This window comes from Salininema proteolyticum (assembly GCF_042685645.1).
Lineage (GTDB): Bacteria > Actinomycetota > Actinomycetes > Mycobacteriales > Micromonosporaceae > Salininema > Salininema proteolyticum.
In genome coordinates this window covers 3,621,441-3,678,831 of sequence record NZ_JBHUNX010000001.1, presented here as the reverse complement: position 1 = coordinate 3,678,831, position 57,391 = coordinate 3,621,441, and the positions used below count along the sequence as shown (strand labels likewise).

General features: G+C 65.5%; 47 protein-coding genes and 1 tRNA gene (2 of these 48 only partly in view). 21 read left to right on the top strand and 27 right to left on the bottom strand.

The features are described from left to right. The 4 genes from ACFTE1_RS17055 to ACFTE1_RS17040 form a co-directional block, all read right to left on the bottom strand. A protein-coding gene (locus tag ACFTE1_RS17055) for a MarP family serine protease (RefSeq protein ID WP_380624229.1) crosses the window boundary here: on the bottom strand, window positions 1-437 show its start. It extends 1,480 nt beyond the left edge of the window; 437 of the gene's 1,917 nt are visible here — the first part of the coding sequence; its start codon is at window positions 435-437; the stop codon falls past the left edge of the window. Next, window positions 434-1,012 (bottom strand): TlpA family protein disulfide reductase, encoded by a 579-nt coding sequence (locus ACFTE1_RS17050; protein WP_380624231.1) that lies wholly within the window; start codon window positions 1,010-1,012, stop codon window positions 434-436. The genes ACFTE1_RS17055 and ACFTE1_RS17050 overlap by 4 nt, the downstream gene beginning before the upstream one ends. Further along, window positions 1,009-1,776 (bottom strand): endonuclease III, encoded by a 768-nt coding sequence (gene nth, locus ACFTE1_RS17045; protein ID WP_380624233.1) that lies wholly within the window; start codon window positions 1,774-1,776, stop codon window positions 1,009-1,011. The genes ACFTE1_RS17050 and nth overlap by 4 nt, the downstream gene beginning before the upstream one ends. 62 nt (window positions 1,777-1,838) lie before the next feature. Beyond that, entirely contained in the window at window positions 1,839-2,969 is a 1,131-nt protein-coding gene (locus ACFTE1_RS17040; RefSeq protein ID WP_380624235.1) for a S8 family peptidase, read from the bottom strand. Window positions 2,970-3,348: 379 nt separating this feature from the next. Between ACFTE1_RS17040 and ACFTE1_RS17035 the strand changes: the two genes are divergently transcribed. From ACFTE1_RS17035 to ACFTE1_RS17025, 3 genes are all read left to right on the top strand, one after another. Next, window positions 3,349-5,487, top strand: a complete 2,139-nt coding sequence (locus ACFTE1_RS17035; RefSeq protein ID WP_380624237.1) for an SseB family protein — start codon at window positions 3,349-3,351, stop codon at window positions 5,485-5,487. Between the two features lie 2 nt (window positions 5,488-5,489). Then, window positions 5,490-5,852 (top strand): hypothetical protein, encoded by a 363-nt coding sequence (locus ACFTE1_RS17030; protein ID WP_380624239.1) that lies wholly within the window; start codon window positions 5,490-5,492, stop codon window positions 5,850-5,852. 176 nt (window positions 5,853-6,028) lie between these two features. Then, entirely contained in the window at window positions 6,029-7,651 is a 1,623-nt protein-coding gene (locus ACFTE1_RS17025; RefSeq protein ID WP_380624241.1) for a DUF885 domain-containing protein, read from the top strand. 113 nt (window positions 7,652-7,764) lie between these two features. Here the strand turns inward: ACFTE1_RS17025 and ACFTE1_RS17020 are convergent, their stop codons facing one another. The 4 genes from ACFTE1_RS17020 to rph form a co-directional block, all read right to left on the bottom strand. Next, entirely contained in the window at window positions 7,765-8,598 is an 834-nt protein-coding gene (locus ACFTE1_RS17020; RefSeq protein ID WP_380624243.1) for a CHAD domain-containing protein, read from the bottom strand. A gap of 13 nt (window positions 8,599-8,611) precedes the next feature. After that, entirely contained in the window at window positions 8,612-9,460 is an 849-nt protein-coding gene (locus ACFTE1_RS17015; protein WP_380624245.1) for an NAD(P)H-binding protein, read from the bottom strand. A 169-nt stretch (window positions 9,461-9,629) separates the two neighbouring features. Then, window positions 9,630-10,226, bottom strand: a complete 597-nt coding sequence (gene rdgB / locus ACFTE1_RS17010; RefSeq protein WP_380624247.1) for an RdgB/HAM1 family non-canonical purine NTP pyrophosphatase — start codon at window positions 10,224-10,226, stop codon at window positions 9,630-9,632. Window positions 10,227-10,228: 2 nt separating this feature from the next. Beyond that, on the bottom strand, window positions 10,229-11,008 hold the full coding sequence (rph, locus tag ACFTE1_RS17005; RefSeq protein ID WP_380624249.1) for a ribonuclease PH: 780 nt from the start codon (window positions 11,006-11,008) through the stop codon (window positions 10,229-10,231). A gap of 170 nt (window positions 11,009-11,178) precedes the next feature. On the opposite strand from rph, the gene ACFTE1_RS17000 reads away from it, so the two are divergent. From ACFTE1_RS17000 to ACFTE1_RS16990, 3 genes are all read left to right on the top strand, one after another. Beyond that, window positions 11,179-11,263: transfer RNA gene (locus ACFTE1_RS17000), tRNA-Leu, on the top strand. A gap of 466 nt (window positions 11,264-11,729) precedes the next feature. Further along, on the top strand, window positions 11,730-12,896 hold the full coding sequence (locus ACFTE1_RS16995) for a plasmid pRiA4b ORF-3 family protein (RefSeq protein ID WP_380624251.1): 1,167 nt from the start codon (window positions 11,730-11,732) through the stop codon (window positions 12,894-12,896). After that, window positions 12,865-13,020 carry a hypothetical protein gene (locus ACFTE1_RS16990; RefSeq protein WP_380624253.1) on the top strand — a complete coding sequence of 52 codons (156 nt, stop codon included), beginning with the start codon at window positions 12,865-12,867 and terminating at the stop codon, window positions 13,018-13,020. The genes ACFTE1_RS16995 and ACFTE1_RS16990 overlap by 32 nt, the downstream gene beginning before the upstream one ends. 87 nt (window positions 13,021-13,107) lie before the next feature. Here ACFTE1_RS16990 and ACFTE1_RS16985 read toward each other — a convergent pair whose 3' ends face one another. Together ACFTE1_RS16985 and ACFTE1_RS16980 are read right to left on the bottom strand one after the other, a co-directional pair. Then, entirely contained in the window at window positions 13,108-13,608 is a 501-nt protein-coding gene (locus ACFTE1_RS16985; protein WP_380624255.1) for a hypothetical protein, read from the bottom strand. 213 nt (window positions 13,609-13,821) lie between these two features. Beyond that, window positions 13,822-15,924: a UvrD-helicase domain-containing protein gene (locus ACFTE1_RS16980; protein ID WP_380624257.1), complete on the bottom strand. Its 2,103-nt coding sequence runs from the start codon at window positions 15,922-15,924 to the stop codon at window positions 13,822-13,824. 380 nt (window positions 15,925-16,304) lie between these two features. Here ACFTE1_RS16980 and ACFTE1_RS16975 point away from each other — a divergent pair, with 380 nt between their 5' ends. Genes ACFTE1_RS16975 through ACFTE1_RS16960 form a run of 4 tightly spaced genes read left to right on the top strand, consistent with a single transcriptional unit; the run spans window position 16,305 to window position 19,216 of the window. Further along, window positions 16,305-16,859 carry a hypothetical protein gene (locus tag ACFTE1_RS16975; protein WP_380624259.1) on the top strand — a complete coding sequence of 185 codons (555 nt, stop codon included), beginning with the start codon at window positions 16,305-16,307 and terminating at the stop codon, window positions 16,857-16,859. After that, entirely contained in the window at window positions 16,856-18,013 is a 1,158-nt protein-coding gene (locus ACFTE1_RS16970; RefSeq protein ID WP_380624261.1) for a hypothetical protein, read from the top strand. Before ACFTE1_RS16975 ends, ACFTE1_RS16970 begins: the two co-directional genes overlap by 4 nt. A 52-nt stretch (window positions 18,014-18,065) precedes the next feature. Next, a complete protein-coding gene (locus ACFTE1_RS16965; RefSeq protein WP_380762798.1) occupies window positions 18,066-18,269 on the top strand; it encodes a hypothetical protein in 204 nt (67 codons plus the stop codon). A gap of 47 nt (window positions 18,270-18,316) precedes the next feature. Further along, complete coding sequence (locus tag ACFTE1_RS16960) at window positions 18,317-19,216, top strand: hypothetical protein (protein WP_380762795.1); 900 nt, start codon at window positions 18,317-18,319, stop codon at window positions 19,214-19,216. A 46-nt stretch (window positions 19,217-19,262) separates the two neighbouring features. On the opposite strand, the gene ACFTE1_RS16955 is transcribed toward ACFTE1_RS16960, so the two are convergent. Continuing rightward, window positions 19,263-19,448, bottom strand: coding sequence for a hypothetical protein (locus tag ACFTE1_RS16955; RefSeq protein ID WP_380624265.1), 186 nt, complete (start codon window positions 19,446-19,448; stop codon window positions 19,263-19,265). Beyond that, window positions 19,445-20,032, bottom strand: a complete 588-nt coding sequence (locus ACFTE1_RS16950; RefSeq protein WP_380624267.1) for a hypothetical protein — start codon at window positions 20,030-20,032, stop codon at window positions 19,445-19,447. The genes ACFTE1_RS16955 and ACFTE1_RS16950 overlap by 4 nt, the downstream gene beginning before the upstream one ends. 437 nt (window positions 20,033-20,469) lie before the next feature. Between ACFTE1_RS16950 and ACFTE1_RS16945 the strand changes: the two genes are divergently transcribed. The 3 genes from ACFTE1_RS16945 to ACFTE1_RS16935 all read left to right on the top strand — a co-directional run bounded on the left by ACFTE1_RS16945 (window position 20,470) and on the right by ACFTE1_RS16935 (window position 21,510). Further along, the gene (locus ACFTE1_RS16945; protein WP_380624270.1) at window positions 20,470-20,727 is read left to right on the top strand and encodes a hypothetical protein; all 258 of its coding nucleotides are present in this window, start codon (window positions 20,470-20,472) and stop codon (window positions 20,725-20,727) included. A 474-nt stretch (window positions 20,728-21,201) separates the two neighbouring features. Then, the gene (locus ACFTE1_RS16940) at window positions 21,202-21,369 is read left to right on the top strand and encodes a hypothetical protein (RefSeq protein WP_380624272.1); all 168 of its coding nucleotides are present in this window, start codon (window positions 21,202-21,204) and stop codon (window positions 21,367-21,369) included. 18 nt (window positions 21,370-21,387) lie between these two features. Further along, window positions 21,388-21,510 carry a hypothetical protein gene (locus ACFTE1_RS16935; RefSeq protein WP_380624274.1) on the top strand — a complete coding sequence of 41 codons (123 nt, stop codon included), beginning with the start codon at window positions 21,388-21,390 and terminating at the stop codon, window positions 21,508-21,510. Window positions 21,511-21,554: 44 nt separating this feature from the next. Here the strand turns inward: ACFTE1_RS16935 and ACFTE1_RS16930 are convergent, their stop codons facing one another. From ACFTE1_RS16930 to ACFTE1_RS16910, 5 genes are all read right to left on the bottom strand, one after another. Beyond that, complete coding sequence (locus ACFTE1_RS16930; RefSeq protein WP_380624276.1) at window positions 21,555-22,628, bottom strand: hypothetical protein; 1,074 nt, start codon at window positions 22,626-22,628, stop codon at window positions 21,555-21,557. Between the two features lie 19 nt (window positions 22,629-22,647). Continuing rightward, window positions 22,648-26,748: an Eco57I restriction-modification methylase domain-containing protein gene (locus tag ACFTE1_RS16925; protein WP_380624278.1), complete on the bottom strand. Its 4,101-nt coding sequence runs from the start codon at window positions 26,746-26,748 to the stop codon at window positions 22,648-22,650. Continuing rightward, on the bottom strand, window positions 26,749-29,676 hold the full coding sequence (locus tag ACFTE1_RS16920; RefSeq protein ID WP_380624280.1) for a DEAD/DEAH box helicase: 2,928 nt from the start codon (window positions 29,674-29,676) through the stop codon (window positions 26,749-26,751). 3 nt (window positions 29,677-29,679) lie between these two features. After that, window positions 29,680-34,920 (bottom strand): DEAD/DEAH box helicase, encoded by a 5,241-nt coding sequence (locus tag ACFTE1_RS16915; protein ID WP_380762792.1) that lies wholly within the window; start codon window positions 34,918-34,920, stop codon window positions 29,680-29,682. Between the two features lie 656 nt (window positions 34,921-35,576). After that, window positions 35,577-35,873, bottom strand: coding sequence for a hypothetical protein (locus ACFTE1_RS16910; protein ID WP_380624284.1), 297 nt, complete (start codon window positions 35,871-35,873; stop codon window positions 35,577-35,579). A 771-nt stretch (window positions 35,874-36,644) separates the two neighbouring features. On the opposite strand from ACFTE1_RS16910, the gene ACFTE1_RS16905 reads away from it, so the two are divergent. Beyond that, window positions 36,645-38,858 carry a DEAD/DEAH box helicase gene (locus tag ACFTE1_RS16905; protein ID WP_380624286.1) on the top strand — a complete coding sequence of 738 codons (2,214 nt, stop codon included), beginning with the start codon at window positions 36,645-36,647 and terminating at the stop codon, window positions 38,856-38,858. A 20-nt stretch (window positions 38,859-38,878) separates the two neighbouring features. On the opposite strand, the gene ACFTE1_RS16900 is transcribed toward ACFTE1_RS16905, so the two are convergent. From ACFTE1_RS16900 to ACFTE1_RS16890, 3 genes are read right to left on the bottom strand one after another with little or no spacing between them, the layout of a single operon-like run. Further along, a complete protein-coding gene (locus ACFTE1_RS16900; RefSeq protein ID WP_380624288.1) occupies window positions 38,879-40,288 on the bottom strand; it encodes an ATP-binding protein in 1,410 nt (469 codons plus the stop codon). Between the two features lie 46 nt (window positions 40,289-40,334). After that, a complete protein-coding gene (locus tag ACFTE1_RS16895) occupies window positions 40,335-41,597 on the bottom strand; it encodes a hypothetical protein (protein WP_380624290.1) in 1,263 nt (420 codons plus the stop codon). Between the two features lie 2 nt (window positions 41,598-41,599). Next, complete coding sequence (locus ACFTE1_RS16890; RefSeq protein ID WP_380624292.1) at window positions 41,600-44,320, bottom strand: DEAD/DEAH box helicase; 2,721 nt, start codon at window positions 44,318-44,320, stop codon at window positions 41,600-41,602. A 372-nt stretch (window positions 44,321-44,692) separates the two neighbouring features. Between ACFTE1_RS16890 and ACFTE1_RS16885 the strand changes: the two genes are divergently transcribed. Further along, window positions 44,693-45,217: a hypothetical protein gene (locus tag ACFTE1_RS16885; RefSeq protein ID WP_380624294.1), complete on the top strand. Its 525-nt coding sequence runs from the start codon at window positions 44,693-44,695 to the stop codon at window positions 45,215-45,217. Window positions 45,218-45,697: 480 nt separating this feature from the next. Here ACFTE1_RS16885 and ACFTE1_RS16880 read toward each other — a convergent pair whose 3' ends face one another. Beyond that, window positions 45,698-46,201 (bottom strand): RICIN domain-containing protein, encoded by a 504-nt coding sequence (locus ACFTE1_RS16880; RefSeq protein ID WP_380624296.1) that lies wholly within the window; start codon window positions 46,199-46,201, stop codon window positions 45,698-45,700. A 227-nt stretch (window positions 46,202-46,428) separates the two neighbouring features. After that, window positions 46,429-47,913 (bottom strand): IS66 family transposase, encoded by a 1,485-nt coding sequence (gene tnpC, locus ACFTE1_RS16875; protein ID WP_380762789.1) that lies wholly within the window; start codon window positions 47,911-47,913, stop codon window positions 46,429-46,431. Window positions 47,914-48,031: 118 nt separating this feature from the next. On the opposite strand from tnpC, the gene ACFTE1_RS16870 reads away from it, so the two are divergent. Next, window positions 48,032-49,081, top strand: coding sequence for a winged helix DNA-binding domain-containing protein (locus ACFTE1_RS16870; protein ID WP_380621674.1), 1,050 nt, complete (start codon window positions 48,032-48,034; stop codon window positions 49,079-49,081). Between the two features lie 3 nt (window positions 49,082-49,084). Here ACFTE1_RS16870 and ACFTE1_RS16865 read toward each other — a convergent pair whose 3' ends face one another. Then, window positions 49,085-49,948 carry a helix-turn-helix domain-containing protein gene (locus ACFTE1_RS16865; RefSeq protein WP_380621672.1) on the bottom strand — a complete coding sequence of 288 codons (864 nt, stop codon included), beginning with the start codon at window positions 49,946-49,948 and terminating at the stop codon, window positions 49,085-49,087. Window positions 49,949-50,034: 86 nt separating this feature from the next. On the opposite strand from ACFTE1_RS16865, the gene ACFTE1_RS16860 reads away from it, so the two are divergent. Beyond that, on the top strand, window positions 50,035-50,667 hold the full coding sequence (locus ACFTE1_RS16860; RefSeq protein WP_380621670.1) for an NAD(P)-dependent oxidoreductase: 633 nt from the start codon (window positions 50,035-50,037) through the stop codon (window positions 50,665-50,667). A gap of 34 nt (window positions 50,668-50,701) precedes the next feature. Here ACFTE1_RS16860 and ACFTE1_RS16855 read toward each other — a convergent pair whose 3' ends face one another. Then, window positions 50,702-52,324, bottom strand: coding sequence for a DUF6297 family protein (locus ACFTE1_RS16855; protein ID WP_380621668.1), 1,623 nt, complete (start codon window positions 52,322-52,324; stop codon window positions 50,702-50,704). After that, a complete protein-coding gene (locus ACFTE1_RS16850; protein WP_380621723.1) occupies window positions 52,314-53,009 on the bottom strand; it encodes an ABC transporter ATP-binding protein in 696 nt (231 codons plus the stop codon). The genes ACFTE1_RS16855 and ACFTE1_RS16850 overlap by 11 nt, the downstream gene beginning before the upstream one ends. Before the next feature lie 179 nt (window positions 53,010-53,188). On the opposite strand from ACFTE1_RS16850, the gene ACFTE1_RS16845 reads away from it, so the two are divergent. The 3 genes from ACFTE1_RS16845 to ACFTE1_RS16835 are packed head-to-tail and all read left to right on the top strand — an operon-like array spanning window position 53,189 to window position 55,320. Then, the gene (locus tag ACFTE1_RS16845) at window positions 53,189-54,130 is read left to right on the top strand and encodes a phosphotransferase family protein (protein ID WP_380621666.1); all 942 of its coding nucleotides are present in this window, start codon (window positions 53,189-53,191) and stop codon (window positions 54,128-54,130) included. Between the two features lie 33 nt (window positions 54,131-54,163). After that, complete coding sequence (locus ACFTE1_RS16840; protein WP_380621664.1) at window positions 54,164-54,697, top strand: dihydrofolate reductase family protein; 534 nt, start codon at window positions 54,164-54,166, stop codon at window positions 54,695-54,697. Between the two features lie 35 nt (window positions 54,698-54,732). Beyond that, window positions 54,733-55,320 (top strand): dihydrofolate reductase family protein, encoded by a 588-nt coding sequence (locus tag ACFTE1_RS16835; protein ID WP_380621662.1) that lies wholly within the window; start codon window positions 54,733-54,735, stop codon window positions 55,318-55,320. Between the two features lie 257 nt (window positions 55,321-55,577). Here ACFTE1_RS16835 and bcp read toward each other — a convergent pair whose 3' ends face one another. Continuing rightward, window positions 55,578-56,057 carry a thioredoxin-dependent thiol peroxidase gene (bcp, locus tag ACFTE1_RS16830; protein ID WP_380621721.1) on the bottom strand — a complete coding sequence of 160 codons (480 nt, stop codon included), beginning with the start codon at window positions 56,055-56,057 and terminating at the stop codon, window positions 55,578-55,580. Between the two features lie 161 nt (window positions 56,058-56,218). Further along, complete coding sequence (locus tag ACFTE1_RS16825; protein ID WP_380621660.1) at window positions 56,219-56,818, bottom strand: class I SAM-dependent methyltransferase; 600 nt, start codon at window positions 56,816-56,818, stop codon at window positions 56,219-56,221. A gap of 106 nt (window positions 56,819-56,924) precedes the next feature. Between ACFTE1_RS16825 and ACFTE1_RS16820 the strand changes: the two genes are divergently transcribed. Beyond that, on the top strand, window positions 56,925-57,391 hold the 5' portion of the coding sequence (locus tag ACFTE1_RS16820) for a helix-turn-helix domain-containing protein (protein WP_380621658.1). Its footprint extends 118 nt past the window's final position; the window shows 467 of its 585 coding nt (coding positions 1-467); its start codon is at window positions 56,925-56,927; its stop codon lies beyond the right edge, outside the window.

Below are 57,391 nucleotides of genomic sequence, written 5' to 3'. Positions count from 1 at the left end.
GCCACCTCGCCCGTGTCGACCGGCTCCACCGGGTGCGGCTCGCGCCAGTGGGAGACCACGCAGGTCACGAGGAAACCCGAGACCGGGATCCACAGCGGGGGAAGTTCGGTCCCGATGTCGACGCCGGCGGGCTTGACCCCCAGCTCCTCCTCGGCCTCCCGCAGCGCCGCCGTGGGCGCGTCGGGATCGCCCGGTTCGACCGCACCTCCGGGGAAGGAGATCTGCCCTGGATGGTGGCGCAGGTGGTGCGCCCGCTCCTGCAGGAGCACCCGCGGGCCCGCCCCGTCGCCCTCGGAGGAGAGCAGCACCAGCACGGCGGCGTTGCGGGCGCCCGAGGAGCGCTTCGCGGCCGGCAGCAGCCCGTTGGCGTCGGGGTCGGCCTTCTCCCTGTCTATGGCGTCGACGAGGTCGACGAACCACCGCGGTTCACCGGTCATGGGCTCAACTCCAGGTTCAGGGTGCGGTTGGCCAGGTCGACGAGCCCCGCGTAGTCGATGCCCGGCTGGTTGACCACCGCGGCGGTCGACCCGTCCGCGTTCACGGTGACCAGCCCGGGGAGGCCCACGATCGAGAAGGCGCGGCGGACCCGGCCCTCGGGGTCGAAGACGCTGGGGAAGGTCATGCCGAAGTCCTCGGCGAACCAGAGGGCCTTGTCGCGCCGGTCCTCGGTGTCGACTCCGAGGAGGGTCACGGCGTCCCCGTGCGCCTGGAAGAACTTCTCCAACTCGGGGGTCTCCTCCCGGCACGGCTCGCACCAGCTGGCCCACAGGCTCAAGAGGAGGGGCTTGCCCTCCCTGATGCCGATCTCCGCCGCCTCGTCCGTGCCCAGGCAGGTCAGCCCGGTGACATCGCCCAGGTCCGCGACGGCGGTGTCCACAGGGGCGTCCGGGCAGGCCACGTCCCAGGTCGGCTCTTCCGCGCCGCCCTCCGACGTCGGCTCGCGGTCCTCGCCGCAGGCGCTCAGTCCGAGCGCCGCCACGGCCACGGCCCCCAACGCGCTGCGCCTCCTCATTCGCCCCCCAGACTCGGGTCGACGCCCGCCAGTTCCAGCAGTTCCCTCTTATTGTCGCCCTTGACCAGGGGAGCGGCCTCGGCCGGATCGACCGGGCCGTCGCCGAAGGAGGGGCAGTAACGGGCCAGGGTACAGGCGCCGCAGGCGGGCTTCCTCGCCTGGCAGACGCGGCGGCCGTGGAAGATCACCCGGTGGCTGAACATGGTCCAGTCCCGCTCCGGAACGAGTTTCTGCAGCTCGAACTCCACCTTCACCGGGTCGTCGGCCTCTCGGAAGCCCAGGCGCCGGGTCAGGCGCAGCATGTGCGTGTCGACCGTGATGCCCGGGAAGCCGAAGGCGTTGCCGCGGATGACGTTGGCCGTCTTGCGCCCGATGCCCGGCAGCTTCACCAGCTTGTCCAGCTCCCGCGGGAGGACGCCCTCGTAGCGCTCCTCCAGCGCTTTGCCCAGCCCGATGATGGACTTGGCCTTGTTGCGGTAGAAGCCGGTCGAGCGGATCAGGCCCTCCACGTCCTCCGGGTCGGCGTGCGCGTAGTCGGAGGCGGTGCGGTACTTGGCGAACAGGGCCGGAGTGGTCTTGTTGACCCGCTCGTCGGTGCACTGCGCCGAGAGGATCGTCGCGATCGCCAGCTCCAGGGGGTTGGAGTAGTCCAGCTCGCAGTGCGCGTCCGGATGCGCCTCGGCCAGCAGCTTGTCCACGGTGCGTGCGCGGCGCTTTCTGGCGAGCTCGGACTCGGTTCCCTTTTTTGCGGCGGCTGCAGTCACGGTTCTAGCTTACGTGACCGTTCCGCGGATCCCGGCCACGCGATCTCGGGGTCATAGGGGCCTCATACACCGGCGGTCGAGCGGGCCGGAGCGGGCTCGCCGGCGGCGCCGCTCTCGCGCCGCCGCGGGCGGATCCACGCGGCGACGGCCGTCAACAGGACGAGGACGACGGCGGCGGCCCCGGCCTCGGCCACACCCAGGCGCGCCTGCCGGACCGGCTGCTCGACGACGACCGTGTCGGGGTCCACCCCGATCGCGGCGGCGACGTCGAGGACTCCGGCACCCGTGTCGGCGCCGGCCGGCCGGGCGGTGTCCAGCAGCATCTGGCGGACCTCGTCGGCGCTCGCGCCGGGGTTCTCGGCGCGCAGGAGGGCTGCCGCGCCCGACACGAGCGCGGTGGAGAAGGAGGTGCCGGTGACATTGCGGTAGCCGCCGCCGGGGGAGGGGGCGCGCAGGTTGACCGACGGGGCGGCGATGGTGGTCTCGTCGCCGGTGATGGCGCTGGGCCAGCGTTCGCCGCTGGGGCCGACGCCGGTGACGGCCATGGTGAGCGGGTCGCGTCCGGGGTACCAGACGGCCGGGTCGTCCTCCTCGTCGCCGTTGCCCGTGCAGGCGACGACGAGGACGTCGTTGCGCGCGGCGTAGGCCAGCGCGTCGGCGAGGGCGTAGGCGGACTGCTCTCCGCCGAGGGAGAGGTTGACGACGTCGGCGCCCTGGTCGACGGCCCATTCTATGGCGCGGGCGACGACGGTCGCGTCGTGGTAGCGGTTCTCGTCGTCGAGGACCCGCACGGGGAGGATGTCCGCCTCGGGGGCGATGCCGGGGGTGGGGGAGTCCTGCCCGCCGGCGATGAGCGCGGCCACGGCGGTGCCGTGGCCGACGGGGTCGAGGTGGCCGTCGTCGTTGGCCTCCTCGTCGGACTCGGAGTCGTCCTCGATGACGTAGGAGATGCCGTCCAGGACGCTGCCGTCGAGGACGGGGTGGCTCTCGTCGACGCCGGAGTCGACGACGGCGACGGTGACTCCCTCTCCGAGGCCGTATTCCCAGGCACGCCCGGCCCCGATGTCGCGGTAGTACCAGGAGGAGAGGTCTATGGCCTGCGCGGGGGCGGGCTGGAGGGTCCAGGCGGCGGCGCAGATCAGGACGGTGAGGAACCGCGCGCGCCGACGCGTCCTCACTGAGGGTGCCTCCATCGTTGACATAATGTAGGGATGTTGCCATGGATCGGGGCCGCCGGAAGGGAATGACACGATTTCGGTCGCGGTGTTCCCAGCTGCTCCTGTTCCACCCCTTGCCTTTTAACACGAACGTGGGATTACGGCGCGCTATCGCGCCACCGGTGCCGAGGGCGCCAGCCCCTCCGGACGGCGCCCTGAGTAAAATGAAGGTCCCTCGATAATCCGGCCGATACGGAGTAACGGACAGCACGACGGAGCCGCAGGACCGCCCGCGCCGAACCTGCCGGAACGGCCGTTCGTGCACCCCGGAACGGTCCGACCGCACCGCACAGGGAAAGCCCTGATAGCAAGGGGAGCCCCGAATGCCAAGGGAAGGAACAAAGCGGTAAGCAGCATGTGGGAACCGACTACCGATACCGAGAACCGACTGCGCGAAGCGCTGAGAGCCGAAGACCAGGACGGCTATTTCCAGATCCTGTCCGGCACCGAGCTGTTCCTCCCCGTGGCCGGCGAGCAGGCTCCCGACGGTTCGGACTCATGGGCCACCTGGACCTCTGACCAGCGCACGCACGTGCTGGCCTTCACCTCCGAAGCGGCCATGCAGTCCTGCCTGTCCGCCGCCGGGCCGACGCCGGCCAAGCGGCTGCGCTTCGCAGACCTGGCCGCGGCCTGGCCCGACGACCAGTGGTGGCTGGCGGTGAACCCCGGCCTGCCGATCGAGGGCTACCTCCCCGCCTGGTTCGTCGCCGAGACCGCGCAGAGGGCGCAGGGCGGCGACCGGATCTTCCCCGAGGCGCCGTCCGTTCCGGACGTGGCGGACACGGCCGTGAGCCCCGCCCGGGCGCCGCAGCCTCCCGCGCCCTCGCAGCCGGCTCCGGAGAGCACCGGACCGCTGCCTACCGCTCCGCCGAAGCCGACCATCGCCGGCGAGACCTCCACCGGGCTGCCGAAGAGGCGGCCCGCCCCCGAGTCGACCGACGCGTCCGCGCTGGACGCCTTCGGCTCCTCCGAGCCGGCCGGCCCCCCGGCCCAGTCGGCCCCCTCGGCGGCCGACGCCTTCGGCTCCTCCGCTCCGCAGTCGTTCGGCTCCGCGCCGTCGGGCCCCGACGCCTTCGGATCGGGCGCCGGTTCCGCGCCCGTGGCTCCCGACCCGTTCGGTTCGGGAGCGGGGTCTCCCGCCGCCGACGCGACCGGCTCGCGCCCCTCTTCCGACGTCTTCGGCTCCGGCCCAGCGCCCAGCGAGCCCGCCCCGAGCGGGTCCGCCGCCGACGCCTTCGGATCGCGCCCTCGAACCGACCCCTTCGCCACCGACGGACCGGCTCCCGACCCGTTCGCCTCCGAGTCCTCCACGTTCTCGGACGCCTACGGCTCCGCCGGTTCGCAGCAGAGCGCGCAGCCGGCGCTGCCGAGCCGCACTCCGCAGACGCCCTCGACCTCCGGGCCCCTGGCCGACAGCTCGTTCCCTCCGCCTCCGCCCACGCCCCAGTCCCCGGTGCCCCCGGCGGTTCCGCCGACGCCGGCCCCCGTCGGCCACCGGGCTCCCGAGACGACGGGCTCCGTCAACTCGGCGTTCGAGCGTCCGACCGCGTCCTCCGAGTTCACGGAGCTGACCGGCGAGGCCGCGGAGAAGGCGCTGTCCGAGGCCGCCCGCTCGGGCGACACGGAGGCGTTCCTCACGGCGCTGTGCCAGACGACCGTCCTCCTTCCCGTGGCGGACGAGGCCGTCGCCCACCTGCGCGTGGGCGACCCCTCCTTCCGCTGGGACTCCGACATCGTCGACGGGATCCACGGGATCACCGTCTACACCACCGCCGAGCGCATGGCCGAGCGATCCGGGCCGAAGCCGCACGTCACCGTGCCCTTCGGATGGCTGGCGCAGCACTGGCCGGGCAGCCAGTACGCGCTCTACGTCAACCCGGGCACCGACGCCGGGGCGAACATGTCCGGCGCGGAGATCCGCACCCTCCTGAACTGGGCGCGCTCCAAGGACCTCCTGTCGTTCGCCGATCGGCTCGAGGCTGGGCACGCCCGCGAGGCGGCCGCGGCCCTGGCCGAGGAGCGGCGCCGCCGCGCGCCCCGCGAATGGCAGAAGCTGCTGCCCCACCACCAGGTGCCCTACTACCTCGAACGCGGTTACGACCGGGTCGCCGGGCACATCAACCTGGTCGACGACGTCGCGGACCAGACCTCGCCGGCCGCGCTCTACGCCGCGCTGCAGCTGTCGTACGCCACCGGGGAGTTCAATCCCAACGACGACGAGGCGCACGTGATCCGCTGGACCGGGTACCGGACCGCGCTCTACAGCGAGCCGCGCTCCAACCCCGCCGGCGCGGACGTCTACTCCGTCCACTCGGTGCACCTGCCGCACGGTGCGTCCATGCACCGCCTGACCGCCGCCGGGGCCGTGACCGAGGTGGCCCGCTTCGACTCCGACCGTCGCGCCTGGGTGCCGTCGGGCGCGGCGACTCCGGCGATCGAAGCTTCCGAACACCCGCTCGACCAGCGTCAAGCGACGCAATGGGGAGGAATCTAGCCATGCGAGACGGATACGTCGCCCGGTGGAAGGGCGTCGAGTACGACTCGAGCCCGGACGGGATGCACGTGCGCCTGTACTCGCCGACTCCCGGCGAGGGGTTCGTGCAGATCGAGCAGGACCGGTTCCGGCGCGGGGTCCCGCTGACGGAGCTGGACGACTTCTTCTACGTGCGCACCGCCGCCAAGTGGCGGGGCGAGCCGTTCTACGTGCTGGGGGAGAACTCGAACTGGCTGCGGCTGGAGTACTGCGGCTCGAACCCGGACGCGGCCGCCCGCCTGGGGCTGGAGACCTACGACGCCGGGGTGTACCAGGCGTGGGCTCCCCGCGACGAGGTCTCGGACATCGTCGAAGAGTACATCTGAGCGAATCTTCCAGGGGCGCGGGTATACTCCCCCGCGCCCCTTTCTCTTAAGAAAATCTTATATATCCAGGTCATTTCTAATTCATCCCCTTTATCCGCCCGGGGGCGGTTGGCGGTACCTGACCCTGGCGTAGTACGCTTGGCCTATCCCAACTAGCCGACCGGTAAGCGAAGGCCATGACGTCTCCCATTTTCGAACTCGCCGACGAGTTCATCACCGCGCAGCTTAAAGACCACCCCGTCCACGCCACCTTCGTCGGCGTCGAGTCCGACCGGGACTTCGAGGACCTCGGACCCGCGCAGAAGCAGGCCGACCACGAGCGCGACAAGAGTGCCCTCGCCCGGCTGCGCGACCTCCCCTCCACCGGCAAGGCCGACGACCTCGCCCGCCTCCACATGAGCGAGCGCCTCGAGGCCGGCATCGCCGCCCACGAGTCCGGCGAGTGGATGCGCGAACTGCGCGCCCCCTTCGGCTTCGCCATGACCGTCAACTCCTACCTGCAGGCGATCCCCCGCAGCGACGACGAGTCGTGGAGCGAGTTCGCCCGCCGCGCCGAGGACTTCGGCCAGTCCTTCTCCACCTATCGCGAGACGCTCGACACCGGGCTCGCCGCCGGCAAGACCGCCGCGCGCCGCCAGGCCGTCGAAGCCGCCGCGCAGGCCCGCACCTACATCTCCGGCCGCAGCTTCGACAAGTTCGCCGCCGAGTACGGCGATGGCCCGCTCAAGGAGAAGATCGCCACCGCCCTGGAGACGGTCTACTCCCACCTCGACTCTTTCGCGACCTACCTCGAGAACGACTACGCGCCCAAGGCTCCCGAGGCCGACGGTGTCGGCGAAGAGCGCTACCGCGTCAACGCCCGGCTGCTGACCGGCGCCGACCTCGACCCGCGCGAGGCCTACGACTGGGGCTGGGAGGAACTGGCCCGCATCGAGGCCGAGATGGACGCCGAGGCGGAGAAGATCCTCCCCGGCGAGGGCCTCGACGCCGTCATCGACCACCTCTACAAGAACGAGCTGGTCCACGGCCTCGACGCCTACCGCGCTTGGCTCGAGGAAACCCACGAGACGGCCTTCCGGATGCTCGACGGCGTCCACTTCGACATCGACCCGCGCCTGCGCTCGCTCGACATCGACGTGCAGACCGACTCGAACTCCGGCGCCGCCTCCTACATGCGGCCCTCCGAGGACCTCTCCCGCCCGGGAAAGACCAACTGGCCGGTGCGCGGACGCGAGTCCTTCGCGACCTGGGACGAGCTGACGACCGTCTTCCACGAGGGCGTTCCCGGCCACCACCTGCAGATCGGCCAGCTTCGCGTCGTGGGCGACGGGCTGTCGCGTTTCTCCAAGATGCACATGCCCTCCTCCTACACGGAAGGATGGGCCCTCTACGCCGAGCGCCTGGCCGACGAGCTCGGCTGGTTCGAGACCCCGGCAACCCGCCTGGGGATGCTCACCTCCGCCGCCGTTCGCGCCGCCCGCGTCGTCATCGACATCGGAATCCACTGCGGCTACAAGCGTCCCGACGGGTCCGAGTGGACCTTCGAGTCCGCCCGGGAGTTCCTGGTCGAGCGCGGCCGCATCGCCGCCGACCGGGCCCGGCCCGAGATCGTCCGCTACTGCGGGTGGCCGGGACAGGCGATCTGCTACAAGCTCGGGGAGCGCGCCTGGATCGCCGGGCGCGACGAGGCCAAGCGCCGCCAGGGGGCGGCCTTCGACCTCAAAACATGGCACACGAACGCCCTCAACGCGGGGCCTGTCGGCTTGGACAACCTCACCGAGCTCCTCGCCGACGCTTAAGACCTTACTCTCTAGGGGGAACCGTTTGAGGATCTTCGATCCCCAAACGGTCGAAAGGCGCCGACTTCTGGTCCTTTGGTCGGCGCCTTTCGCTTACCCTATAACAGTTTCCCTCACGTCCAGGTCCTTGTCAGGTTCACGGCGATCTGGTCCGTCTCCTCCTGGAGCCGGTGGATCTCCCGCCTCTCCAGCTCCGCCATCGACATCGTCAGCTCCTCGGCCCTGTCCGACGCCGGCAGCTGCAGCAGCCAGGTCCGGGCGATCCCTGCCTGCAACAGGTCGTTCATACTGTCGTACAGCTTCCTCGCTCCATTCGCGATGTCCCCCACGGCCTTGCCCAGCGAACCCTCCGCCGCCTCGGCCATGTACCACGTGTCCCTGGAGGCGACCCTCGCCTGCTCCCTCGCCGCGTGCGCGTCCGCCGTGTGCGACATCTTCGCGTACGTGTCGAGCATGTGCGTCCTGGATCTGCTGATCAGGTTCATCAACGAGCCCGGCGTGCGCTTGCCCTCCGCCGTCAACTCCGGATGGTCGGAGAACATCCGCACCTGCGCCAACAGGGCCGCCACCCACGGCTGCTCCGCGATCGTGTGCACGTCCCGGTACGACTTCTCCCGCTCGTCCATCAGCTCCCCGTACCAGCCGGGCATCTCGTCCGAGGGCACCTCCAGCTGCGAGAGCCGGTTGCCGAAGTGCTCGGCCAGCGCTTCCATGTCCCTCGTCCGCTTCAACGCCCCCAGCAACTGCTCCAAGAGCGGACCGCCCACCGGCACCGTCACGAACAGGCTCCTGTACCCCCGGATCGCCGTGCGCACCCGGTAGATCCTCTGCCTCGTGTCCGCCGCCGATCCGGGCGTGCTGCGCAGCACCTCTCCCATGTCCGCGTTCAACTCGTCCACGTGGTCGCCCACGTAGTCCGCGATGACTTCTCCCGCCGTCCTGTCCATGATGGTCCCCCCTCTAGCCCTGGAGCGCTTCTCGGATCGCCTCCCGCAGCGATTTCGTCGGCCTGCTCAACAGGTCCGGCAGGTCGCTCGACATCGAGTCCAGGTCCCCCCGGGCCACGCCCGCGTCCCGGTCGGCCTTCATGCTCGCCGCCTCCAGGCCCACTCCCTGCTCCTGAAGGGTCTCCTTCAAAGCATCGGGGTCGAGGTTCTCGTACGCAACCGGCGTTCCCGACTCCCGCGTGAGCATCTCCGCGAACTCCTCATAGGTGAACGGCTCGTCGCCGGCCAGCTCGAACGCCCTGTCGACGCCGTGGTCCTCCGTCATCAGCACCGCCGCCGCCTCCGCGACGTCCACTCGTCCCGCCGCCGCGATCCGGCCCTTGCCCGCCGCGCCGTATATCCTCCCCGTATCCAGGTACCTCGGCACGTAATGCGTGAAGTTCTCCAGGTACCACGAGTGCCTCAAGAACACGTGGGGGATCTCCGACCTCTTGATGAACTGCTCGGTCGCCTCGTGCTCCGTGGCCACCGCCATCCCGTTCGTCTCCGCGTTCAGGATCGACAGGTACGCCAACAGGCCCACGCCCTCGTACTTCGCCGCGTTCACCACATTGTCGGCCTGCTTCAACCGCTGCCCGACCTCCGACGTCGGTATGAACACGAGCTTCTCCACGCCCCGCAGCGCCTCGTGCAGCGTCGCCGGCACGTCGACGTCCACGGGCCTCTTCTCCACCCGCACGCCTTCGGCCCCGGCCTCGTCCTGCACCAGCGCGACGATCCGCTCCGCGGGAACCTCCCGCTCCAGCAGTTTCTCAATGACCAGCGCCCCGATGGGACTGCTGGTCACGGTCACCCCGATCATGTCCAGCCCCCTGCGATCGTTCGATCCTTCGACTCGATCAAATCACAACGGGGCTCTACAATCGGGTGAATCCCGACTTCAGGCCCGGCGACTTTCGCCCGTCGCCCGAACCCCGGACACGCGAAACGGGCCGGGGTTGCGCACCCCGGCCCGTTGCTCAAGCTTCTCCTTATTCCTCCGAGAGCGCCTTCGCGAGCGCCCGGAAGGCCTTCCCCCGGTGGGAGATGGCGTTCTTCTTCTCCGCGGGGATCTCGGCGCTGGTCAGGCCGTCGGCCTCGTCGGGGTAGAACAGCGGGTCGTAGCCGAAGCCGTTCTCGCCCTTCGGGCCCCGTCCCAGCGTGCCGGGCATCTCTCCGGTGAACACCTGCTCGCGGCCGTCCGGGTGGACGATCGCGGCCGCGCACACGAACTTCGCGCCTCGGTGCTCGTCGGCGATGTCCTCCATCTGCTCCAGGAGCAGGCGGTTGTTGGCCTCGTCGTCCTTCTTCACCCCGGCCCAGCGGGCCGAGAGGAATCCGGGCATGCCGTTCAGAGCGTCGACCGCGAGTCCCGAGTCGTCGGCGACCGTGGCCAGGCCCGTGTGCCTGACGCCGTCGCGGGCCTTCAGCAGGGCGTTGCCCTCGAAGGTCAGTTCGGTCTCCACGGTGTCGTCGAACTTCTCTACGTCTCCGAGGCCCACGAGCTCCACGTCGGGTGCGACCTCGGCCAGGATCTCCCTGAGTTCGCCGATCTTGCCTTTGTTCCTGGTCGCCAGCAGCAGTTTCACGGCTACGCTCCCAGAATGGTGCGGGCCTGCATGGTGGCCAGTTCCTTGCAGCCCTTCTCCGCCAGGTCGAGCAGGTCGTTGAGCTGGTTGCGGGAGAATGTCGAGTCCTCTCCGGTGCCCTGGACCTCCACGAACTCGCCGGAGCCGGTGACGACGACGTTCATGTCGACCTCGGCCTTGACGTCCTCGACGTAAGGCAGGTCCAGCACGGGCTGGCCGTCGACGACGCCGACGCTGATGGCCGCGACGGAGTCCTTCAGGATCTTGTCGGGCTTGCGGGCCAGTTCCTTGCTCTTCAGCCAGGTCACCGCGTCGTGCAGGGCGATGTACGAGCCGGTGATGCTCGCCGTCCTGGTGCCGCCGTCGGCCTGCAGCACGTCGCAGTCGAGCGTGATCGTGTTCTCTCCCAGCGCGCGGAAGTCGATGCAGGCCCTCAGCGAGCGGCCGATCAGGCGGGAGATCTCGTGCGTGCGTCCGCCGATCTTTCCCTTGATCGACTCGCGGTCGCTTCGCGAGTGGGTGGACCTCGGCAGCATGGAGTACTCGGCCGTCACCCAGCCCTCTCCGGATCCGCGGCGCCAGCGCGGTACGCCCGGCTGCACGGAGGCGGTGCACAGCACCCTCGTGTTGCCGAACTCGACGAGCACCGACCCCTCCGGGTTCTGCGTCCAACCCCTGTTGAACGTCACCTCCCGCAGCTGGTCGGCCGCGCGTCCGTCCGGGCGGGAGTTCTTCTTGCCCGCCGTGCTCGCGGCGGTGTTCTCGGGAGAGCTGTTGACCATGCCCTCCAGACTAATGCCTGTCGGCCTCATATCCCACACTGGTGTCGACCTGCACAGGCTGTGCCACGGCGCGCATAGTAGAGTGGTCGTGGCTTCCCTTGGGCGCTCTCGCCTGCGGGGATGCCGATGCGGGGCGGCCGCCGAGGTCTCGGTTCGACCGCCGCGGGTTCGCGCGAGTGGCGGAATTGGCAGACGCGCTAGATTTAGGTTCTAGTGTCTACGGACGTGGGGGTTCAAGTCCCCCCTCGCGCACCACACCTCCTTCCTACCTGACCGGTGGCCCTCCAAGGGAAGACCTCGGCCGCATCACCGGCCGCCGGGACCTCTAGGTTGTCATCCGCCTCTACCACAACGTCTTCGGCTACCGCCAACAGTGCGATCACAGAGCAGACCAGAGGTGTTGGGCGGCGTAGACGCCGTATATCAGAGTGTCGGAGATCGGCTGCGATCCTCGGTGTGTTCTCGCCCCGCCCGGCGATATTCCCAGTAGTTTTCGTAAGACATTATTCTCCATGGAAGCAGCCACCTCTGCGTTCGGCATTGATGCGATCTGCCTCAATGACCGCATGCGGCTGTTCTCCTTCGCCACGTCGGAGAACCGGCTCGAGTACCTGTGGGGCCTGCGCTCCGTCGACCAGGCGCGCTCCCTCCCTGGGGAACACCTTGGAGCTGAACCGGGCCGTGTCCACCAGCCGCGCGCCCTCTCGGCGGCGTCGACACGATGGCTTCCCTGCCGAGTCCTGAGGCCTCCCTCGACTTGCTGACCCTCTTCGGGCTTCGCGACGCTGATTTGAGACAGGAGACCGAACCGCGTGTCCAGGCCCTGCTCACCGACGGGGCCTCGCTCCCCATGCGGGCGGACGAGGCGGACCGGCCCTTCACCGCGGCGGAGTTCGCTCGTCTCTCGTCGTCGAAGGAGCGGTCCATGGAGATCGTGCTCCCCTTCTTCCATCACGCCGGCCGTGAGTTCGGTTTCGCGGTGACCCTCGACAATCGCGACTGCGGCGCGATTGTGCCCATCACTCCACTTCCACCGGGCCTGTCAGGCGCAGAGCGCCAGAGTCTCATCGACAGGATGGTTCCGGACATCCCCTACACCATTGACGTCGAGCACCTGTCCGGCTCCGAGGCGTGGACGCTCCTCCCCGGCGCCGCGCACACCGCGCTGGCGCATTGCGAGGATGGGGACTCTCTGGGGCTCGACGCCATGCCCGACATCGCCGAAGAGGTGGACGACCTCGACGAGATGGACGCGATCGAGCTGGTGAGCCGTCCCGCCTGGTGCTCGATCCTGACCGCCTACTTCCATGAGGCCGGGCTGTCCGGCCCCGTTCCCGATCACGGTGAGCATGTCGAGTCCGGTCGCCTGCCCTCGTTCGAGGACGAATTCCTGCCCCTTATCGGGGCTCCGCCGCGTCCGGTTCTGCCCGAGCCGGACCGTTCCGGGCCTACGCCGGTGTACCGCCTTCGGATCGACATCAAGGGCGCCAAGCCTCCCATCTGGCGCCGTCTTGAGGTCATGGCCGATGCCTCTCTCGCCGACCTGCACAGCCTGATCCGGACCGTCTTCGACTGGCACGGACACCACCTGTACGACTTCGAAACGCCCTGCGGGCGTTTCGCCGATCCCGACGAGGACCTGGGCTTCACCGGTGACGATGCAGACGTCTCGCTGGACCAGGTGCTCGCCGCGACGGGTGACAAGATCACTTACACCTATGACTTCGGGGACGACTGGGAGCACGTGGTCAAACTTGAGAAGATCGACGACCCGTCGGGTGGCACTCAGTACCCCCGCTGTACCAAGGTCCACCTGGCCGCACCGCGGGAGGACAGCGGCGGTGTCCACTCAGAGCATGAGCGAGGCGTTGAGCGATCCATCGCATGAGCACCATGAGGAGGCCGTGCGGGAACTCGCCGAGCTTGAGATCGACCGCGAGTGCTACCTGCCGACCGAGCCCACACTCGACGGGGTAAACGTCCGGATCCGCGAGCGGTTCCGGGCGTCCTGACGGGCACTTCGGATCAGGACGGCGGTCCCGCCATGAGGAAGGTGTCGTAGTTCCCCTCCCCGCAGACCTGCTTCAGCTGGGTCAGGATCACCGTCGTGTTGTCGCGCGGGCCGTTGATGTACAAGGGTTTCTCTTTGCTACCGAACCCGTTCCGGGGCAGCTTCTCGGGCTGCTGGCCGAGGTGCGGCTGTGCCGCGGCGAAGTCCTTGTGCGGTTCGAACTCCATGCCGCGCTGCCATAGACGATGCCGCGGGCCAGGTCGATGTCGATCGGCTCGCGGCCAGTGTGCGCGCTGTAGACGTGGTCGAGGGCCGCGTCGAGTTTGTCCGTGCGGCACTCCTTGGGCGGGATGGCGTCTTTGACGCCGAGGCAGTACACCTCGACGAGGACACTGGTCCACACCACGCGGTGCGGGTGGATCTGGCGTGCCACGACGATCTGAGCGAAGCCTTGCATGTCATCGAGATCGGTCGCCTTGCCGTACTCGGGCGCGTTGCTCAGGTCGAGGCCGGCCGCCCAGTCCGAGTTGATCCAGCACCCGACCAACGGCAGGTTGGCGGGGGCCTTGTCGAACCGGCCCTCGGCCATCTTCCGCAGGAGCCGCGACGCCTCAGCCTTGCTTATCTCCAGCGCCTTGGCGATCTGCTTGGGGCCGCCTCAGGCCTTCTTGATCTCTGCCGAAATGGAAATGTCGGACTGTTCTACCACTTCGGTCTCTCCTCGTTCGGTAGTGTTGCTCTGTCCGCCTCGCGATCTGGCTGCTGCGGCCCGATACGTAGACCAAGAGGGAAGAACTTCGGATCAGGCCGGTGTGTCAAGACGCAGCAGATGGCTCGGCTCGCCTTTCCAGAATACGGAGAGAGATTCCCGCGCTCGCGTAGCTGCCACGAATAGCAAGTTGCGCTCCTTTTCCAGCGCACGTGCGTGGGCTGTTCTGTCAACTGTCTCCAGCCGAGTGGCAAATCGTCGAGGGAACTCATCCGCAGAGACCCCGGTGAGCAGTACTCGGCCATATTCGGTTCCTTTGAGGCTGTTCGCGGTGGCCACATGAACGCCTTCGTATTCGGCGTTCCCGTCTCCGATCAGGCGAGCCGGCACCTGAGCTTGATGGAGAGCTTCGACTATTCCTGTCAACAGGGATCCGCGAGTAGGGGCACAGACTACGATCGAACTCGGAGCAGCGCCCTGGTCGAGCCAGGTATTCACTTGTTCCACACAAGCGCTCGTCAAGTCTCCGCTACCGGAGAAGGCTTGGAACCTCGGGTTCGCACCGGCCAGGACCGATTGGTACCCTGCGAGAGTCTCACCTTCTGCGCCGTCGCCGGCGGAGCTCATGATACTGAGAGCTTTGGCCACTATCTGCCGTGTCGTCCGGTAGTTCAATGTCAGATGGCGACTCCGTCCTACAATATGGACGCCCAATGGGGTTAGGCGGATCGGATCGCGGTACAGCCGTTGGAAGCTGTCGCCGGCGATGAACATGTCGTCCGGCCCCTCTTCGCAGAGCGCCCTGAGGAGGCGCCAATGCGCCCGGTTCAGATCCTGCGCCTCGTCGATGATGACATGCCGATACTTCCGAGGCTCGCGCCACCGCCGGTTTTCCTCGTGAAGAGCCGCATCGACCACCATCTGATCGCCGGTCCGCACTCCTTCATCCTGGAGGTCCTGTTCGAGTGTCTGCACGAGCTCCCAGATCCTCGCACGGTCCGCTCTGCCAAGCCGCTTTCCGCGGCCTACCCTGGAAGCTGCGAAATATTCGTTTTGAGTTCGAATGAGTTGTGCGAGGATGACGTTCTTCCACTCGTCGACCAGGAAATCGGGATCGACCGAGTCTTTGCAGATGAGTTTGGCCCGTGACAGCGCGGCATGGTCGTCCCAGCGGAGCCGTACCGGGGCTGCTGCCGATCGGGCTGCCACGTCATAGGCAAGCTTGTCGATGTTGACGACGTCGATTCTGTCCAGCTCCCCCGGAGCGGCTAGTCGTGCGAGCTTCCACTGCAGGTCATTGGTCAGCCGCTTGGTATACGTCGTAACCAGGATTCTCTGTTCCCCGACCTCGGGCAGTTCACGGGCCAGTTTGACCGCTCGATGCAGAGCGACGACTGTTTTGCCCGTTCCCGGTCCTCCTGTCACCCTCGCCGGTCCGTTGTAGCGCCGGTCCACGATATCCCGCTGCGTTGGATGCAGGAATACCTGCCACTCCTCGAACCCCTTATCGAGCATGATCTTGACGTGTTCGTCCACTGTCGTGAGCCCCGAGGCCGGACGAGCGATCGCGGCCGACAAATCTCCCGTGTCCACCGGTTCCTCGGAGACCGACGGCCTGGTGATCGACTCCAGAATGTCGTCATAGGGTTCGCCGGCCGCCAGATGGACGAGGATCTGCGAGGTCAGCGGCGTGAGGTCTTCAACCAGTCCCAGCAGGTCGCCCTCGGTTTGCAGCAGGCGAAGTGAGGGGAGGAGCCCGCCGGCGATTCCGAGATCGGTCAGCTCTCGGTCTGTCCACGGACTGAAGAGGGAACGCTCGTCTGAGTTCCCACTGGATTCAGAGCGGTGTTCGATCGTCGGGGCGACCTCGGTCACCTCTAGATTGCCAAACAATTCACCGACATCGAAACGCGTTCTCTGTATGCGGTCGTACGCCTTGTCATGCTGGTCGACTCCAAAGAGAACCAGGTGGGGAGGGTCATAGAATACCATGGCCCGGATGGCGCGTGTCACCCGTGCGCTCCGCATGCGCCGGTCAGGGACGTTCTGCAAGGGCTCGAGATGGATTCCGTTCCTCTCAAGCCCGTTCATGAGCTTTAGCGCGAGGGCGTCGATCCGTTTGCGGTCCTCCCCGGAGAATTTGGACGCGTCCCTGCTGAACCTGGGGTGGAGCGTGACCTGCCAATCAGCGGTCATGATTGATGTCCTCCTCTAGGGACGAGCGCGTTATGGAATGCCGGGCTGCGGAACCCGATTCTTCCGCCCAGGATATCGAGATCGATACGGGGTGGCCACAGATTCATCTGCGCAGCGTAACCTGTGTGTGCCAAGACATCGGGCGCTTCGATGTCTGGAGGCGGCCACGACAATTGAGCCCGGCGAAGTTGTTCCGGTGCGACCTCACTGGCGCTCGCTGACGGGGAACGCGGCTTGCCCAATAGCGATTCGTCCCTTATGATACATATTCGTTACGTTCATCATTTTGCCATGTCGCACAAGGCGGTGAGAATGCTCCCATCCCCCGGGCGCCGATTCCGGTCCTCTGTCCGTTCTTCCGAACCTGCCGGGAGGCTGTGATGTCGGACGGCGCGGATCATGATTATGGATATCGTGGTGAGTTCGGAGAATCCTGGATGCATGTTCTCGCGTCCGCGGCAGGACTCACCTACAAGCCGCACCAGCCCGACCGGGACGGCTGGGACTGCACCCTCACCATGAAGAAGGCCACGAAGGCCGGGTACAAGGTCGATGTGAGCGCGTCGTTCCAGGTCAAGACATTCCAGGGTGACAAGGGCAAAGGGGACTCTTTCACATTCAACCGGATGACCGTGGCCCAGCACAACATGATCGCCTCAGGCGGCCATGCCCACGACCCCGGTTACGTAATCGTGGTGTGCGTCCCTCCCCTGAACGTACCCTTCACTGAGCAGACCGGTGAGGGGCTGTTGCTGAAATACCGGGCGCACTACTATCGGATCGACACCTGTGAACGCGCGGACGGGCACCCTCAGAGCGCGGTCTCACTTGAGATCCCCCGTCGGCAGCTGGTCACGCAGCACAATATCCGCGACCTGGTGGAAGCCGAAGTCCCGATCGGGCCGCGATATCTGGAGGAGGTGCCAGGAAGGTGAACCAGCGCGAGTTCGACACGCTCAGGGCCTACCTCCGGGCGGAGGGTTGGCACCTTCAGCCCGAGGTGTGGCGGGGCAGCGAGATCTGGGGACATCCTCCGACCGCCCGGGCTGCCGCCCTTCCCATCGAGCCTATGGGGGATGGCGCGCTCCGCTATCAAGATGCTGTCAGAACCATTGCCGAAGCGGAGAACACCACCCCTGCGGATGTTCTCTCCAAACTCTCCAACGCACGGTGCGACACGCAGGAGTACCGCGTCGAGCCGGACAAACCCAGTGGAAGAATCGGGATGCAGGAGGCGATCGATGTGCTCAAAGGCCTCCTCGATTCCTATCGGTACTCGGCGAGGAGCGAGATCGAGGGCCACCAGCCGACCTTTGAGAACCGGGCCGGCACAAAGGTCCACGCTTTGACGCGCCACCTCGAAATCGGCCCGACCTCGCCCGGCAGCTACCGTTTCCATGTCCGGATGCCGCTGCCTCCGGCGCCTCCTCAGCAGCGAAGCTCTTGCATTGGAATCGACGGCACGTCGGAGCCATCCGGCGATCGTGGGACCTCATCGCGTCACATGGTCAACAGGCTCAGCAAGTCCTTGGGCGCACTTCGCAACGCCGCGTTCGGCTCTGACTCAGGAGCAGAGAGGGGCAGTGCCGGGCTCGCGTTCGAACTCGTCGAGCAGGGTGTGTCGAGCAACCTTTGCGATTCTCTCCGTTCGCTGTCGCTCAGGAACGAGCAAGCACCGTTCAGCGCTCGGTTTGCCTGGGCCTTCGACGGCCTGGATCCGCTTCCGGCCGTCGAATTGAGATTCCCCGACGGTGCCGGCAAACGACTGGGCAAGTTGGCGGAGTCCATCAGAGATCTTCGTGTGGGCAAGTTCGTCCAGGTCACCGGCAAGGTGACAACGTTGTCCCATAAGGCCAACGATCCGTATCTATTCCGTGTCAGGGAGACACCTCCGCCGGATCGGCCCCAGAAGCGGATGCCGTACTACTGGGTCGAATGCTCTCCTGAGCAGTACAATCGAGCCTTCCGCGCGCAGACCTTGGATCACGAAGTCACCGTTGCGGGCGTCCTCCAGAAGAAGCGCGGCCGAATGGAGATCACCATTCGAGAGGACGGCCGGTTCGAGGTGATCAGATTGCCCGACCAGTAGGATCGGACAATCGGGGCGGGGAGGCCGGACAGCACGCCGGTAGACTGCCACTGTGCAGAATGACGATCAAAACGCACTCCTGGACAAGGAGACTGCGCTGGAACAGTACTCGCGTTTGAAGAATGACCTGGTCGATTTCGCCTATAACGGCCCACTGCGAGACGAGTGGGCGGCCACGGTGATCGGGAATCAGAGGATGGTCGATATCGACCAGACGAATTTCTACACGACATCTTCATCACCTCTGACGACCTGATCAGGGGCAAGACTTTCATCGAGCACTTCCTCCTCACGCGTCGGGACTTGTCCGACGAGGAGGTGGGGCTGGCGAGGTCCTGGGAGGGCGGCGCGGTCGTCCAGGTTTTCGACAATCTGGGCGTCGACGGTGCGACTCTGCACTTGAAGGGGGTCGCCGACGAGTTGGAGTACGACGCCGAGGTGACCATGGGGGCCGAAGCAGCCGAGTCCTTCGCCGGCTGCCCGTATCTGTTCGCCCGGCTCCTGCCCGTAGGCGGTCTGTGGGTGCTGAGCGGGACCCAGCTCCGCTTCGAAGAGAGCGATGCCCAGGCCGCGCTCCGATGGGCGGCGGACTGGGCAACTCGGTTTCCCTCGACCGTTTTCCGCAATCCCGAATTCCTCGCCAAGGGCTGGGACAAGCAGAAGGAGGACAGCGCGGAGTTCACCGCCTATTTCGGATCGGACACAGTGGTGTTCCCCGTCGGTGAGGCGGCCGATCGCATCCGGGAGTTCTGGCTCCACCGGCACGGCGCCGCACTCGGGGAGAAATTCCTGCGCGACAGCGGATTCGACCTTTCTGCCCACGATCTCACCGGAGTGGAGACGGTGGGCCTGATGTACGACGAGCTCGATGGCCTGCGACTTCTGTACGACTACGGCCGTCTCCTCGATGTCTTCGCTGAACCGCGCCTGGTCAGACGCCATGAGGGGCGACGGGTCGTGGAGAGCTACCTGAAGGACGACGAGACCGGGCCGGTGCCTCTGCGCCGTGCCGCGGAGCGCAACCCCGATCACGCCGACATCGTGTTCGCGCACATCCTGAAGCGGAAGGACTTCTCCTGGGCGCGCGATGGTGAGAAGCTGCTCGAACGTCACATGCCCGAGTCGTTCCGAACTCCGCCGCTGCCACGTCAGCTGCCGTTGCCCAGACGTCTGGCCGAAGCGTTCAGCTCATCGCAGGAGTAGAGAGCACTGACGACCGTCGCAGGTCTTCATCGGCCTGCGACGGGCGTCAGGCGCCGGCGAACCGCTCGTCCAACGCTTTCATAAAGTTGCGCCTGCGGCGATGGCCATTGCGGACCTCCTCTACATACGCGTCTCCGGCGCCCTGTCCTTCCGCGAGGTCGAGGCACTCCGCTGCGAGCGCGACCATCTCGGCCGCCCTGCCATAGTCGGGTTTCCAGCCCTGGGTGATCAATGAGACCGCCTCGTCTCGAAGCCCTTGCTCCCAAGGATCTTCTCGAACTGCGACAGCTTCAAGTCCGGGATGGTGTTGTCCTCCAGCTGGTGCGCCGCGAGCCATTCGGCGGTCTCGACGGGATCGGCCTTCGCCGCCTCGCAGGCCTTCAGATGCGATTCGGCGAGGTCGCTTGCGGCATCGGCCACTTCGCACTCGCCCTCGGCCATCTCCCAGTTCTCACGGACCCGGTCGACCGCATACCGCGCCAGTTCCACTGCGTCCGCAGCGCGGCCCTGCTCCACCAGCTTCTCGACCTGCTCGCTGAAGTCCCAGATCGCGGAGACGTAGTTAGCCCGCTCGTATTCTTCCAGGTAATAGTTGGTGACGAGCGCGTCATCGACCGTTCGCAGCAGTTTGTTGATGGAGTTCGTTCCCTGCGCTACGGCCAGAGCGGCCTGGCGTTCCAAGTGAGCCATGAGCCCTTCGTCCTCCCGCGCGAGGTCGAGAACGAGGTTGACGAGTTTGTCGTTCGGCATGGAGGCGACGAACTCTCGCACGTCCGGCTTTCTCTTGCGCGCCCCGGTCTTTCTGGATTTCCCCATAGCAACGGACTTTACCGAACCGCAGCGCATCTGCGAACACGGCGCGTCGGGAGTGTCGGCTGTCAAGTGGACGCTTTCGGCGACACGCACGGGATGTCGTTGACTTCGCCGATCGAGTTCGGCAACGCTGAAGGATGCCGAGTAGTCCCGATGACTGCGCGGGGCCTGGAGCGGATATCCAATGCGCTCGGGCAGCGGTCCGCCAGACGGAAGTTTGGTCACTGAAAGCTGGCGGACCGCCGATCACAAACCCACTCCCGAAGGAGGGCATTGCACTTACCGATCCTAGTGCAGTCCACGGCTTGATTCCAGCCGCATTCCGATCGCACACGGCGCGTCACGCCCATGCGTCCATCCCGCGCTGCTTCCAGCGCGTCCCGTTGCACACATCCTGAAACTTCCCTGCGCTCATACGCAGGAGAAAGGGCTGGTTCTCCATGCCCACAGTACTGAAGACACTCCCTCTGGGAGCCTTCACGGTCGTCACCGTCCGCCGCATCGCCGCCAACATCCTCTGGCTCATGGTCGACCACGAGTTCGCCGGTATTGTCCATCTCGGCAAAGGCTGGATCCGCCTCTGCGACGACCGGATCATTCCCGCCGCCGACCGCGAGCGCATTCGGCGCGAGGCGATCGCCGCCGGCGTGGCGGAGGAGTACCGCCGCGACATCCCCGGTCAGGGGGGCCGCCGATGACCACACTTCTCTTCAGCGTCGGAGCCATTGCGTGCCTCGTTCTCGCCTACAGCGCGCAAGCCCGGCTCGCCACCGCGCCTGTGACCACTCCTGCTCCCCAGCATCGCCCCGTTCCCCGGCCGCCGCGGCACTACACTGAGTGGACACTTCCCGTCCGCTTCGACGGACCGAAACTCGGATCAGTCGATTACCTCGCCCGCACTTTCGAGGTCTGCTACTCGGGCCATCAGACGGCCGCCGTCAGCTCCGTCGAACCGGGCGGTAGGAGAACTCCAATTGCCTCTCTCGGTTGGACGCCGCGAGGTGCGGGGCGAGTCGAGTGGGTCGGTACTTCCGCCCGCCATGCGCTCATCTCCGACGGTACGCTCGCGAAGTACTGGCTCGAACAGCACTTCCGGGCACTGGTCGAGCACGCCGTCCATGGGCGTGAGCTTCCGCAGCGCTTCATTGACGCGATGAACGGAAGGGGATACTGTGATCGCTTACATGCCACCGGAAACGGTCGATATGGGTACGGTCTTCCACTACGACGACACATTCCAGGCGCGCCTCGATACTGACTCGGCCACCGTCTACCTGTTCGTCCCGTCCTGGCTTGACAAGCCGCTTGAAGAGCGACCGCCTGCCGCCGTCGTCAACTGATGGGGGCTGAGGTGGCCGATGATCACTCTATACAGCGATGACCTGCACAGGAAATCGCGGTCCATGGCCAATTGGAAGGCCGATCTCGGCGACAAGCTCATCATCGCCATAAGGCCGTACCTGCGGCAGGAATCCGGATAGGGCTTCCTCCGTCCGACACTGGAGGAAGAGAGGCCGACCTGTCGCTACGAACGCCGGTCGTCCGGCAGGTCGGTCTCGTCCGCTATCTCGTTCAGCGGCTTGTCGTCGTCATTGAACCAGTATTGCGGCCCAGCGAGGGACTCCATCTCCTCGTCGTCCCCGAACGCCAGCTTCAAGAGCTTCTTTCCGAGCCCTGTCGGCGAGTAGAGTTGTCCATCGGCGTCCCATTTCAACGGCTTGCTCTGATGGCGCACCCACGTGGCCGTGATCTGGTCGGGATTCTCTTCCATCCAATCGCGTGCCCGTTCGCGCCATCCCGGCCGCACCGGGTCGAGTTTGAAACGGGTGCCCTCCGGGATGATGCTGTTTTCGTAGAGTCGGGTGACTACCTTGCGGCTGCGGCTGTTCTGGACCTTCCGTTCGGAAGCCTCCCGAGCGCGGCGCGCCGGTTCGACAACCAGAGTCTCCTCCTCCACGGTCGGATAGAGTTTGGAGAAGGTGATCGCCTTCTGCGGTGCCGAGTCTGGTCCGGCGCCATCCATTGAGACCCAGGCGCTCACCTGGATCAGCGTGCAGTCGATGCCCATGGTGTTGAGCCAGACCACACCGGATGTCAGCTGGGGTGGGAAGTCCGATGCGACGACCATGACTCGGGGCTGGCGGAGGAGTTCGGCGTCTAGCTCGCTGATGTCGAGATACGAGTCGATGGCGTCGAAAGCCTCATCCTGGCTGACGGGCCGCGCTTCGGTCCCATGGAACTTTGCGTAGAGGTCGGCGAAATCGGACTCGGTGAGGCGGGAGACCATCGCGGCGTAGTCGAGCGCCTGGAGATGGGTGTGAGCCGGTGCGTCGCCGCGCTTGAGTTCGATGACGACCGGGTAGCCGTCCTTATCAAGCGCGAGTAGGTCGAGCCTGTCGCGAACGCGAGTGCCGTCGGCCGCTTCCCAGTCCGCGAACTCCTCGGTGACGATGAGCAAGTCCTCTGGTAGGAGGGTCGGGTTCTCGATCAGCCAGCGCTGGAGGTCCCGTCGCTCGTGGATTCCCAGTTCGGACAGCGGGCAACGTCGAGCTGTCCGCATAGACGTGGCGTCAATGAAGGCGAGTCGTTCTCTGGACATCGCAGCTCCTTTTCGGGGGTCAACTGGTCGTCTGCGGACCGTCGCCGTGGCGAGGCCCATGTCCGGGAGGCGGGGTCAAGTCGGAGGTGAAGTTGACCCCGTCCTGGATCGGGTTGTCTGGGCCGATGCCAGCCTCCGCCATTCGATCGTAGTACTTGAGGACAAGTTCCTTGGTGCGGTAGGAGCCGTGGGACTTGATGTCCTTCTCTCGGACGATCGGGAACGTTTCCATGATGTAGTCCACCTCGTCTCGGCTGCGGCCATAGAGGTGGAACATGAGGGCGTCGAGTTCGCACCGAATGATCTTCCTACGATCGTCATTCCAGATGAACGGTTCGCCATCGCTGTTGAATTCTCTTCCCACTGACTTTAGTTCTGTGCCAGTATAGGAGAGTTCGACAAGTCGGCTTGCCAAGAATTCTGTATGTGGCTGAATATGGCTCGGAGGAAGGATGGAAATCTGTTCAGTTGTGAAGAAATTGACGTTTGTTCCCCCAAGTTTCTGCCTCGCAACAAAGTCATTCACAAAAGAGTTCATTATTGCAGGAACGTACTTGAAGTCAATCTCAGATGAAAGCATCAGGAACGTCGAATCAGGAATTGCCGAACTAGGAATAAATCCGCTGATGAAAGTACGTTCATCTGTAGAACGCGCAATTCGGCGCCACCCCAGCATCCAGCCCTTTTCCCAGTTTTGGGATTCTAGCCGTGGTTTGACGCCCTCCACCTTGACTTCTTTCTTTCCCCGGACGGTCTTCTCGATACTGAAGCGCTCGCCAACCCAGTAGCGAGGGAGGGCGGTGAAGTTCGGGTCTTGCTTTTCCTCCGTCGTCACGTCTCGCGTCTCATCGTCGGAGACATACGTGGCCCAGCGGTGGTCGAAGTGGTGGAGCATCTTCGCCTCGTAAAGAGGCAGCATACGGTCCTTGCCCTTGGTGAAGACATTGCCGTGTAGGGTCCACCCATCGCGCTCCAGTTCTTCGCGAGTGTGGAAGAGGTCGGAGTCGTTCGACATGTCGAACATGCGCATGAACGATACGCGCCACGGATTTCCGCTGGGATCGCCTTCCTTGACGAGGATTGGGACTTGGCGGTAGATATCGAGGGTGATCTCCGCATCGCGCCTCGAACGGAACACGGGGCATGTGCCGGTGTTCGGATTTAGAAGCAGGATTTCGTCTGGAGCAAGTTCGAATGTACGGTCGGCATCATCGATGTCGCTTGGATCGAGGAGGAAGAAGGCGAACCTGACCGCGTCAGTAGCAACGGATCGCCCTGCCATGGACAGGATGCAGAACTTCATTCGAGAGTCGACGCCTTCGAAGACTTTGTTGCGATTCTCGAAGTCATACAATACGGCGAGCGAGCTTTGCTCAACCAGATCACGGAAGAATGCTTTGGTAGTGTCGTCGGTGGCAATTCCGGTAGGGACGATGACCCCAGTTCTACCCGATGTCGAGGTGACGGTGCGGTCTGTCTCGGTGAAGATGGAGTAAGTGTTCACATCGCCGACACCAGTGAGTGGGAAGCGCCCCGAAGTGTGGGTGAAGCGGTTAGATCCTTCCGACCGGCGGAGTGCAGCCTCCCATTCCTCGAATAGAGGACGAGTCTCTTCGTGTTCAGCGAGCTCCGCGATCTTCTTCTTCCTAATGGCTGCGGTAGAAGCGCTGGCAATCTTCTCGTTGCGGCCGGCGAAGAATTCTTTTTCCTGCAGCTTGATCCGTTCCCACGGTGGATTGCCGACAACGGCGGAGAATCCGCCAGACCAGCCGGTCGCCATGTCGTTCTTCGTGGAGTCCTCCTCTACGCGGAATACATGTGGGAACTCGAGGTGCCAGTGGAAGAAGCGGTTTTCTCGGGCGATGCCGGAGGCAACGCGCCGGGTTTCTTGATTCGTTTCATTGACGAAACCGAACTTCTGAAGGTCGCGATAGATGCCGTCGGTGGGCTCGCTTCCCTGCACATTCTCCGCCGATTTGGGCCAGAAGAACGCTGCCGTCCAGACATCCGCCAGTGCCTTGGCGTCCTGATAGTCGGAGGAGCCGAGAAGCTCCTCATACGCGGCCTTCTGCGCACGCACCTGAGCGACATTGTTGTCATCGAGGCGCTGGATGCGGTCGTATCCGATCGCGAGACTCCTGTTGGAGATGATGTCGCTGATGGCGCTGAACCCGTACATCTGCTCTTGCGCCATCGTTCCGGAATTCTTGACCTCCTTGTTGTGGCGAGCATTCAGGACCTTCGCGTAGTCCTTGTCGTCGCCGGTGATCGGTTTGAACGCGTCCTTCGGGATACCCTGCGCCATCAGGGCGGGATAGGTCCCCAAGAGTGTATTCCCGACCTTGATGTGGGAGTCAAGGAAGCCCAGAGCCTTCCCCGGTTCAAGGGACTCCATCCAGAGCGCGACCTTGGCCAGTTCGACGGCCATGGGGTTGAGGTCAACGCCGTAGACGCTGTGCCCGATGACGTCGCGCAGCGCGGTCTGGAGAGCGGCGGGGGTCGGCTCGGGCGTGCCTTCGCGGACAGCCGCCAGGCGCTTGGCGATTCGCCGGGCACTGGCGACGAGGAAGTGACCCGAACCGCACGCCGGGTCGCAGACGGTGATGTCGAGCAGAGCCCGCTCGACTGCGGTCGCCGAATCGATCTGGTTGTTGGCGGCCGCAGCCTGGTGTCCCCGTTTCTCGGCGTCGTCCAACACCGGGTCGAGCGTGGTGTCCAGCAGCTTCTCAATGAGGTTGGCCGGGGTGTAGTAGGAGCCGGAGGTCTTGCGGTCGTTGCCGACGACGTCAATCAGCTGGTAGGAGTGGTCACCTGGGTTGTGCTGAGGCTTCAACTCCAGCAGGGACTCGTAGACGGAGCCGAGCTCTTCTGCCCCGAGGTGTTTGTAGTCGACGACGCGGCGCTGACCGCTGGACTTGTCGTCGATGACGGCGAGCGCGCGGATCGCCCTGAGCAAGTGTGCGTTGTCCAGCTTTAGGCCGCCGAGGACGGCATCGGTCTCGTCGCGGTCGAACAGTCCGCCCAGGCCTGGGAGGGCAAGCCGCGGTTGCCCCGTCTCGGTACCCAGCGCGTCGAATACGAGCCGCAGCTGCTCCCACAGGTCGTGGTAAGTGTCCCCTCGACGCGTGCGCGCGTAGGTGCGCAGGCGTGCCGTGGAGAAGTAGCGCCGGTAGCGTTCGACTGCCTCGGGATCGGCGTCGGCGGCGTGGAGCGCGTCGCGATCCTCGGCCACGAACAGGAACAGCAGCCGGTATCCGAGTCTCAGGAGCGCGTTGTGCAGCGACTTGGTGCGGGTAGCTTCCATGCTCGCTCGGAAGGCCTGGTTGTGAGGATGTTGGAGGAATCCCGTGCCGAGTTCTTCGAGCGCCGTCTTCACCGAATCACGCAGGTGTTTTACGGCTCGGATGCCGTCCGAGATGGCGGTGGTGCGCCAGGACTCCAGCCAACACGTGGACGGCGCGGCGTCCTCGGGCCTCGGCATGAAGCGGGAGACGTGCAGAAGGCGGTAGAGCAGGATGAAATCGGAGACGAGTTCGCCGTCGAAAATCGCCTCAAGGTCGAACTCGATGTAGGACGCGCCGGCGATGGCAGTGGAATCGCGGAGGATCCGCAGGCGCCGCCCGTTGGTGACGACACCCCAGAGGCAGGCCTCGGTGCGGTTGAGAGTCTCCTGAAGGACGGAGTGGGGCGCGAAGTCGGAACCATTTCGCTTGTCGATCTCCTTGTCCCAAGGACCGAGATGGATCGGCACGGGGCCGTGGAGATAGGTGACTTGGAAGGTGCCCTCGCCGTCGTCGGAGGTGATACCACCACCGGAAGGAGCCTGGAGCCTACCGAAGCCAAGCGCCTCGAAGAGCGGTTCGATCCAGTCGGTCCTGGTGTAGCCCTTGGGGTCGTTGCTGTCCTCGCCCAACTCGTCGCGGAGGTCGGCCCAGAGGCCCTTGAGGTAATCCCAGTGCCGTTCGGCCTCCTCTTCGACGGTGCGCCGCTTTCCGGGAATACCGTAGTCGGCGGGCTTACAGCCGTTGAGGGTCGGGTCGGTGGCGACGCGCAGGAGAATGTCGGCGGGAAGGAGACCGCCAGCTGTGGTTACGGAGCTGAACGGGAGTGAGCTGGACATTTACTTGGCACCTCCGGAAACGGGAAGGTAGACGTAGAGGCCGAGAACATCGGCGGGCTTCTGCGGGGTGACGGACAGGCCGACGGCGCTGCGGGTGCCGGCCGAGCGCGCCTTGCGGTCAACCGAGTGCCGGATCTTCACATAGCTGTCCTCGATGGAACCGGCGAGGGAGTCGCCGAGTTCGGATATGGCCGGGTCCAAGTCGGGCAGGCCCTGGAGAATGCGGTCGACGGTGCGCTTGCGCATGGCGGGGTCGATATTGGCGGCGGGTTTCGCCAAGAGCAGTTTGTCGACCTCGTCAGAGTTGAGCCATGTCGGGGCCGAGGGCGCGCCTCGGAAGGCCAGGAGGCGGGCGTCCTCGGCGACCGAGGAGCGGCGCTCGCCGTGTCGGGTCGGATGGGTCATGTTGAAGCGGTAGCGGACGAGGAAGAGCGTCGTCCGCGTGTCCACGTCGCCAGTGCGGATGGCTCCCGCACGGCGGGCGGGGCGCCGTTCGAGCGACAGCGCCGGATCGAGAGCGGTGTTGAGGACGTACTCGCCGATGGCGTTCACGACCGGATCGGTGCGGACGATGGCGGCCTCTCCACGAGGCACGGCGGGGTTGGAACGGAACCACACGTGGTCGTCCGAACCGCCGAGGTCGCGGCCGAGCGCCACGCCCATCGCGTCGCGCAAGGAGGCGGGCAGCTCGGAGGCGTTGACCTTGAAGTCGCCGCTGGAGCCGAGAGTGATGCTGCCGTTGCTGAGATTGCCAAGCGACGAATGGAGGAACGTGCTGACGTCATGGGCGTCCCCGAGGCTGTCGCGGATGGCCCCCACCTCCGCGTGGACCTCGTCGGGGTGGATACGCCTGGCGGCGTAGATCGCCCGGGAGGACTTCTCCTGCTCGCGCGTGGACTGCCACTCGGCGTCGTCGGAGTCGTTGGCCTTCTTGAGGGCGTCCTCTTGGAGGGCCTGGGCCTCCCAGTCGGCGGAGAAGGAGTCGAAGTCGAACAGTGTATCTTGTTCTGGTTCCTCGCCGCGCAGGACGATCCATTCGGCAACGGCGCTTCCGACGGTCGCCGACTGTTCGTCGGGAACGGGCACATTGATGCCGAGGGTCTTCCGGATCTGGCGGTGTTTGTTGATGAGGACTTCGAGGATCTTCCCGTCCATGCCGTTGTCGCCGATCATGGTGATGACGCGGACGATATCGGTCTTCTGGCCGAAGCGGTCGACGCGCCCTTCGCGCTGGTCGAGGCGAGTCGGATTCCACGCGAGGTCGTAGTGGACGACGGCGTCGAACAACTGCTGGAGGTTGACTCCTTCGGAGAGGCAGTCGGTGGCGATGAGGACGGGCGTCACGCCGTTTTCCTCGACCTCGTCGGCCAGCTTGTCAATGGCACCGACACGCTGCTGTGGAGAGAGGACGCCGTCGATCTCGGCGACGGCCGTGTTCTTGCCGAGCGCGTCCTTGACATGCTCGTAGACGTACCTCGCGGTGCTCACATAGTGACAGAAGACGATGGGCTTGTGACCGGCCTTGATCAGCTTCTTGAGGTCCTTGATGAGCCGTGCGAGCTTCGCATCCCCGTCAGGCCCGGTGAGGGAGACTGCCGCCTCGATGAGTCGATTGGCTTCGGGGTCGCCTTCGTCGGCGGCGACCGCACCCGGCGTCTGGTCGGTGTCGCCGACGGCGCCGTCCTGGTAGTCGTGAGCGATGGGCTCGCCCAGTTTGTCGGCCTCGGACTCGCTGTCGGCGATGGACACGGCGGAGCGGGTCGACAGGGCTTGCCCGGCGGCCGCCGGCGAGGAGACCACGGCGCGCAGGAGACCGAGGACGTCCCACCAGGTCTTGCGGCGCCCCAGGGAATCAGATGCGGCATGGTAGCGGCCCCGCGCGTACTCCAGGACGTCATCGAAGAACTCCTTGTAGGAAGGAGTCATCGAATACTCTGCCTGTTTGAACTCGCGATCCGCGGGGAACTCGTTGTCCTGGTCGAGGTAACGGCGGATGTCCTCGCGCCGACGCTGTACAAAGTACTCGGCCAGCTCTTCGCGCCCCTTATGGCCGGCGAGGTCGATCTCCGCCAGATGCGGTCGGAGGAGTCCGACGAGGTTGCGGAATCCGGTTTCCTTGCCGCTGTGGGGAGTCGCCGTCAGCAGGATCATGTGGCGGTTCTCGTCCTTGGACAGGGCCTCAAGGAGGCGGTAGCGCTTCTGCGCCTGAACCGAGGTGTTTTCGTCGGAGGTGACGCACGAGTGGGCTTCGTCGACGATGACGAGGTCGGGAGCCTCATCGAGGAACGACCGCCAGTGCCTGTCGGACTTGATGAAGTCGGTGGAGATGACGGTGTGCGGATACTTCTCGAACAGGGACTCACCCATGACCCGCGTCTTGTTGAGGCGACTGATGGTGGAGGGGAGGACCAGTTCGGCGTTGATGTTGAACTTGGTGCGCAACTCCTGCTGCCACTGCTCCGCCAGTGCAGGGGAGCAGAGCACGGACAAACGCTTGGCGTTTCCCTCCGTCAAGAGCTCCTTAGCTATCAGACCCGCCTCCACAGTCTTGCCGATACCGACGTCATCGCCGATGAGGAGGCGGACGGTGTCCTCGCGCAGGGCCATGAGCAGAGGAACCAGCTGATAGGCGCGGGGTTCCACGTTCAGGCCCGCCAGCGACCGGAAAGGTCCTGCGGCCGAATGGAATCCGATCTGTAGCGCCGTGCGGAGCAAGCCGGCCGACACCGCGTCGCCGATATCGTCGGACGAGGGTGGTGAGAATTCCGCGGGTTCGACTGCCTCCAGGTCCGGGAAGACCGCCGTGGTCTGGGCTTCGCCGCCGCCCAAAGGGCGGAGGACGAGCATGTCCGCCTCGGACTCGGGGAGCACGATCCAGTCGCGCCCCCTGGTAGTGACCAGGCTTCCGGCGGTGTACGTGGTGGTCATGGACTAGTCCTCGGCTTTCTTGGGGGTTCCAAAGACGGTCGGATGGTCGGTGACGGCGGAGAGCCAGTCGTCGTCGTAGCGGAAGCGGACGGGGAACCAGCCGAGGTCCTCCAGTCGGACCTCGGCTTCGGCGTCGCGCTCGGCCGTCGGCTCCCGGTCATGGACGGGGCCGTCGATGAAGACGGTTATGTCGCCCCCGGGCAAGCGATAGACGAAGTCGGGGCGGGCCTCGGCCTCCGGCAGGTAGACCTGGGCCTCGGTGGGCAGGGCCAGGCCATGCTCGCGCAGGAAGTTCAGGAAGTCCCGTTCCAGACTGGACTCGGTCGCTTCCATAAGCAACTGGAAGTGGTCATCGGGCGACACGCCTTGAGAAGTGGATGCTGTTTCCGAAGCTGCCAGCCGCATGAGCAGCGACTTGGCGGCATGGCGGTCGATCTGGTCGTGGAAGTACTGGTTTCCATACGACAGCAGGCACCGGTAACATGCCTTGCCGCACTCCCCGGCCGCCAGGTCAGAACCGGTGCCAGGGTCGAAGTGAGCCAGTTCGAGAGCCTTGCGTGCGGCTCGGGCCAGTTCGTCCCCCTGAGATTGCATTTGGCGCAGGACACCGGCACCGCCTTCAGCGGACTCTACGAAAAGAAGGAACTCTGAGTCCCCGTCCTCGGCAGGAATCTCGGCGTTCAGTTCGTTGTCCTCCAACTGGAACTCGGTCTCGATGCCGCGTTCGAGCGCGTACATGAATGACCGGACGGCATGCTCGGGGAGATCGTCGGTGTCAGTCAGGTGCAGGACCATGATGTTGCGGCGGTCCTGGGCGAACGGCACGACGCGCTTCTTGCGGCGCGCCTCGGGGTTGTCGGACAGTTCGTCCTCGTCGCCCACGGCGTTCTCAGCCTTCGCGCCGGACAGCCATTCGCCGTTGCCCGGGTCGATGAGGAAACCGTCCGGCTCGTCCGGGTCGGTCCGCCTCAATCGCCGGTTGACTACGCGGACCGTCGCGCTGTCGCCGTAGGAGATCTCGGCGATGGGACCGGCCGAATCGGCGGCGACCGCGTCATAACGGCGGATGCGCCTTTCCGAGTCGCTGAACCGGTAGGAGGTCTGCATGGCGAAGCCGGCCCGGCGCCGCTCCTCCTCGTCGGTGCTGATTCGGTCGCGCCGCTGAGTGTAGACGGTGTGGAGTTCGAGGAGGTTGTGCGTGGCCCCGGACAGCGCAGAGTCGCACATCTCGCAGCGGTCGGCCCCCGACTCCGGCTCGTGCCAGTAACCACACTTGTCGCAGCGGCGCGCGGCCACCGTGGTGAGGTCTCCCGTCTCGCTGGGCGGCAACTGGACCCGCTTGACCTCGTACTTCCTGCCCTCGTGGTAGATGAGCGCACGCGGCCCGAACTCCGAGACGGCCAGGAAGCGCGGCCGCTGGACGTAGTCGCCGTCGTCGTTCCTTTGGCGCGGGGTCGGGATATAGGCGGCGATGGGCAGCCGGGGGAACGAGTAGCCGGGCAGGAATCCTTCGCCGGCGAGGTACCGGTACGGAGAGAAGTCGGCGGTCAGCGCCGATCGGTTCGACGTGCTGTTGAGCAGGAGGTTCCTCTGGAGCTCCGCCGCGCGGCGCCGGCTCTCGGCGTCCCTGCGGACGCGTTCGGACATCGAGTGGTCGCCCACGCGCGCGTGCTGCTCGCGGCGGTCGATCCAAGCGGACCGGTACAGATGCCACCACCGGCCGAGCGCTCTTTCAAAATCGATGGGGAGGGAGGCGAGGCAGTCGTCGAGCCACCCGGGATGCCACCACTTCGTGGCTTCCAGCCGGTCGCGCAGGCTGTCGAGCAGAGGACGTGCGGCCCTGGCAGTCCGCTCCCGGGAGTGAACGTCGTTGATCCGGTCCCTGACCTCGTCCCAGATCCGCATCCCGGTGCGGTGGTCGGAGTCGGGGGCGTCCATGGGGGATACGTCGATGACGCTGGTGAGGGAGCTCCCCAGCTTGATACCCGATTCGGGGAGCCACATGGCGTGGACGTGGGAGCGGATGAGGTCCTCGTTGGCCAGGTCGAGACGGGGAGCGGATACCGCTCCGGCGACCATGTCGCGGCGGTTCTGGAAATAGTACTGGTCGTGGTTGTTGCCCACGGCGCAGTAGGTGACCACGAGAGCCTGCTGGCCCGATCGGCCCGCTCGCCCAGAGCGCTGGGCGTAATTCGCCGGCGTGGGTGGGACGTTTCGCAACATGACCGCGTTGAGTTCGGAGATGTCCACTCCGAGCTCCATCGTCGGGGAGCAGTAGAGCACACTGAGCTCGCCAGTGCGGAACCGCTTCTCGCGGTCTTCGCGTTCGGCGGGGTCGACCTGGGCGGTGTGCTCCTGCGAGAAGAGTCCGGCCAGGTTCTCTGCCGACCGGGCATAGAGGTCCCTGAAGAACTCGTTGACGGGGCGGTCGTGGTCCTCGGCGACAGTGGCGCGGAGTGGATCGACCATGCCGCTCTTGCCTTCACCCAGCTTCCAGGAGAGGGCGTCCACGTTCACCCGGTATCCTGGAATGCCGGACGTGCGGCGACGGCGTCCAGGGCGGTACCCGGAACGCGGCGTTATTTTGACGACGAGTCCGGCATCGGTCAGGACCTCGAGCAGGCTCGCGATGATGCCCTCCGACACCGCGGAGTCAATGGTGGCGGTAGTGTGCTCCTGCAACCGGTTCTTGACGAACCGCCCGACACGCCCCCTGCCCGACCAGTACTTTTCGTAGCGGTCGCCGCCTTTTCCGGGACTTTGCATCGGGTAGACGATGGTCTGCCCGGGACTGTCGGTGTTCTCGTCGAGGCGCCACTGCTCCTTGAGCGACTGGGACCGGCCGACGATGGAATTGAACTCGTTGATGTCCAGGCACGGCGCTTCGATGGCGAGTTCTCGGCGCATGGTGTTGAGGAGCGCTTCGCACAGGTCCTTGCGCACTTCTCGCGGGGCGTCCCGGAGGATGGGATCCGCATCGGACCAGAACCTGTCCTCAGAGACCAGCTCCTCCAAGTCGGGGAAGCCGATCACGAGCTGCCCGGTCTGTTCGAGATTGGGCATGGTGACCCGCCATCCACCGGCCAGATCAGTGACGAGTTTGAACGTCAGAACAGCGAGAAGCGCCTGCTGGGCCTGCTTGCGGACGCCGGTCAGGGCCTTCGGGTCGGTGTACTCGTCCGTCCTGATCCCCAGGGATTCGAAGACGCGGCGTGACAGGTCGAAGGAGTGCAGTGTGTGGTCCTCTGCCGAGCGCAAAGCGTGGAGAAGCCCGCTGCGGATGCGCACCACTTCCACGAAGTCGTTGAAATGGCCGGACTGGAGCGCGGCGTCCTGCCGATTGTCCACGAAGGAGAGGAGCTTCTTCGCCTTGGGGGCGAGATCCGATTTCTTCATCTCCTCCACGATCGTCGAGGAGATGACCGAGGTCGCCGATGAGCGGCCCTCCTGGTTGAGCGCCGCCAGGCGGCCGAACGACCGGCCCCGGGTGGATTCGTGGACGATCTCGCACTGGAGGCAGAACTGGAACCTGCCGGGGATGAAGGTGGCCTTCAAAGTACCGGGCTCTTCGTCGCCGCGGAAGTTGACCTCGACATTGCGGGGGACTCGGTCGCGATAGTGCGGTTTGACCCGGGGGTAACCGTGTGAGTCGGTCTCCATCCAGGTGTCGGGTAGCCTCTCGTAAGTCGCCGGGTCGTCGATGTGGTCGGGCCAGGGTTTCACTGAGGAAATGTAAAGGTACCCGCCGGTCTGGTACTTGTCGTCCGACTCGTCGTTCTCCCGGCGCGGACGAAATCGCTTGCGTCCGGTGCTGTCATCTTGGCTGCGGAACACGGGCAGGTACTCCTGGCCGCAGTCTCGGCAGAACACCGCCGAGTACAGGCGCCTGCCACCAGAATCGGGGACTTCGACCTGGTAGTCGCGCGTGATGTGGCGTTCCTCCGGGGCCTCCAAGGTGACGTGGACATTGTCGCCGCGGGAGAGGAACTGGTGGAGCCGGAAGGCGAAGAGTGGACGCTCTGTGACGGGGTGCGTGGCCCTGGAGCCTTTCAAGAGGACGTTCTCAATGGCTTGCTTGGCGAGGTCACTACCGTCGATGCCTGCCTCGTGTGCGAGCCGGTCGGCGGCGGAGGGCACTGTGTCGGGCTTCCTGCGGACCAACTCTCCCTCAGGAGACACGTCGAGGCCGAAGGACCTTTCGATCCAGTGCGCGACCGGATCAGTCTTCAGGCCGTCGTAGTCCCCGGGTATCTCGTCGGGGCAGCGTGCGAGGAGCTCGGCGGTAACAGGGCGTCCGGAGTCGCGTGTGGCTGCCTCAAGCGTCTCCGTGATGACATGGTGAGAGTCCATCGGAGTGCCGAACAAGCTCGTCGCCACCTCGGCGACTTTTCTCCGCTGCTCAGCGAAGGTTCCGTCTGAGGACATGGTCGCCGAGGTTCCCACGCATTGGACATCGGGCGCGTCGCAGGCCTCCTTCACCCGGCGGATGAGCCAGGCCACGTCGGCGCCCTGGCGGCCCCGGTAGGTATGCAGCTCGTCGAAGACGAGGAAGTCGAGGCCTCGCGCCATGGAGATGAGGCTTTTGCGTTCCTCCGGGCGGGTGAGCATCAGTTCGAGCATCACGTAGTTGGTGAGGAGGATGTCCGGGGGGTTCTTCTGGATCCGCTCCCTGGCGCTTTGGTCTTCCTGTCCCGTGTATCGGGCGAAGGTCACTGGACTCTGGCGGCCTTCATAGCCGTGTTCGAGGAACTTAGTGAGCTCTTCCAGTTGAGAGTTGGCCAGGGCGTTCATGGGGTAGACGATGATCGCCCGCACCCGCTTCCCGGTCGAAGGCTCGTTCAACACCCGGTCAACGATGGGAAGAATGTAAGAGAGAGACTTTCCCGATCCGGTTCCGGTGGTCAGGACGTAGGAGTCGCCCGCTTGTGCTGCTTCGACGGCCTCCTTCTGGTGATGGTGGAGGGTGAGCGGAACACCGTCGCAGGTGGATTGGTTCGGCTTCTTGTCTTTTTGGAAGATCTCAGCGCACTCGGGGTGTAGAAGGCCTTCCTTGACATGATCACGGATGTTACCGCCGGACTTGAAAAAGGGGTTGAGCGAGAGGTAGGGGTCGGGCCACTGAGCACCACCTTCGAGATTATTTCGAACATGTTTTCGAATTCGTTCATCGCGAATGACCACTCCACCTTCGGTGAACCGACGGTACTCGGCGATCAGGCGTTCATGAATTTCAAACACATTCATGTTCTCGATGGTAGGTGAATGGCCAGGTGGGCGTGGGGCATATGCATGCATTGAGGACGGTGCTCACAATCGCTTCACGGGTAGGGGAGATGATGCGAGTGAATCTCGCGCAATGGCGGATAGGGTATACCGAAAGGAATATGTTCGCAAGTCCGGTGTCCATGGGCGACATCGCCAAAGGGGGCACAGGGGATTCTCGCGGTGCTTGGACTGGGTGCTCGAAGTCACTGAGAGGTTGGGGTGGCGGCCTGGCCAGCCGATTGAGCAATCGGCTGAGGCAGTTCTCTTGCGCTGTCGGAGAGGTCGCAAACGAAGTGTGTGGGCCTCCTCCCGCAATGCTGTCTTTTCGGGGCACCTCACTGTGCAGCCAGGCTGTCCTGGGGAGCAACGTCCTACTCGGCAATATGCGAACGGTCTGAGTGGTCGGAGTTCGTCCGAGAACACATCGTTGGCGGTGAGACGTCTGAGGTGGAGGTGAACGGTCTCCTCGAAGACCCGTCTGAAGTGTTCGGACAAGGTGTTGGTGAGGGCACCGGCGATCTGGTGTCCGGCGCCCAGGTCGATATCGTCGAAGAATGGAGGAAAGACGCCCAGGTGAAAAGCTACGAGGTTGTCGGTGATCTCGTAGTGCTTCCGTTTAGAACGAGTGATCTCGATTACAGGAACGGCCGGACGGCGATACTGAGTTTGTCGCCAAGGTCGCGTCTCCAGTTGGGGACGGTGCGGGAGCGGATGTACTCTGCCTCGGCGTAGACGGTCATGGTCGGCCAGGCCGGTCGGCTGCAGTTGGCCACGATGACGGGGACGCGTTCAGCGTCGGGGCGGTCGTCAGAAGCCGCCTGGAGGAGGAACACGTTCCCGGTCGAGGCGTCGACGCGGAGGTCGTACTGGTCGCCTTCGTGGTCGATCCGCCCGGCGTCGATGGCCTCGGGCGGAACGTAACCGCTGGTCATAACGCCTCCCATTCGCTTCGTCTATGAACCTTTGCGGCAGCGGCCGGCCGTGGATCCGAGCTTCGACGACGGCGCGGAATCTCTGGTCGAGCCAGTGCATTGCCCGAGTTCCATTGGTGATCAGCGCGTGGCGGGCGGACGTGTTCGCCCACTGCACCGGCTCGGCGCGATGGGCGGTCCAGCCGAGGGTGCCCATGGGAGTGCGACGCCCGCCGGGTTCGACGGCGATGACCGTTGCCGTGGCGAGTCCTTCGGCGCGCACTTCGAAAGTACGGACGCAGTAGTCGACGGTGCCGAGCAGCGGTCCGTCGAAGCGTACGGGGATCGTCCATTCGCCGACTCGGTCGAGTACTGGTGGCGCGGTAATGACAGCGACTGCCTTGGTGTCCGGAGTCGCGAGCGTAGAAGGCGGGCCGTCCGTCGGTAGAGTGACCAAACTTCAAGGCTGGCGGACCGCTGTGATCAACGGGCAGGATTGCCCGTGCACACCTCGGGTGACTATCGGAGCCGTCCGACCAATATTCAGTATTGCCCGCGCCTTATTCCATGTCAACGACACTGTCGGCGTGTCGTCTTGAAAAAAGAGAGTATCCCCGGATGTAGGTCTCTCGTGAGCGAGTCTTCATGCTGTCTTCTAGAGGTGGAAGAGGGCATCGCCATTATCGGCCCAGGGCTTCCATCGGTGCAGCGACACTGATCGGTCATTGCGGGAAACGTTGTGTCACAATGAATGAACTCACAATTCCCCAGTAATCCCATGGTGATCAACGCATGACCTCCCCGTCCCGCCCCCCAACCGACAAGACCAAGTTCGGCTCCCATTCGAAATGCCTGCTGGCCGCTGTACAGGTTTTGCTTCGGCGCCTCTCCAATGTCGTCGAAGCGCCGGACGGCCTTCGCGAAACGGCCCGTCGTCAAGCAGGACTGCTGCAGAAGTCCACCCTGTCGGAAGCTCTCAATGACACGCCGGTGGCAGAGCTACGGCGATTTCGCAAAGGATTGCGTCTGGGGAAGCTGGAAGCGGCGGGCTTTGACACTATCGGCAAGGTGCATCGCGCGTCGCACCACACCCTGCAGCAGGTTCCAGGCATCGGCGCTCAGACGGTCGAGGAGGTCAAGGACGCCGCCGACGAGGCGTACGAAGGCATGTCACGGCATACGGCCGTGCGCATCGATCTGGGCGCCAAACCACCGGAACAGCGTCGCCTCCTGGCGGTCATCCAGGCGGAACGCAACGCGATTCAGGCGGCCGCGGCGATGGGGCCGGCACTGGATCGGCTGAACGAGCGGATCGGCCCGTTCCTCGACGAGGTGGGGATGGCCTCCAGCAGGGCTCGAATGGCCTTTGCCCGGAAGGAAACCAAGGCCAGAGCGACCGAGGCTGTAATCGGGTTGGAGGAGGTGCTCGACGGTTACGAAGTCCGGTCGCTGGAGACCGAACTCCAAGACATAGAGCGTCGGATAGACCCGTTTCAGCTTGACAATGACGGTGCGTGGGAAGCGTACGAACGCGATGCGGCGGGATTCAACACCACCATCGCGTCCTTGACGGGCGTGGACTCGGCGGCGGCGGAGGACCTGGAAGACTTCGTCGAGGCCGAACTGAGGCAGAAGATCGAAGCAGTTCCGCTCGATGTCAGTCTCCTGAAATCGACGCTGCGCATGTACCAGGTCTTCGGGACCAAGTACGCGGTCCACCAGGAGCGGGTCATCATCGGTGACGAGATGGGCCTTGGCAAGACGTTGCAGGCCCTCGCCGTGTGCGCCCATTTGACGGCCAAGGGGCAGAGGAGGTTCCTCGTCGTCTGTCCGGCCAGCGTCCTCGCGAACTGGATCAACGAGATCCAGACTCACACGAGTCTCAAAGCGTTCAGCCTGTACGGCCCGGATCGAGAGGCCGCCGGTCGGCAGTGGATGAAGAAGGGCGGGGTGGCGGTCACTTCGTTCACCACATTGGGGCGACTGGAGTTCCTAGAGGAGCGGAAGGATATTGAACCCTCCCTTCTCGTGGTCGACGAGGCCCACTACATCAAGAACCCGGCCGCCAAGCGGTCCAAACTGGTGAAGGCCGCGAACGACCGGGCGCAGCGGACTCTTCTGCTGACCGGAACTCCTATGGAGAACAAAGTCGACGAATTCAAGAACCTCGTCTCTTATGTGAGGCCATCGCTTGCGGATCGACTCACGGGAGGCGAGACCATCGCTGGTGCCCGCGCCTTCCGCCGTCTGGTGGCGCCGGTGTATCTGCGGAGGAACCAAGAGGACGTGCTCACCGAACTCCCGGACAAGATCGAGGTCGAGGACTGGGTCCAGTTGGAAGGGGCGGTTCTGGACGAGTACCGTTCCGAGGTGGGCCGTCGAAACCTCATGGGAATGAGGAGAGCGGCATCGGCATTGCCCGGGTCGCAGAAACTTGAGCGTGTCAAAGACCTGTTCAGGGATGCGGCGGCGGAAGGGCAGAAGGTCGTCGTATTCTCGTACTTCTTGGACGTGCTCAAAGCCGTCCAGAATCAGCTTGGAAGCGATGCCATGGGGCCGATCACGGGCAGTGTTCCTCCGCAGAAGCGCCAGGCGATCATCGACGAGTTCACCCATCGTCGCAAACCCGCTCTCCTACTGGCGCAGATCGAGGCCGGCGGAGTCGGTCTGAACATTCAGGCCGCTTCCGTTGTGATCATCGCCGAACCGCAGTGGAAACCGAGCACCGAACAGCAGGCGATAGCGCGTGCCCATCGCATGGGACAAGTGCGGAAGGTGCAGGTTCACCGCCTGTTCGCCAAGGACAGCGTCGACGAGCGAATTATTGAGATCCAAGAGGACAAGGAACTTCTTTTCGACCACTATGCGCGGCGAAGCCGTGCAAAGGAGTCGGACGCACAGGCGGTGGACTCATCGTTTGTGAGGCCCGTGCTGCTCGATGATGAGTCCATTCCGCTGCAGGAGCGGGTGATAGTGGCGGAAAGGCTGCGCCTTGGCATGAAATGAGCTGTCGAAGGCTTGACCGATCAGTCGCAGAGGCTGAGGGGCCGGAGGTCGGTGGAGAACACGTCGGCGGCGGTGAGGCGGTAGGTTTCGTCGTCGCCACCGGTGACCTCTTCACGGGCGGCGATTAGAAACTTCGGCTCGACACCGGAGTCCCCGATCAGTTCGGGGACCTTGCCGGCGAGGCGGGTCTTGAGTCGGGAGGCGTTCACCGACCTGGCCCACTTGACCTCTCCGACAAGGATTGGAACGCGTGTCCGGTCCGGTTGGGCGAGGACGACGAGATCGATTTCGTTCTGTCCCGCCTTGCCCCACCAGGAGCCGATCTTGACGACACGGTCTCCGAGTTCGCCGGCGACGGCGAGCCGTCTGAGGTGCATGCGGACTGCTTCCTCGTACGCCCGTCCGAAGTTTTCGGGGAGGGAGGCTGCCAGAGGGGCGACGATCTGGTCGCCTGAGCCGAGCTCGATCTCGTCGGCGAAGAGAGAAAGCGGTCCGAGGTAGAAGGCGAGGAGGTTGTCGGTGATCTGGTAGTGCCGACGACGGGTGCGGGTCGACTCGGTGACCGGGATTACCGCACGGATCAGCCTCAGCTCCTCGAGCCTTTCCAGGGTTCGGGTAGGGTTCGTTCCGACCGCAGTCTGGATCTCCGAGAATTTGGTATGGCCTTGGGCTATGGATTGGAGGACGGCTTCTGGAAGTCCGCCTTCACCTGCTTCGGTGTGGAGAACGAATTCTGCTTCGGTCTTCAGCGCAGCGCCAGGGCGGCAGACGAGGGTGGAAAGGTTGTCCTCGAGAGAGCCGTTCTGATCCCACATGGCCAGGTGGAGAGGCATTCCTCCGCAGATGCCGAACGCGGCTGCCCGAGCGGCAGGTTCCAGGTCGGGCAGCAACTGGGCGGCTTCGAACGGTGCCATGGGGTGCAGCTGAAGCGAAAGGCCGAAACGGCCGTAGAGAGGTTCTCGCGCCGTTTGAAGCGCGAACATGGCGCGGACAGCGGATCCGCACAGGAGGATCTTGAGTTCGGTTCGGCCCTCCCATCGGTCCCAGAATGCCCGAAGGATGCCAGGTAGGGCGGGTTCTGCCTTCAACAGTTCGGGGAACTCGTCGAGTGCGAGCACCATGGGCTCTGACATGGCCAGGTCGGCCAGATGATCTAGTGCCTCATCCCAGGTTTGGAATGGGTCTGAGGTGGCGAGGTCTCGCTGGTCAGTGTGGAGCACAGAGGCTACGCGGTTGGAGAACTGGCGTAGTTCGGCGGCGGCGGTCACTCCGCGGCCCGTGTAGAAGACGGCACGCTTGTCGGCCAGGAACCGGCTGATGAGAGCTGTTTTCCCGACACGGCGGCGTCCCCAGATAAGCCCCATCCATGGGTCGCTGCTCCACCATTCCTCGAGTCGGGAGAGTTCTTCTTCGCGTCCGACGAACTTCATACACTGAGGGTATCAAAATAATAGTTTTAGGTACATAGCTGGTAAGTTAATCTTCCAGTGGGCTGATTGGGGACGCCGGCTGCCCGCAGAACGGCCGCAGGGCGTCCTTAGCGGTGGTGGAGGGCATGAACTGCGGGAACCAAAGTCCTTCCGTTTTGACGAAGGTGTACCACATACTGCACTCGCCGTAGCGAAGCTGCGTGCTGCCGTCAGCGAATGTCCAGCGGTTGAGCCGTCGGCGCGGCGAGCCGATACCGAGTTCGGCGAAGGCCTCCTTGGCTTCAGCGACCATGTCGTCGTCGGGGGTGAAGTCGGACGTCAGGACGTCGATTCCGGCTTGGCCGCCGACGAGGTGGGCGCGTGCGAGGAAGGCCGCCTGCTTTTGTCCTAGGTCGGCGCGCTGCGCCAGCTCGCCGAAGTCGTAGGGCGTCGCGGCGCGGGTGAGGACCAGGGCGATGTCTGATTCTTCGTTGGTGGGAAGGCCGTGCCACGGCGGCATGTTGGGGTCGAGTCCGTCCATGAGTGCGCAGAAGGCGTTGTGCACGGCGATCTGGGCCTGGGTCTGGAGTTCATCGCGGTGGAAGAAGGCGGGCGATCCGGGGATGGAGTCGAAGGAGACCTCGCCGGGAGTCTCGGGTGGATCGACCTGGTCGGGAAGCGGCACCGGTTCGCGAGAGAGTGCCTCGGCAACGAGGACAGTGCCTTCTTGGGCTTGGAGAGTCCAGGTCGTCCGTCCGACGGAGTCGTCCGCGGGGACGGGAGCGTCGTCGGGATCGAGTTCGATACCGGTGAGGGCGAGGAGCTTCGGGGGATCGGTGTCGATCGCCCAGCCGACGGCGACCAGGACGGCGACGACGTGTTTGCAGGCCGGAGCCCAGTCGGGGCAGGCGCAGTCGGACTCGAAGCTCTCGGGCGGCGGGTAGAGGTCGGTACCGATATCGGACCCCCAGAGCAGGTGGTCGGCGGAACCGGGGTCTGACATGAGTCGGAGGAACTCTGCGTCGGAGTACTGGGCGCGCAGTTCGCGAAGGACCTCGTAGGAGTCGGTACCGACACTGATCTGCACGTCGTAGCCGTACCCGCGGCTGCCGTGGACGGCGGCGGCGATGAAGCCGGACCGAATGTAGAGGTCGTGGACGGCTTCCTGGTAGGCGTAATCGATGCCGCGTTTGCGCCGGGGCAGGTCGGAGTCGAAGGAGAGGAAGTCGTCGGCCACCATCCACCAGTGACGGCCCCAGGCGGTGTCGAACCCGGGACCGCCGTGGACGCGACGAGGACGGCGGTCGGGGAGGGATCGCATGATGCTCATGTCTAGGTGCTTTCCAGTTTGACGAGTTCGTAGAGCTGGTCGTCGGTCATCTCGGTGAGGGCTGCCTCGCCGGAGCCGACGACGGCCTCGGCGAGCGCCTTTTTCTTGTGGAGGAGGCGGTCGATCTTCTCCTCGAGGGTGCCCTCGCAGATGAACTTGTGCACCTGTACCCGGTTGTCCTGGCCGATGCGGTAGGCGCGGTCGGTCGCCTGGTCCTCGACGGCGGGGTTCCACCAGCGGTCGTAGTGGACGACGTGGGTCGCGGCGGTGAGGTTGAGCCCGACGCCGGCGGCCTTGACGGAGAGGATCAGGACGGGGATCTCACCGGCCTGGAAGCGGGAGACGAGTTCTTGGCGTTTCTTGACGGAGGTGCCGCCGTGGAGGAACTCGGCGTCGTGCCCGGCGAGGTGGCGCTTGAGCAGGTGTCCCATCTGCGTGTACTGGGTGAAGACGAGCGTCTGATCCCCGGCGACGGTGATCTCGGAGAGGAGTTCGTCGAGGACGTCGAGCTTGCCGGATTTGCCGTCGGCGGGGTCGGTGCTCTTGGTGAACTGCGCGGGGTGGTTGCAGATCTGCTTGAGTCGGGTGAGCAGTTTGAGGACCAGGCCGCGGCGGGCGATGCCCGCGCTGGCGGCGATCTCGTCCATGGTGTCCGAGACGACGCGTCGGTAGAGGCCGATCTGTTCCTTGGAGAGGCTGACGCGTTGGTCGCTCTCGACCTTCTCCGGCAGTTCGGGAGCGATCGAAGGGTCGGTCTTGAGCCGCCTCATAAGGAACGGACGGACGAGTGAGGCGAGTTGCCCGGCCCGTTCCTGATCGCCGGTCTCTGCGGCACGGGCATAGGTCTTGCGGAAGGACTCGAGCGACCCGAGGAGTCCGGGCGTCAGCCAGTCGAGGATCGCCCAGAGGTCGGTGAGGTTGTTCTCGACGGGCGTGCCGGTGAGAGCGATCTTGGCGGGGGCATTGAGGGAACGGAGGGCCTTGGCGGTGGCGGAGGCGGGGTTCTTGACGTGCTGGGCCTCGTCGGCGCCGACCATGCCCCATTCGGCGTTCGCGAGGGCCTCCGCGTCGATCCTCATGGTCGCGTAGGTCGTCAGGACGAACTCGTTCTTGTCCAGGTTCTCCAGGTCGCGGTCGGGTCCGTGATAGCGGCGTACGGGGGTGCCCGGTGCGAACTTGGCGATCTCGGCCGACCAGTTGGCGAGGAGGCTGGTGGGGCAGATGATGAGGCTCGGCCCGGCGGTGGCGCCGTCGTTCTGGCGGTGCAGGTGGAGGGCGATGAGCTGGATGGTCTTGCCCAGTCCCATGTCGTCGGCGAGGCAGGCGCCGAACCCGAGTTCGGTCAGCTCGTCCATCCAGTTGTATCCGCGCAGTTGGTAGTCGCGGAGGGCGCCGGAGAGGGCGGCGGGTTGGGGTCGGAAATCGCGAGGAACGGGCGCGGTGAGGCGCTCGGTGAGTCTCTTGAGAGCTCCGGTGGCTTCAATGGGCTGGTCATGGCCGCCGACATGGAGGACTCCGCTGAGTGCGGCACGGAGACCCTCGACGGGTGAGAGGGAGCGGGGCTCGTCGCGGAGGCGTTGTTTGTGTTCGTCGGAGATGACGACCCAGCGGTCGGCGAGCTTCACGACGGGACCGGCGGCACGGGTGAGCTTGCGAATGTCAGCGGGAGTGAGGGTCTTGTCCCCGCAGGCGGCGCGCCAGTTGAAATCAAGGGCGCCCTCGAGGGAGAAGAGACTGGGGGCCTCGGTGTCGTCGCGCGTGCCGAGCTCGGCGCTGATATCGAGAGCAGCGCGGTCGAGCCTGTCGGGCCAGAACACGGGAAGCCCGTTGTCCTCGAGATACTCCCATGCGTGGTCGAGGAGGGCGGCGAAGTCCTCGTGGCGGAGTTTGCGGGAGGTGGCGGATCTGGGCAGCGATTGGAGGGGCGGCCAGCCAGACGCCCAGGAGAGTCGGCGTAGACGGTCGGCACGGGACTCGGCCAGCCGGGCGACGTCGGCGTCGGGGACGGGACGGTCGGGGTCCTCGCGGTCAAAGGCGCACAGGCGGACGACGCCGGTGCCCTTGTCGTCGATGTCGACGGCGAGACCGAGGCCGAGACCGTAGTCGGTCTCGCCGGCGAGGCGTTGGAGCCAGCGTACGTCGGAGTCCTCGATGACCTGAGGGTTCTCGCCGGTGAAGATCTCGTTCCCGGTGTAGAGGCCGGCGGCGGGTGTGCGGGGCCAGGCGTCGGCCACGGAGTCGCAGAAGGCCCGGAGAAGTGGGTAGGGCTCAGCGAGTCGGATGGGTGTGACGGCCATGGGGATGGCGTAGGCCGCGAACGGCATGGCGGCGGCGAGCCGCCGGAGGTACTGGAGGTCCTCCGAACCCCAGGGGCCGAGGCGCCACGAGTCGCCGTCCACGCCGTCGAGACCGGGTATGAGGCGGCCCTTGGCGATCATCTCAAGCGCTTTGCGCGCGGCGAGCGCCCACGCCTTGCCGGACTCGGTCCGGAACTCGGTGGTGAGGAGGGTTTCGGCCGCGCGCTCGGGATATAGCAGGACGGCCGACACGGTTCGCGTGCGTCCGTTCTCTCCGACGGTTTTGATCCGCTCGACCGGGTCGGACGGTATGTTGGACTTGGAGGTTCGGCGGTAGAGGGCGACTTGGCTTCCGCGAGGCGGGTCGGCGGGAAGGAAGGCGACGTCACTGTCCGCTGTCCACTGTTCATACTGAGTCGAGTGCAAGGTGCTGCTCCGTCCGTATCCCTTCTCACCTGGTCAACGACTGACCGACATCTACGTTACGGAGTCCACGATGTCGGATCGCTGACATGGACGCTCAAGAGTCTCCCTTCACAAGGTGCGGTGGTGATTCCCTGCCCGGCAGGGGCCACAGTCCTGCCGGACGGAGAGGCGAAAGTTCCTTTGCGCGAATGGAAATGCGTCCAGACGGTGGTGGGTATAACCGGTATCATCAAGGGAACTGATGCGAATGCAGTGGAAAGACCAGTCCCTTCGGAGGGGCTCCACTGACGTGCTCCCCCAGCCGCCCATGGCGCAGATCGGCCGTGCCCGCCGGATTGCGGAAATGAACAAGATCTACACAGGAGCATTCTAGTGAATCCTGAGCACGAACTGACCCTGGACACCCTGCACCGTTTGAGCGGGACGGCGCCGCCGTTCAAGTACGCGAACGCGGACGAGGCGGTCAACGGCCTCCTCGACGAACTGGAACAACGGCGGTCGGGAACATGGGGTGAACCTTCTGGCGACACCCCTGAAGAAGCCCCGCGTGAAGCGGAGGAGCAGGAAGCGGACGGTGAGGACTGGAAGGCCGCGGCGATCCGCGTTCTTGAGGCATTGCCGGACGGACGGTGGCTGGCGTACAAGGACCTCGGGGAGCTACTCGGAGTCGACCCCCAGGACATCGGGGAGTTCGCCGCGAAGTCCGACGGAGTCAAGAACGCCTGGCGCCTGTTGCGCGCGGCCGGGACCATTTCACCGGGCTTCCGGTGGACCGGTGCTGACCGTGGGGACCCGATGCAGGTGCTCAAGGACGAGGGCGTGAAGTTCTCGCCGTCGGGCCAAGCCATTCCGGAGCAGAGGATGCGCCCGGAGGAGTTGCGCGAACTACTCGACTGAGTCGATGCAGGGCGGACCGCGGGATTCTGATCTCGCGGCCCGCCTTGTGCGATGTCATGGCGCGCAATAGGTAGGGAAAAGGGCGGGGTTCAAGGGACGCGATCGGCGTTAAGCGGATCCTGTGCATTTGTTATGCGGAAAGACGCGAGCTCGATGAATGGAACGCGGCCGCCGGACGGCTCGGTGCGGCCGGACTTGCGGTTCCCGTCAGAAGATCGGGGGCGTCAAGGGTGGCGGGCATGGTGCGCTCATGGAGATGGCACCGGTCGATATCGGTCGCTGGAGAGCGAAGTTCAATGTCTGCACGGAGAACCGTTGGGGCCGATTGGGGACGCCATTTCTCGGCCGGGCACCGTCGAGTCATTCTAACTGACGCCCGCGATACGGCCGAGCGAAGGACCACGATGAGGCAAAGGCCGAGGGCTCGGAGCGCACTCGGACGGCGTCCGAGTGCGCTCGGTGAAACCCAATGCGGGCGAACTAGCTCAGATAGGCATCCCACCGCTGGTAGTTGCCGCCGTTAGCATCGAGGGTGTAGACCGCTCCATCGTGGGTGGAGTCGAGGACGAGGCCGGTCTGCACGTTGTGGAGGACCCAGCTGTCGCCGGAGTCGACGGCGGACCAGCGTTGGTAGTCGCCGCCGTTGCAGCCGAGGGTGTAGACGTCGCCGCTGTAGTTGGAGTCGAGACAGAGTCCCGTCTGGACGTTGACGATGGTTCCGTTGGAGGTGTCCCACCGCCAGTCCTGGTAGTTCCCGCCATTGCAGCCCAGGGTATATACCGCGCCGTCGTAGTTGGAGTCGAGGCAGAGACCGGTCTGCGCGTTGACGAAGATGACGCGGAGAACGGCGTTGCTCTCGAGGTCGCCGTCGGTGACGAGTTGGCGGTGGCCGAGGTCGTTCGAGGAGGCGTTGGCGGGTCCGGCGAGGGAGCCGAAGAGGAGTGCCATGGCGCTGAGGAGTACCGCGGACAAGCGTTTGAGCATCGATCAGATCCTTTTCGTGATGACGGACCGGCTTCCGTGGAAGCCGTGTGTTCGGTCGAGCCGTCGGGGGAGCGGTGGCCGCCCAGGGTTATGAAATTATGTATATGAATATCATGGGTGTACTGTAGTTCATCGGCGATCACCGCTAGTGGTTGAGAGTAGGGGGTCGGAAGGGAAGACGCTGTCGGACAAGGGACTAAAGAAGTTGAGTCTGGTCAGGGGTTCGGTTAAAGCGCTGGTTGCCAGATGTGGGGCGTGAATACCGAGGAAAGGGCCTGGGTGGCGGTTTTGCCGTGTTTCTGGGCGGTGTGGACATAGGAGCGCAGCACGGCGAACCGGTCGGCTCCGTCCCAGGATCGGAAGCCTCCGGACACCTTCATCTTGACCTTCGCCATCCGCACTTGCCGTTCGGCGGCGTTGTTCGAGAACTCCGCACGTTCGTCGGTGACGAACCGCAGGTAGTCCTCCCGTCGGTCCCTCAGGCGTGTGGCGAGGTTGTTCGCCTTCTTCTCCAATGGACTGCCCCGGTTGGCCGTCTCGGCCACGCCCTGATCGACGGCCTTCTCCCACGCCGCCAGATGCGTAGCGAGGTACCAGGGCCCGGTCATGGGCTCACCGGGCTCGGCCTCGACGCAGCGCTTGATCCGCTTCAAACTGGCCGAGACTCGGCAGGACCAGCAGTCGTCTCCGACATCGGCATCGCGGTGGACCGCATCGCACACGGCCTGCAACTCTCGCAGCGCGTGAGCATTACGCAGCTGGTGGGCAACGATATTCGCGTAGGCATCGTACGGCGCCCAGCAGTCATGATGCATAACCCCGGTGAAGTGCGGGAGGATGTCCATCGCCGCGATGGCGTCCTTGCCTCGTTTGGGATGGGCGAGGAACACAGCCGCGGTCTCGTTCGAGGCCGAGTGCAGCCAGGCGAGTGTTCCTGCCACGCGGATACCGGTCTCGTCGACGAACAAGACCTCGCCCTCAGCCAGGTAGGCGCGAACACGCTCGATGAACTCCGACAAGCTGATCTTCTCCGCCGCGCGGGAGGCCATAGCCTCGACCGTCGCCGTCGACATGCGAGTACCAGTCACGGCCTCGATGGTCTCGGCCACCCGTTCTTTGGCGACAAACTGCACCTCATAGAGGTAGGCGGCCAGCGCTGAGACCTTTGGGCCGTATTGGACCGGCGCGACCACACCTTCCGGGGCCTGTGCCTTCTCTCGGTTCCCGCACTCGCACCGCAGCGAGTGAAGACGATGCTCGATGACCTCGGTACGCGGGTCGGGAATGTCGAACATCTGCCGGGACTCAAACCCCAAGGAATCGATATCGGACAGGTCAGCCTCGCACACACCGCAGGCGGCGGGGAAATGATCGACCACCCGGTCAGGGACAGCCACCCGCTGGAGGGTCCTCCCCTCATGGCCGGCCTGCCCGCCGGGCTTACGGTTCGACTTACGCCGCAGCGAACGCTTCTTCGCCGGCTTCTTGAACTGGTCAATTGATGAGGGCTTGGATGAATTCGAGGAATCCTTCCGAAGACGGGCCTCCAACTCCGCAACCCGCGCCTCCGCCTTCGCCGCCCGAGCCTCAGCTTTCACCGCGCGGGCCTCGGCCCGCTCTGCCCGCTCCTCAGCGGCATCAAGGCGACGCCTCAGGTCGACAACGAGCGCAGCCAGCTCCTCATAGGAAGGCGCGTTCTCGTTGTGACTCACCGAAACAGGCTAACAGTCGCTCTCTGGTTAGATCCGAAGACCTGACCAGTCTCAAGAAGTTCTGGAAGGGGCCTTGGGTCGGAAAAGGTGGAGAGGGAGTGTGGATAGCCTGGGGCGTATGGAGATGACGGCGAAGGACGTAGCGCTCTGGCGAGCACAGGCGCAGAAGTTGCACGGAGAACCGTTGAAGACGGTGGAGGACGCGTTCGCCTTTCTGGGCGCCGTTCAGTCGCAGGAGGTTGGGCCTTCCAAGCTGACGCCCGTGATGCGATCGCGGGGAGGACTGGCGGATGTCGATGACCTGATCGGTTCGGGAAAGGTCATACGGACGCACGTCTTGAGACCGACGTGGCATTACGTGCCCGTCGAGCTGGTGAGGGCGATGCTCGTGGCGACGGCCGAGAGGGTCATGAAACCGCAGTTCTCGACGGCGAAGACGGTCGGGCTGGAGAGGGCAGAGCTGGACCGTGCAGCGGAGGCGCTGGAAGAGGCGACAAGGGGCGGCCGGCACCTGACGAGGGACGAATGCTCGCAGGTACTGGCGGACAAGGGCTTCGAAGAACCGGTGAAGCTGCGCCTGGTGTGCATGCTCATGCACGCCGAGCTGATGATGGGGCTGTGCTCGGGCGAGGTACGGGACGGCCGCCAGACGTACGCGAACTTCGACGAGAGAGTGCCGAAGGGCATCGTGGATCGGGGCGACGCGATACGGGACCTCGCGAAGACGTTCTTCGAGAGCAGGGGACCGGCCACGCTGAAGGACTTCACGCGATGGTCGAGCTTGACGGTGAAAGACGCGAAGGCCGCGGTGGCCGAACTGGGCCTGGAGAGCCTGGAGATCGCCGGAAGGGAAGTCCTGTTCTCGGGTGAGAGACTGGACGGCGCGAGCGGGGTGCGGGCGGACCTGGTGCAGGGCTGGGACGAGATGCTCTGCGCCTACACCGACTCGAAGGCCTGGGTCCACGGCGCGAAGATACCGGTGCGGCCGAAGTACACCTCGGCACTGCTGATCGACGGAATGCTCGTGGGCCACTGGAAGAAGGACAAGGGGGTCGTGTCGATCGCCGCGCACCGAGAACTGTCGGCAGGGGAGAGGGGCGCGATCGGGGAGGCGGCAGAACGGTTGGGGCAGTGGACGGGCGAGGCACTCACTGTGGACCTGGAATAGCGGTCAGCCCGCCTGGGCGGTGCGGAACGCCAACGGGGTCTTCCCAGTGTGCTTGGCGAAGAACTTGGAGAAGTTCGTGGGACTCGAGAAACCCAGCCGGGAGGCGATCGCGGCGGCCGTCTGATCGGAGTGCGCCAGAAGCCGGCGGGCTTCCAGGGCGACGCGGCGGTCGATGAACTCCTTGGCGCTCAGGCCGGTCATGGATGTCGTGGCGCGCGAAAGGGTGCGAGCGGAGTAGGACAGGCTCTTCGCGTAGTCCTCGAGTCGGCGTGTCCGGGCGAAGTCCCGCTCGACGGCGGCGTCGAAGGCGAGGAAGACGTCGCAGGGCCGGGGCAGGTCGGCGGGAGCGGACACGGCGGTCAGGTGGAGGAGGTAGGCCGACACGGCGTCGGTGAGGATGCGGACGCGCACCTCGGGGGCGAAACCGGCGGTCAGCGCGTACTGGTCCAGCAGCTGCGATGCGGTGTCCCGGAGGTGCGAGAGGTGCGGCTCGGGAAGGGCCCGGACGACGGGCATGTGCGGATCGGTCGACCGCGCGAGGGAATGCGCGGCGGGAGGGAGGAACCCGTCCTCGAAGAGCAGGACGAGGCCGTCGAGCCCGGTGATGTCGCCCCACCGCTGGACCTGGCCGGCCCGGATCCACGCCGTGTCGGAGGGCGTGAGGACATGGTCGGCGAAGTCGACGGTGAGGGGCAGCGCCCCGGAGTCCAGGGTCAGGATCGTGTGGAACGACGTCCGGCGGATCTCCCGGAAGTGGGCGGGGTCGGCGCGCGAGCGCAGCTCGGCGAGGGTGAGCACCTCGAACCCGGGCGCGACGTCGGGCGAACCGCAGAACTGCAGCTCCGGGATCTGTCGTGTTTTGACCATGGCGAGTCCTGAAATAATCTCGTTGAGGAGGGTTGTGGGATCTAGGGTAGTCCTCGAAGGTCGAAAACGACAATAGGAGGACCGAAATGAAGATGCTGGTGATCGGCGCGACGGGAATGGCCGGATCGCGAATTGCGACGGAGGCCGTGGAGCGCGGACACGACGTCGCGGGAGTATCGCGGAGCGGCAACGCCCCGGAGGGCGTCGCGGGCATCGCGGCGGACGTCAGTGACAAGGCGAAGCTCGGCGAGGTCGTGAAGGGCTACGACACCGTCGTCGTGTCGATGCCGCCGACCCGCGACGGCGGAGACCACCGCGCCGAGTACCTGGAGCTCTTCCAGAACATCACCGAGGCGGTCGCGAACGGGGGAGTGGAGCGGCTCCTCATCGTCGGCGGCGCCGGCGGACTGGAGGTCGCCCCGGGCGAGCTGAACATGGACCAGCCCGGATTCCCCGACGCCTACAAGAACGAGTCCCTCGCCAGCTACGACGTGTACCGCTGGCTGGTGGGCGTCGACCGCCCGGACTGGGTCTACATCGCCCCGGCCAGCCTCATCGCACCCGGCGAGCGCACCGGCCGGTACCGCACCGGCACCGACGAGCTGGTCGTCAAGGACGACGGCTCCAGCGAGATCTCCGCGGAGGACTTCGCCATCGCGGTCGTGGACGAGGCGGAGAAGAAGGCCCACCACAGGGAGCGCTTCTCCACCGGCCACTAGGACACTGGCGGGGCGCCGGCGACGGCGCCCCCGGTCAGCTCCGGTAGAGCTTCCGCGCCGTCCACCACGCCCAGAACAGCAGGAGAGCGTCGACGAAGAGCACCCACGCCGTGGAGTACGGGCCGACGGAGCCCAACGCGTTGGCGACAGCCACCGGGGGGACGACGAAGAGTGCCAACGTCAACGGACCACGCAGATACCAGAAGGCCGCCTGCATGGGGCCGGTATTGCCCATGGCCGTCTCCGCCCCGACCAGTAGGTCGAAGGACGGCTGCCCGCGGTAGGCGCTGACGAGGGCGGTGCCCACGGCACCGGGCAGGGCCGTCAACAGGACGAGCAGTCCCGGTGCTGCCATTCCGAGTGCTATGGCCGCGGCACCGCCGAGAACCCACAGGGCGAAAAGCCAGCACAACGGCACAATGCCGTGCCGCAGGGCGAGCGAACCGGAGCTGTAGGGCAGGAACCCGCTGCGCCGCATGTCATCGCTGTCGAGGCGAGCGGGCTCGACGAGCTGGGCGGCGGCCAGGTACAGGAGGCAGACGCCGACGAACGCCAGGATCAGAGGGCCGTAGCCCGAGCGGGTCGGCGCGAGTGCCGAAACGGCGATGCTCACCGCGCACCAGGCCGAACCCCAGACGAGTCGACCCGGCGCCCGCAGCAGGGCGACCAGGTCTCGCCAGGGCACCACGAGCCAACGCGAACGCGGCGGAGCCGGCCACCGCGATGAACGCAGACCGTCGCGCCGCGAAGCTCGCATGGACGAGCGGGCCTGACGCAGATCCATCGCGAAGATCGAAGCGGTCAGACGCTCGGCCAGAGTCGCCCGCAAACGCAAAGCCTCCTGAGGGATGTCGGGAATGAGGCGCACCGCGATTAGGACGACCGCCGCGACGGCGATACTCCACAGTCCCATGGCCACCGGCCACAACGGCGCCCCGCCCGTAGCGGCGGCGGTGAGCGGCTGAGAGGCCCAACCCCAGGGCGTCAGCCAGGTTGAGGCCGTGTAAACCCATGGCGGCAGATTCCAGAGGAGGGCTGCGAACGGCAAAACCCCCAGCGCGGTAACTCCGCACCAGAGCAGGGCCATCTGGCGCGGGGTGGGGAAACCCGGGAAACGCACCCAGAACGCGCTCAAAGCCGTCCCCGCGAGCGCCGTCCCGAGACCCACCCACGCGCCCGCACCGGCCACGAGCAGAACGGACCTCGACGAGTCCTCGGCGACCAGATAACCGGCCGCGACTCCCAGAAGAGTCCCGAGCAATGCGCTGAGTCCAGCAGAGGCGACGAAACGGGGAACCAGGAAAGGCCCGCGCGAAATCGGCTGCGGCAGAATCCAGGCGACGCTCGCCCCATCCAGGACGACGGGGCCGCGCCACGCGCCCGTCCGCGCGATGAGCAAGGTCGCCAAGGCCATCAGGGCCGGCGACCACAGGGGCAGCGTGTCCACGAGCGTGCGGGAATGCACGCCCAGGCCGATCTCCGACCCGATGCGCAGGGCCCCGCGCAGCAGCGGCACGCCCCAGACGGCACCGACCAAGGCCAGGACGTACAGCGCGAACATGGCGCTCTTGCGCTTCTCGGCACGGCGCTCGGCACGGACCTCCCGCAAGAACGACAGGACGGCGGAGGTGTTCGCGGCGGTGGCTTCAGCGGACAACGTCGCGATCCCGCCCGTCCTCGACGTCCACGCCGTCGACCAGGTGCACCTCGTCGTCGGCCACGTCCTCCACCAGGCGACTCCAGTGCGTCGCCAAGAGGATCGCCTTGCCGCCCTCCTTGAAGTGCGCCAACCGCTCGGCCAGCTCCTCGCGGGCACCGATGTCCAGACGCTGCTCGGGCTCGTCCAGGATCAGCAGCTCGCAAGGACGCACCGAAGCGGCGGCCAACAGCATCTGCTGCCGCTGCCCGGAGGAGAGCGCGGCACCCGGCAGGTCGGCCTTGTCCGCGATCCGGTGCACGGCCATCGCCTCGTCCACCGTCGCGTCCGCCTCGCCGGCGAGCCCGTGCGCCAGGGCGACCAGCATGAGGTGCTCGCGCATGGTCAAGTCCGGATAGAAGACGCCCGCGTCCATCACCGAGGCGATCGCCGCGCGCGTGGAGGCGCGATCGCCGTTCATACGGGAGCCGCGAAAAAGGATCTTCCCGGAGGTGGAGCGCTCGCGCCCCGCCGCCAGGTGCAACAGGGTCGACTTTCCCGAACCGTTGCCGCCGGTCAGGGCGACGCACCCGCCGGGACGCACCTGGAAGCCCACGGAGTGGAGGATCGGGGCGTCGCCGTAGGAGTGGGAGACGTCGACCGCTTCCAGCAGGGAGGGTTCGGACGGGGGTTCCGCTTCTGCCATCACAGGCCGAATATATCGCAACGCTTCGGTCACTCCCGGGGATCACGGGTAAAACGGGTGTGCGCCACCACGGTCGGTAGAAAAGGAATCGCCTGGGAATGCAGGATTCCATAGAATGCTGCCCATGCTCCGCCGCGTCGAAGACGGAGTCCCCGCCGACCGGCCACAGAGGAGGAGAGATGACCGACCTGGAAGCTCCGGTCCCCTACGACGCCACCGCCGAACGGCGCTCCTGGAACGAGCTGCCGAGAGCGGCCAAAGACGTCGTCCGCCGCGAGATCGGCGGCGAACCGGTGGCGGTGAGCCGAGCCGGCGGCGGCTTCACCGCCGGCTTCGCCGGGCTGGTGACGGGGCCGCGACGCACGCTCTTCGTGAAGGTCGGCCAGGCCGACATGCCCTACGTGTTCGACTGCTGCCGGCGGGAGGCGGTCCTCAACCCCGCACTGCCCGAAGGCGTCCCGGCACCGAGGCTCCTGTTCGCCGAGGAGGCCGACGACTGGATCGTCCTCGGATTCGAGCCGGTGGAGGGAAAAGCGCTGAAGTTGCCGTTGAGCGAGACGGACTGGGAACAGCTGCTGAAGTCCTGGGCCGTCGCCGCCGAACGCCTGGAACCCCGCCCGCCGGGCATGGAACTCCTGGAACCCATGGAACCGGACTTCCTCCGCCACTGGAGCCGGTCGCCGACCGTGCGCTTCGAACCGGCCATGCGCCGAGCGGACGAACTGGCCGAACTGGAGTCCACCGTCCACGAGGCCCTGGCCGTCGACGCCGTCACCCACGGAGACCTGCGCCCCGACAACATGATCCTCGGGGACGACGGCGCCTGGATCTGCGACTGGACGACCATGGTCGCCGCCGCGCCCTGGTTCGACACCGCGTGCCTGCTCATCCTGGCCGAAGGCGACGGACTGGACGCCGACGCGATGTTCTGGGCGCATCCCACCAGCAGGGGAGTCAGCGGCGGACAGCTGGACGCGGTGCTCGCGGGAATCATCGGGTACTACCTGGTCAAGAGCGAGACGCCGCCGTTCGCGAGTGGGTCGTCGTATATTCGGCCGCACCAGAGGTGGAACGGGGTGGCGGGTTTTCACTGGCTCGCGAGGCGCCGAGGCTGGTCGTAGGAAGGTGTCGGCGGCGCGTGGTTCGATGGCCGGATGAGTAGAACCGTGTACACGACGGCGACGAGCATAGACGGGTTCATCGCCGACAGCGAGTATTCGATCGACTGGCTCCTCGCGGTCGACCATGGCGGGGGAGCTCTCGACAGGGTCAACGAGTTCTTCGCCGGCGTCGGCGCGATCTGCATGGGGTCGTCGACGTACGGATGGAGCAGCGAGAACAATGAGGCCTGGCAGTACGAGCAGCCGGTCTGGGTGTTCACGAGCAAGGAGCGGGAGAAACCGGAGGGCGCTGACATCAGGTTCGTGAAAGGCGACGTCCGGCCGGTGTGGGAGGAGATGAAGGCGGCGGCGGGAGACAAGGACCTGTGGGTCGTCGGAGGCGGTGACCTGGCCGGCCAGTTTCTCGACGCGGGCCTGCTGGACGAGGTCGTGGTGACCGTGGCGCCGGTCGTTCTGGGAGAAGGAGCGCCGCTCTTCCCGAGGCGGGTCCTGTCGGACCGGTTGACGTTCGAGGGAGCGCATCGGGCCGGTGAGTTCGTCTATCTGGAGTACGCCGTGCGGAAGTGAGTCGGCTTGTCGGTCCGGTGTGATTGGATGGGCGGATGGGCAAAACGGTTTACCACACGGCGACCAGCATCGACGGATACATAGCGGACAAGGACAACTCGCTCCAGTGGCTCTTCGACGTCGACGGCGGCGAGATGCCCGAACTCGACGGCAGCGAAGAGGCGCCGGACGGCACCAAGGACGACTTCGACGCGTTCATCTCAGAAGTCGGAGCGGCCTGCTCGGGCTCCACGACCTACGAGTGGGTCCTGGACGCCGCCGGGATCCGGGACAAGCCGGAGACCTGGCCGTACAAGTTCCCGACCTGGGTGCTGACCAGTAAAGAGCGCGAAGGGGTTCCGGGAGCGGACATCCGCTTCCACAACGGCGACGTGCGCGAGGCGCACCGCCAGATGAAAGAGGCGGCGGGGGACAAGGACATCTGGATCATCGGAGGCGGCGACCTGGCCGGCCAGTTCGCCGACGCGGGCCTGCTCGACGAGGTCACGGTGACCGTCGCCCCGGTCTTCCTCGGAGGGGGCGCGCCGCTGCTGCCCCGCAGGATGGCCTCGGACCGGCTGACGCTGGAGAATGTCAACCGGCAGCGGCAGTTCGTGAACCTGACCTACAGCGTCGACAAGTGACGACGTGGCTTATTGCCGTGCCGTTGAGGGAGCGGCTGAAAGAGGCCGGCCGTCGCCGCGGAGGAGTCCGCGCCCGGTCGGTCCGCGGCGGGCGTTGAGGGACGGCAAGAGCGGCGCACGGTGAGGGCCCGGCGGCGCTTGGCAAGGCCCAGCAGGGCCCAGCAGGGTATCGTGCCCGGCCGAGTGTCGCGGAGCGTAGGTAAAAGGGCCGGCCGGTTTTGGCAAACTCAGCGGCCGGCCCCCGGTCCGTGGCGCTGTTACTCGCCGAGCCCCAGAAGCTTGAGCACCCGTCCGACGTGCCCCGTGGCGCGCACGTTGTACAGCGCGTGCTCGATCTTACCGTCGGCGTCGATCACGAAGGTGGAGCGGATGACGCCCTTGACGAGCTTGCCGTAGTTCTTCTTCTCCCCGAAGGCGCCGTAGGACTCCAGGACGGTCTTGTCCGGGTCGGACAGCAGCGGGAAGGTCAGCCCGTCGCGCTCGATGAACTTGGTCAGCTTGTCGGGCGTGTCCGGCGAGATGCCGAGGACGACGTAGCCGGCGTCCTTGAGGCCCTTGAAGCTGTCGCGGAAGTCGCACGCCTCCTTGGTGCAACCGGGCGTCATGGCCTTCGGGTACGCGAAAAGGATGACTTTGTGGCCGCGCAGACTCGACAGGGACAGCTCCTCGCCGGTGTCGGTCGGGAGGGTGAAGTCGGGTGCGGCGTCTCCTGGTTCAAGTTTCACAGTCACGTGAATGAGGATACGCCGCATCCCTGATAATCCGCTGAAAGGGAGTCCCGAATCGGCCGGGAACACTCCGCGGTGCCGCCGGAGACGCGCGCTGGAATGAAATTCCTTGTGAACGCTCTTGCCGTGTCGGAGTGTGCGTCGGCTCCGGCGAGTGCACGGCAGGTACGTCAGCGTTCGCGCCGGGCTCGGAGCACGGTGTCGTGCGTGTGCGGCGAGCCCTCGGGACGGGAACCGGCACGCGGGCGGGTCTCGTCGACGAGAACGGTCCACTCCTCGCCGAGCAGCTCCGCGACAGCGTGCGGCGCGTAGTAGTCGCCGGCCTCGGCGTGACGCTCGGGCGACAGGCCGTCGAGGTCGTGGCCGACGAACAGCAGGGTTCCCCCGGGAGCGACCGCGTCCAGCAGCCCGGACAGGGCGGCGTGGCCAGGTTCCCGTCTCAGCGGGAAGTACTGGACGGTGACCAGGTCGAACGCCCCGGACGGAGGGGACGATGCGGTCGGGTCGCCGTGCTGCCAGGCGATGTCCTCGGCATGCTCCGTTGCCGCGGCGGCGGCCCGTTGCAGCGCTGTGCGCGAGATGTCGACCGCTGTGACGCGCCAGCCCTGTGCGGCGAGCCAGACGGCGTCGGCGCCCTCGCCGCAACCGACGTCGAGCGCCTGGCCGGGTGGAAGACCGGCCGCCTCGGCGACCAGCACCCCGTTCGGTTCGCCGCTGAAGAGCCGGTCACGGCCGCGGTACTTCTCGTCCCAGTAATTCTGAAGGTTCATGAGTGCTCCCGTTCGATGGAGACGGTGACGAGCCCACTGTGCCCCGGTTCCGGATCAATGGCAAAGACTTTTGCGAATTTGGCAAAAGTTGAGGCATAGTGGGGCCATGGACGAGGAATTCGACGACGTGATGGCGGCGGTGGGACCGCGGCTGAAGGACAGGCGCAGGATTTCCGGGTTGACCCTGGCGGACCTCTCGGAGACCACCGGCATCCCGGTCAGCACCCTGTCCCGGCTCGAGTCCGGGCAGCGCAGGCCGGCCCTGGACCTGATGCTCCGCCTGGCCAAGGCCTATCAGGTGCCGCTCGACGACCTGGTGGGGGCGCCGGCCAGCGGCGACCCGCGCGTCTACCCGCGGCCGATCACGCGCAACGGGATGACCGTCATCCCCCTGACCCGCAAGCCCGGCGGACTGCAGGCGTACAAGCACATCCTCCCGGCGGGGCCGACCGACACCGTCCCCGACCCGCGCTCGCACGAGGGCTACCACTGGCTGTACATCCTCAACGGAAACTTGCGGCTCATCTTGGGGAACAAGGAGTTGGTCCTGACCGCGGGGGAGGTCGCCGAGTT

What these genes read in the sequence shown, in the direction of transcription:
- ACFTE1_RS16930 (WP_380624276.1), bottom strand. Translation starts at nt 22,628, where the DNA reads ATGTCCAGAGAACGACTCGCCTTCATTGACGCCACGTCTATGCGGACA.
- ACFTE1_RS16865 (WP_380621672.1), bottom strand. Translation starts at nt 49,948, where the DNA reads ATGGTCAAAACACGACAGATCCCGGAGCTGCAGTTCTGCGGTTCGCCC.
- ACFTE1_RS16975 (WP_380624259.1), top strand. Translation starts at nt 16,305, where the DNA reads ATGTCGGACGGCGCGGATCATGATTATGGATATCGTGGTGAGTTCGGA.
- ACFTE1_RS17025 (WP_380624241.1), top strand. Translation starts at nt 6,029, where the DNA reads ATGACGTCTCCCATTTTCGAACTCGCCGACGAGTTCATCACCGCGCAG.
- ACFTE1_RS16860 (WP_380621670.1), top strand. Translation starts at nt 50,035, where the DNA reads ATGAAGATGCTGGTGATCGGCGCGACGGGAATGGCCGGATCGCGAATT.
- ACFTE1_RS16945 (WP_380624270.1), top strand. Translation starts at nt 20,470, where the DNA reads ATGCCCACAGTACTGAAGACACTCCCTCTGGGAGCCTTCACGGTCGTC.
- ACFTE1_RS16925 (WP_380624278.1), bottom strand. Translation starts at nt 26,748, where the DNA reads ATGTCCAGCTCACTCCCGTTCAGCTCCGTAACCACAGCTGGCGGTCTC.
- ACFTE1_RS17020 (WP_380624243.1), bottom strand. Translation starts at nt 8,598, where the DNA reads ATGGACAGGACGGCGGGAGAAGTCATCGCGGACTACGTGGGCGACCAC.
- ACFTE1_RS16985 (WP_380624255.1), bottom strand. Translation starts at nt 13,608, where the DNA reads ATGGCCGAGGGCCGGTTCGACAAGGCCCCCGCCAACCTGCCGTTGGTC.
- ACFTE1_RS16910 (WP_380624284.1), bottom strand. Translation starts at nt 35,873, where the DNA reads ATGACCAGCGGTTACGTTCCGCCCGAGGCCATCGACGCCGGGCGGATC.
- ACFTE1_RS16905 (WP_380624286.1), top strand. Translation starts at nt 36,645, where the DNA reads ATGACCTCCCCGTCCCGCCCCCCAACCGACAAGACCAAGTTCGGCTCC.
- ACFTE1_RS16840 (WP_380621664.1), top strand. Translation starts at nt 54,164, where the DNA reads ATGAGTAGAACCGTGTACACGACGGCGACGAGCATAGACGGGTTCATC.
- ACFTE1_RS16895 (WP_380624290.1), bottom strand. Translation starts at nt 41,597, where the DNA reads ATGAGCATCATGCGATCCCTCCCCGACCGCCGTCCTCGTCGCGTCCAC.
- ACFTE1_RS16850 (WP_380621723.1), bottom strand. Translation starts at nt 53,009, where the DNA reads ATGGCAGAAGCGGAACCCCCGTCCGAACCCTCCCTGCTGGAAGCGGTC.
- ACFTE1_RS16990 (WP_380624253.1), top strand. Translation starts at nt 12,865, where the DNA reads ATGAGCGAGGCGTTGAGCGATCCATCGCATGAGCACCATGAGGAGGCC.
- ACFTE1_RS17050 (WP_380624231.1), bottom strand. Translation starts at nt 1,012, where the DNA reads ATGAGGAGGCGCAGCGCGTTGGGGGCCGTGGCCGTGGCGGCGCTCGGA.
- ACFTE1_RS16870 (WP_380621674.1), top strand. Translation starts at nt 48,032, where the DNA reads ATGGAGATGACGGCGAAGGACGTAGCGCTCTGGCGAGCACAGGCGCAG.
- ACFTE1_RS16935 (WP_380624274.1), top strand. Translation starts at nt 21,388, where the DNA reads ATGATCACTCTATACAGCGATGACCTGCACAGGAAATCGCGGTCCATG.
- ACFTE1_RS17040 (WP_380624235.1), bottom strand. Translation starts at nt 2,969, where the DNA reads ATGGAGGCACCCTCAGTGAGGACGCGTCGGCGCGCGCGGTTCCTCACC.
- ACFTE1_RS16980 (WP_380624257.1), bottom strand. Translation starts at nt 15,924, where the DNA reads ATGACCGCTGATTGGCAGGTCACGCTCCACCCCAGGTTCAGCAGGGAC.
- ACFTE1_RS17035 (WP_380624237.1), top strand. Translation starts at nt 3,349, where the DNA reads ATGTGGGAACCGACTACCGATACCGAGAACCGACTGCGCGAAGCGCTG.
- ACFTE1_RS16825 (WP_380621660.1), bottom strand. Translation starts at nt 56,818, where the DNA reads ATGAACCTTCAGAATTACTGGGACGAGAAGTACCGCGGCCGTGACCGG.
- ACFTE1_RS16920 (WP_380624280.1), bottom strand. Translation starts at nt 29,676, where the DNA reads ATGACCACCACGTACACCGCCGGAAGCCTGGTCACTACCAGGGGGCGC.
- ACFTE1_RS16915 (WP_380762792.1), bottom strand. Translation starts at nt 34,920, where the DNA reads ATGAATGTGTTTGAAATTCATGAACGCCTGATCGCCGAGTACCGTCGG.
- ACFTE1_RS16835 (WP_380621662.1), top strand. Translation starts at nt 54,733, where the DNA reads ATGGGCAAAACGGTTTACCACACGGCGACCAGCATCGACGGATACATA.
- rph (WP_380624249.1), bottom strand. Translation starts at nt 11,008, where the DNA reads ATGGTCAACAGCTCTCCCGAGAACACCGCCGCGAGCACGGCGGGCAAG.
- ACFTE1_RS16845 (WP_380621666.1), top strand. Translation starts at nt 53,189, where the DNA reads ATGACCGACCTGGAAGCTCCGGTCCCCTACGACGCCACCGCCGAACGG.
- ACFTE1_RS16900 (WP_380624288.1), bottom strand. Translation starts at nt 40,288, where the DNA reads ATGAAGTTCGTCGGACGCGAAGAAGAACTCTCCCGACTCGAGGAATGG.
- ACFTE1_RS16950 (WP_380624267.1), bottom strand. Translation starts at nt 20,032, where the DNA reads ATGGGGAAATCCAGAAAGACCGGGGCGCGCAAGAGAAAGCCGGACGTG.
- ACFTE1_RS16880 (WP_380624296.1), bottom strand. Translation starts at nt 46,201, where the DNA reads ATGCTCAAACGCTTGTCCGCGGTACTCCTCAGCGCCATGGCACTCCTC.
- ACFTE1_RS16995 (WP_380624251.1), top strand. Translation starts at nt 11,730, where the DNA reads ATGGCTTCCCTGCCGAGTCCTGAGGCCTCCCTCGACTTGCTGACCCTC.
- ACFTE1_RS17030 (WP_380624239.1), top strand. Translation starts at nt 5,490, where the DNA reads ATGCGAGACGGATACGTCGCCCGGTGGAAGGGCGTCGAGTACGACTCG.
- ACFTE1_RS17015 (WP_380624245.1), bottom strand. Translation starts at nt 9,460, where the DNA reads ATGATCGGGGTGACCGTGACCAGCAGTCCCATCGGGGCGCTGGTCATT.